General features: G+C 66.4%; 46 protein-coding genes and 4 pseudogenes (1 of these 50 running past the window's edge). 28 read left to right on the top strand and 22 right to left on the bottom strand.

The annotated features are described in order from the left end of the window. The 10 genes from ABD385_RS29300 to ABD385_RS29255 form a co-directional block, all read left to right on the top strand. Nucleotides 1-962: the 3' portion of a UDP-N-acetyl glucosamine 2-epimerase gene (locus ABD385_RS29300; RefSeq protein WP_344581735.1), read on the top strand. 124 nt of this gene lie to the left of the window's left edge; 962 of the gene's 1,086 nt are visible here — the last part of the coding sequence; its start codon lies off the left edge, out of view; the stop codon is at nucleotides 960-962. Beyond that, nucleotides 955-2,097, top strand: coding sequence for a DegT/DnrJ/EryC1/StrS family aminotransferase (locus ABD385_RS29295; RefSeq protein WP_344581734.1), 1,143 nt, complete (start codon nucleotides 955-957; stop codon nucleotides 2,095-2,097). Before ABD385_RS29300 ends, ABD385_RS29295 begins: the two co-directional genes overlap by 8 nt. Beyond that, entirely contained in the window at nucleotides 2,097-3,104 is a 1,008-nt protein-coding gene (locus tag ABD385_RS29290; protein ID WP_344581733.1) for an NAD-dependent epimerase/dehydratase family protein, read from the top strand. The genes ABD385_RS29295 and ABD385_RS29290 overlap by 1 nt, the downstream gene beginning before the upstream one ends. Beyond that, nucleotides 3,086-3,406, top strand: coding sequence for an acyl carrier protein (locus ABD385_RS29285; RefSeq protein ID WP_344581731.1), 321 nt, complete (start codon nucleotides 3,086-3,088; stop codon nucleotides 3,404-3,406). The genes ABD385_RS29290 and ABD385_RS29285 overlap by 19 nt, the downstream gene beginning before the upstream one ends. A gap of 5 nt (nucleotides 3,407-3,411) precedes the next feature. Next, complete coding sequence (locus tag ABD385_RS29280) at nucleotides 3,412-4,668, top strand: DegT/DnrJ/EryC1/StrS family aminotransferase (protein ID WP_344581729.1); 1,257 nt, start codon at nucleotides 3,412-3,414, stop codon at nucleotides 4,666-4,668. Nucleotides 4,669-4,680: 12 nt separating this feature from the next. Next, nucleotides 4,681-5,244, top strand: coding sequence for a GNAT family N-acetyltransferase (locus tag ABD385_RS29275; RefSeq protein ID WP_344581727.1), 564 nt, complete (start codon nucleotides 4,681-4,683; stop codon nucleotides 5,242-5,244). Then, on the top strand, nucleotides 5,225-6,364 hold the full coding sequence (locus tag ABD385_RS29270; protein ID WP_344581725.1) for a class I SAM-dependent methyltransferase: 1,140 nt from the start codon (nucleotides 5,225-5,227) through the stop codon (nucleotides 6,362-6,364). Before ABD385_RS29275 ends, ABD385_RS29270 begins: the two co-directional genes overlap by 20 nt. Before the next feature lie 68 nt (nucleotides 6,365-6,432). Continuing rightward, nucleotides 6,433-7,566: a glycosyltransferase gene (locus ABD385_RS29265; RefSeq protein WP_344581723.1), complete on the top strand. Its 1,134-nt coding sequence runs from the start codon at nucleotides 6,433-6,435 to the stop codon at nucleotides 7,564-7,566. A 3-nt stretch (nucleotides 7,567-7,569) separates the two neighbouring features. Then, nucleotides 7,570-8,763, top strand: coding sequence for a cytochrome P450 (locus ABD385_RS29260; protein WP_344581721.1), 1,194 nt, complete (start codon nucleotides 7,570-7,572; stop codon nucleotides 8,761-8,763). Beyond that, nucleotides 8,760-10,073, top strand: a complete 1,314-nt coding sequence (locus ABD385_RS29255) for an MFS transporter (RefSeq protein WP_344581719.1) — start codon at nucleotides 8,760-8,762, stop codon at nucleotides 10,071-10,073. Before ABD385_RS29260 ends, ABD385_RS29255 begins: the two co-directional genes overlap by 4 nt. A gap of 133 nt (nucleotides 10,074-10,206) precedes the next feature. On the opposite strand, the pseudogene ABD385_RS29250 reads toward ABD385_RS29255, so the two are convergent. Beyond that, nucleotides 10,207-10,361 (bottom strand): annotated as a pseudogene (locus tag ABD385_RS29250) (IS6 family transposase); the annotation flags it as partial. 718 nt (nucleotides 10,362-11,079) lie between these two features. Here ABD385_RS29250 and ABD385_RS29245 point away from each other — a divergent pair. Continuing rightward, nucleotides 11,080-11,364, top strand: coding sequence for a DEAD/DEAH box helicase family protein (locus ABD385_RS29245; protein ID WP_344581717.1), 285 nt, complete (start codon nucleotides 11,080-11,082; stop codon nucleotides 11,362-11,364). Beyond that, nucleotides 11,346-13,277 carry a helicase associated domain-containing protein gene (locus ABD385_RS29240; RefSeq protein ID WP_344581715.1) on the top strand — a complete coding sequence of 644 codons (1,932 nt, stop codon included), beginning with the start codon at nucleotides 11,346-11,348 and terminating at the stop codon, nucleotides 13,275-13,277. Before ABD385_RS29245 ends, ABD385_RS29240 begins: the two co-directional genes overlap by 19 nt. 325 nt (nucleotides 13,278-13,602) lie before the next feature. Here the strand turns inward: ABD385_RS29240 and ABD385_RS29235 are convergent, their stop codons facing one another. From ABD385_RS29235 to ABD385_RS29210, 6 genes are all read right to left on the bottom strand, one after another. Continuing rightward, on the bottom strand, nucleotides 13,603-14,448 hold the full coding sequence (locus ABD385_RS29235; RefSeq protein ID WP_344581714.1) for a serine peptidase: 846 nt from the start codon (nucleotides 14,446-14,448) through the stop codon (nucleotides 13,603-13,605). Further along, nucleotides 14,448-18,899: a WD40 repeat domain-containing protein gene (locus ABD385_RS29230; RefSeq protein WP_344581713.1), complete on the bottom strand. Its 4,452-nt coding sequence runs from the start codon at nucleotides 18,897-18,899 to the stop codon at nucleotides 14,448-14,450. Before ABD385_RS29230 ends, ABD385_RS29235 begins: the two co-directional genes overlap by 1 nt. 986 nt (nucleotides 18,900-19,885) lie before the next feature. Further along, complete coding sequence (locus ABD385_RS29225) at nucleotides 19,886-21,100, bottom strand: hypothetical protein (RefSeq protein WP_344581711.1); 1,215 nt, start codon at nucleotides 21,098-21,100, stop codon at nucleotides 19,886-19,888. A 174-nt stretch (nucleotides 21,101-21,274) separates the two neighbouring features. Then, nucleotides 21,275-22,303: a TniB family NTP-binding protein gene (locus ABD385_RS29220; RefSeq protein ID WP_344581709.1), complete on the bottom strand. Its 1,029-nt coding sequence runs from the start codon at nucleotides 22,301-22,303 to the stop codon at nucleotides 21,275-21,277. A 69-nt stretch (nucleotides 22,304-22,372) separates the two neighbouring features. Then, on the bottom strand, nucleotides 22,373-24,595 hold the full coding sequence (locus tag ABD385_RS29215) for a Mu transposase C-terminal domain-containing protein (protein WP_344581821.1): 2,223 nt from the start codon (nucleotides 24,593-24,595) through the stop codon (nucleotides 22,373-22,375). Continuing rightward, on the bottom strand, nucleotides 24,595-25,314 hold the full coding sequence (locus ABD385_RS29210; RefSeq protein WP_344581707.1) for a TnsA-like heteromeric transposase endonuclease subunit: 720 nt from the start codon (nucleotides 25,312-25,314) through the stop codon (nucleotides 24,595-24,597). Before ABD385_RS29210 ends, ABD385_RS29215 begins: the two co-directional genes overlap by 1 nt. A gap of 647 nt (nucleotides 25,315-25,961) precedes the next feature. On the opposite strand from ABD385_RS29210, the gene ABD385_RS29205 reads away from it, so the two are divergent. The 3 genes and pseudogenes from ABD385_RS29205 to ABD385_RS29200 all read left to right on the top strand — a co-directional run bounded on the left by ABD385_RS29205 (nucleotide 25,962) and on the right by ABD385_RS29200 (nucleotide 28,955). Then, nucleotides 25,962-26,594 carry a hypothetical protein gene (locus tag ABD385_RS29205; RefSeq protein WP_344581705.1) on the top strand — a complete coding sequence of 211 codons (633 nt, stop codon included), beginning with the start codon at nucleotides 25,962-25,964 and terminating at the stop codon, nucleotides 26,592-26,594. 3 nt (nucleotides 26,595-26,597) lie between these two features. Then, nucleotides 26,598-26,975: pseudogene (locus ABD385_RS41395) on the top strand (helix-turn-helix domain-containing protein); the annotation flags it as partial. 576 nt (nucleotides 26,976-27,551) lie between these two features. Next, nucleotides 27,552-28,955: a hypothetical protein gene (locus ABD385_RS29200; RefSeq protein ID WP_344581703.1), complete on the top strand. Its 1,404-nt coding sequence runs from the start codon at nucleotides 27,552-27,554 to the stop codon at nucleotides 28,953-28,955. Nucleotides 28,956-29,023: 68 nt separating this feature from the next. On the opposite strand, the gene ABD385_RS29195 is transcribed toward ABD385_RS29200, so the two are convergent. Continuing rightward, on the bottom strand, nucleotides 29,024-30,049 hold the full coding sequence (locus ABD385_RS29195; protein WP_344581820.1) for a TniQ family protein: 1,026 nt from the start codon (nucleotides 30,047-30,049) through the stop codon (nucleotides 29,024-29,026). Between the two features lie 126 nt (nucleotides 30,050-30,175). On the opposite strand from ABD385_RS29195, the gene tpg reads away from it, so the two are divergent. From tpg to ABD385_RS29170, 5 genes are all read left to right on the top strand, one after another. Then, nucleotides 30,176-30,745 carry a telomere-protecting terminal protein Tpg gene (gene tpg, locus ABD385_RS29190; RefSeq protein ID WP_344581701.1) on the top strand — a complete coding sequence of 190 codons (570 nt, stop codon included), beginning with the start codon at nucleotides 30,176-30,178 and terminating at the stop codon, nucleotides 30,743-30,745. A 36-nt stretch (nucleotides 30,746-30,781) separates the two neighbouring features. Then, nucleotides 30,782-31,756, top strand: a complete 975-nt coding sequence (locus tag ABD385_RS29185) for a hypothetical protein (protein WP_344581699.1) — start codon at nucleotides 30,782-30,784, stop codon at nucleotides 31,754-31,756. Between the two features lie 157 nt (nucleotides 31,757-31,913). Beyond that, entirely contained in the window at nucleotides 31,914-32,510 is a 597-nt protein-coding gene (locus ABD385_RS29180) for a DNA-binding protein (RefSeq protein ID WP_344581697.1), read from the top strand. Nucleotides 32,511-32,536: 26 nt separating this feature from the next. Further along, nucleotides 32,537-34,663: a hypothetical protein gene (locus ABD385_RS29175; protein ID WP_344581696.1), complete on the top strand. Its 2,127-nt coding sequence runs from the start codon at nucleotides 32,537-32,539 to the stop codon at nucleotides 34,661-34,663. Then, entirely contained in the window at nucleotides 34,664-35,371 is a 708-nt protein-coding gene (locus tag ABD385_RS29170; protein WP_344581694.1) for a helix-turn-helix domain containing protein, read from the top strand. Nucleotides 35,372-35,484: 113 nt separating this feature from the next. Here the strand turns inward: ABD385_RS29170 and ABD385_RS41390 are convergent, their stop codons facing one another. Next, the gene (locus ABD385_RS41390; RefSeq protein ID WP_425585506.1) at nucleotides 35,485-35,970 is read right to left on the bottom strand and encodes an ATP-binding protein; all 486 of its coding nucleotides are present in this window, start codon (nucleotides 35,968-35,970) and stop codon (nucleotides 35,485-35,487) included. Between the two features lie 321 nt (nucleotides 35,971-36,291). On the opposite strand from ABD385_RS41390, the gene ABD385_RS29165 reads away from it, so the two are divergent. Continuing rightward, the gene (locus ABD385_RS29165; RefSeq protein WP_344581819.1) at nucleotides 36,292-36,531 is read left to right on the top strand and encodes a DUF397 domain-containing protein; all 240 of its coding nucleotides are present in this window, start codon (nucleotides 36,292-36,294) and stop codon (nucleotides 36,529-36,531) included. A gap of 93 nt (nucleotides 36,532-36,624) precedes the next feature. Continuing rightward, nucleotides 36,625-37,563, top strand: a complete 939-nt coding sequence (locus ABD385_RS29160; protein ID WP_344581692.1) for a helix-turn-helix domain-containing protein — start codon at nucleotides 36,625-36,627, stop codon at nucleotides 37,561-37,563. Nucleotides 37,564-37,569: 6 nt separating this feature from the next. On the opposite strand, the gene ABD385_RS29155 is transcribed toward ABD385_RS29160, so the two are convergent. The 5 genes from ABD385_RS29155 to ABD385_RS29135 all read right to left on the bottom strand — a co-directional run bounded on the left by ABD385_RS29155 (nucleotide 37,570) and on the right by ABD385_RS29135 (nucleotide 42,152). Then, nucleotides 37,570-38,358, bottom strand: coding sequence for an SAM-dependent methyltransferase (locus ABD385_RS29155; protein WP_344581818.1), 789 nt, complete (start codon nucleotides 38,356-38,358; stop codon nucleotides 37,570-37,572). A gap of 339 nt (nucleotides 38,359-38,697) precedes the next feature. Beyond that, nucleotides 38,698-39,153 (bottom strand): sigma factor-like helix-turn-helix DNA-binding protein, encoded by a 456-nt coding sequence (locus ABD385_RS29150; RefSeq protein ID WP_344581690.1) that lies wholly within the window; start codon nucleotides 39,151-39,153, stop codon nucleotides 38,698-38,700. Nucleotides 39,154-39,439: 286 nt separating this feature from the next. After that, nucleotides 39,440-40,048, bottom strand: coding sequence for a helix-turn-helix domain-containing protein (locus tag ABD385_RS29145; protein ID WP_344581817.1), 609 nt, complete (start codon nucleotides 40,046-40,048; stop codon nucleotides 39,440-39,442). A 640-nt stretch (nucleotides 40,049-40,688) separates the two neighbouring features. Further along, nucleotides 40,689-40,955, bottom strand: coding sequence for a hypothetical protein (locus ABD385_RS29140; RefSeq protein WP_344581688.1), 267 nt, complete (start codon nucleotides 40,953-40,955; stop codon nucleotides 40,689-40,691). 582 nt (nucleotides 40,956-41,537) lie between these two features. Beyond that, nucleotides 41,538-42,152: a hypothetical protein gene (locus ABD385_RS29135; RefSeq protein WP_344581686.1), complete on the bottom strand. Its 615-nt coding sequence runs from the start codon at nucleotides 42,150-42,152 to the stop codon at nucleotides 41,538-41,540. A 646-nt stretch (nucleotides 42,153-42,798) separates the two neighbouring features. Here ABD385_RS29135 and ABD385_RS29130 point away from each other — a divergent pair. From ABD385_RS29130 to ABD385_RS29120, 3 genes are all read left to right on the top strand, one after another. Then, a complete protein-coding gene (locus tag ABD385_RS29130; protein ID WP_344581684.1) occupies nucleotides 42,799-43,062 on the top strand; it encodes a helix-turn-helix transcriptional regulator in 264 nt (87 codons plus the stop codon). A gap of 156 nt (nucleotides 43,063-43,218) precedes the next feature. Continuing rightward, the gene (locus ABD385_RS29125; RefSeq protein ID WP_344581682.1) at nucleotides 43,219-44,088 is read left to right on the top strand and encodes a DUF6083 domain-containing protein; all 870 of its coding nucleotides are present in this window, start codon (nucleotides 43,219-43,221) and stop codon (nucleotides 44,086-44,088) included. Nucleotides 44,089-44,139: 51 nt separating this feature from the next. Further along, entirely contained in the window at nucleotides 44,140-45,609 is a 1,470-nt protein-coding gene (locus tag ABD385_RS29120; protein WP_344581680.1) for a UvrD-helicase domain-containing protein, read from the top strand. 807 nt (nucleotides 45,610-46,416) lie between these two features. On the opposite strand, the gene ABD385_RS29115 is transcribed toward ABD385_RS29120, so the two are convergent. The 6 genes from ABD385_RS29115 to ABD385_RS41385 form a co-directional block, all read right to left on the bottom strand. Then, the gene (locus ABD385_RS29115) at nucleotides 46,417-46,755 is read right to left on the bottom strand and encodes a hypothetical protein (RefSeq protein ID WP_344581678.1); all 339 of its coding nucleotides are present in this window, start codon (nucleotides 46,753-46,755) and stop codon (nucleotides 46,417-46,419) included. Between the two features lie 358 nt (nucleotides 46,756-47,113). Further along, on the bottom strand, nucleotides 47,114-48,268 hold the full coding sequence (locus ABD385_RS29110) for an SMI1/KNR4 family protein (protein WP_344581676.1): 1,155 nt from the start codon (nucleotides 48,266-48,268) through the stop codon (nucleotides 47,114-47,116). Beyond that, entirely contained in the window at nucleotides 48,265-49,593 is a 1,329-nt protein-coding gene (locus tag ABD385_RS29105; RefSeq protein ID WP_344581674.1) for a putative T7SS-secreted protein, read from the bottom strand. Before ABD385_RS29105 ends, ABD385_RS29110 begins: the two co-directional genes overlap by 4 nt. Beyond that, nucleotides 49,586-49,888: a hypothetical protein gene (locus ABD385_RS29100; RefSeq protein WP_344581672.1), complete on the bottom strand. Its 303-nt coding sequence runs from the start codon at nucleotides 49,886-49,888 to the stop codon at nucleotides 49,586-49,588. Before ABD385_RS29100 ends, ABD385_RS29105 begins: the two co-directional genes overlap by 8 nt. A 625-nt stretch (nucleotides 49,889-50,513) precedes the next feature. Continuing rightward, nucleotides 50,514-50,942 (bottom strand): hypothetical protein, encoded by a 429-nt coding sequence (locus tag ABD385_RS29095; RefSeq protein ID WP_344581671.1) that lies wholly within the window; start codon nucleotides 50,940-50,942, stop codon nucleotides 50,514-50,516. Nucleotides 50,943-51,109: 167 nt separating this feature from the next. Further along, nucleotides 51,110-51,952, bottom strand: coding sequence for a helix-turn-helix domain-containing protein (locus tag ABD385_RS41385; protein WP_425585505.1), 843 nt, complete (start codon nucleotides 51,950-51,952; stop codon nucleotides 51,110-51,112). Between the two features lie 344 nt (nucleotides 51,953-52,296). Here ABD385_RS41385 and ABD385_RS29090 point away from each other — a divergent pair, with 344 nt between their 5' ends. Next, nucleotides 52,297-52,521, top strand: a complete 225-nt coding sequence (locus ABD385_RS29090; protein WP_344581669.1) for a helix-turn-helix domain-containing protein — start codon at nucleotides 52,297-52,299, stop codon at nucleotides 52,519-52,521. Nucleotides 52,522-52,644: 123 nt separating this feature from the next. Here the strand turns inward: ABD385_RS29090 and ABD385_RS29085 are convergent, their stop codons facing one another. Further along, a complete protein-coding gene (locus ABD385_RS29085) occupies nucleotides 52,645-54,057 on the bottom strand; it encodes a helix-turn-helix domain-containing protein (protein WP_344581667.1) in 1,413 nt (470 codons plus the stop codon). A gap of 1,031 nt (nucleotides 54,058-55,088) precedes the next feature. Here ABD385_RS29085 and ABD385_RS29080 point away from each other — a divergent pair. Further along, nucleotides 55,089-55,906, top strand: a pseudogene (locus ABD385_RS29080) (transposase family protein). A 671-nt stretch (nucleotides 55,907-56,577) separates the two neighbouring features. Next, complete coding sequence (locus ABD385_RS29075; RefSeq protein WP_344581665.1) at nucleotides 56,578-57,126, top strand: erythromycin esterase family protein; 549 nt, start codon at nucleotides 56,578-56,580, stop codon at nucleotides 57,124-57,126. Nucleotides 57,127-57,545: 419 nt separating this feature from the next. On the opposite strand, the pseudogene ABD385_RS29070 reads toward ABD385_RS29075, so the two are convergent. Continuing rightward, a pseudogene (locus ABD385_RS29070) lies at nucleotides 57,546-57,671 on the bottom strand (IS630 family transposase); the annotation flags it as partial.

Genomic DNA, 57,671 nt, shown 5'->3' with positions numbered 1-57,671 from the left:
ACGACGCCGACCTGTCCGGAAACCTGCAGCGCGAACTCGGGCTGGACCCCGTCGACCACAACCTCGGCGTCGGCTCCGGCAGCCACGCCACCCAGGTCGGCACGGTCCTGCAGCGCATGGAGAAGCCCCTGCTGAGCGCCGGGCCCATGGCCATGGTGGTCTTCGGCGATGTCAACTCCACCATCGCGGCGGCGATGGCAGGCGCTCAGCTCGGCATACCGGTGGTGCACGCGGAGGCCGGACTGCGTTCCGGGGACAACAGCATCGAGGAACTGAACCGTCGGCAGATCACCCGGCTTGCCCGCCTGCACCTCGCACCGTGCCGGTGGAGCGGGCTCAACCTCGTCGCCGAGCGCATCCCGAGCGCCTCCGTACGCACCGTCGGAAGCCTCATGGCCTGCTCCGCCCTCCTGTACGGCCGTAGTGGTGGCGAGGAACGGCTCGCCGAACTCGACCTTGTACCCGGTCGATACGTTGTCGTCACCGCCCACAAGGAATCGGCGGTGCTCGACCCCGACGGAGTGGCGGCGCTGACCACCGTGCTCAGGAAGATGAGCGCCCGCGTCGACGTCGTGTTCCCCCTGCACCCGAGGACCAAGCGGACGCTGGACAGGCACGTCGACTCACAGGACATGGAACGGGTGCGCTTCGTAAACCCACTCAGTTTCCGCGACATGGCCTGCCTGGTACGCCATGCCCACGCGGTGCTCACCGACTCGGACGGGCTCCAGGACGAGACCACCGTCCACAACATCCCCTGCTTCACCTTCGCCCCCGCCACCGCCCGGCGAGCCAGCGTGGAGGTCGGGACCAACACGCTGGTCGCGCTGACCGAGCCCGATCTGGTCGACCGCATCTTGGCGGCACAGCCGCACGGCACCCCGCCCCGGATCCCGCTGTGGGACGAACACGTCGGTGAACGCATGGTGGCGTCTCTCGATGAGGTGATCTTCCATGGCTGAGCCAGACCGTGACACAACGCCAGCCGTAAGCTTCTACGGCTGGGAACACGAGAAGGAACACCGCGAGGAATGGCTGCGCTGCCTGGTGGACGTCCTGGACTCGGAGCAGTGGCTCTCCCACGGTAACCCCCAGGTCAGCACGTTCGAGCGGGAGTTCGCAGACTGGCTGGGCCGTGACCACGCGGTGGCGGTGTCCTCCGGGTCCGAGGCACTCGCTCTCACCTTCGAGGCGCTTGCGCTGCCGCCAGGCGGGGAAGTCATCACCCCCGCCTTAACGTTCCAGGCCACTGCGGCAGCGGTCATCCGGGCCGGGCTGACCCCCCGGTTCGTCGACGTGCGCCCAGCCGACCTCCAGCTGGACCCCGCGGCAGTGACCGACGCGATCACTCCCCGCACCGTGGCAATCCTGCCGGTGCACCTGTACGGGCTCCCCGCTCCCGTCGACGAACTGGCCCGCCTGGCCGAGGAGTTCCACATCGTCATGGTGGAGGACTGCGCCCAGGCAGTCGGGGCCAGGACGCGCAGCGGCCCGGTGGGCACCCGAGGAGTGGCCGCCTGCTTCAGCTGCGGGCCCACCAAGCAGCTCAGCGGACCGGCCGAGGGAGGTGTGATCGCCCTCGACGACGCCGCGCTGGCGGACACACTGCGCGCCCTGCGCCACAACGGTGCAGCCGCGAGCTTCCGACACGAACACCTCGGCAGGAACGCCATGATGGGCGCGCTCGATGCCGCGTTCCTGCGCCACCGCCTCGGTCGGCTGGACCGCGAGAACACAGCACGGCGCCGGATCGCCGAACGCTATGCGGCTGTCTTCGCGGACGACCCGCTGATATCCCCGGTCGTCCCGGACCAGTGGGCACACGCGTCACCGTCCAAGGCAACCATCAGGCTCCCGCACACGGCCAGGGACACCGTCCGCACAGCACTGGAGCACGCCGGCATCCCCACCGCCGTGCACTACGCCGTGCCCTTGCACCGCCAGCCCTGCTTCGCGGACCTGCCGCCTGTGTCCCTGCCCGTCACGGACGAGGCGGCACGCACCGTGCTCTCCTTGCCCCTGCACGCTGGGCTCGGCCCGTCCGACGTGGGCCGTATCGGCGAGGAAGTCAAACGCGCTGTGAAGGAGGCGGCCTAATGCACGTCTGGATCGTCGGCGGAGCGGGACTGATCGGCAGTCACCTCGCACAGCGATTGCGCCGGCACCATGAGGTGCTGGTCAGCGACTCCTTCCGGGCGCTACGCAGCATGGCGCCCGGTCCCTGCCGGGATCTCGCTGAACGAGCTTGCGATGCGCGCCTGGCGGGCGTGGACGTCCTGGAGATCGACGTACGCGACACCACCGCCATGCGCCGCGCAGCACACGCGTTCCAGCCGGAGGTGGTGGTGTGGCTGGCGGCGCTCCTCGCGTCCGAGTCCCGACAGGCACCGGCGGAGGCACAGGAGGTCCAGGTCGACGCCTTCGCGAGGTATCTCTCCGAAGGGCGAGGAGGAGCTCGACGCGTCGTGCTCGCCTCGTCGAGCTATGCCTACGGCCACTTCACCGTGAGCCCCACCCCCGAGACCGCCCCGCTGTCCCCAGTCGACGTCTACGGCCGGACCAAGACGCAGGCGGAAGGTCTTCTGGCCGAAGCCGCCTCGGTGGACGGATTCGAGCACGTCGCCGTGCGGCCTTCCGCCGTGCTCGGCCCCGGCGACCCCCGCGCTCGGTTCGGATGCGTCGCGATCGAGAATGCCCTGCACGAAGGGCTCGTCAGGGTCGCCGAGCCGGACTTCGTCTCGGACTTCACCTACGTCTCCGACGCCGCCCACGGCTTCGCGGCCGCCGCCGAGCACGCCGACCCGCCCGACGTGTTCAACCTCGCTTACGGCGAGGCCCGGACCAACGAGGACCTCGGCCGGACCATCGCCGCCCACACCGGTGCCCGGCTGGAACTCCTGCCGTCCACCTGGCGGTCGACGGGGTACGTCCCGTCCCGGGGAGCGCTGGACGTCACGCGGGCCCAGCGGCTTGGCTGCGCACCACGCTTGGGCCTGGACGCCGCCGTCACGGCCTTCCTGCGGGACCGTCGTCAACTCCTGGAGTCCGGCACGGCCGAGGCCCGGAGCGGCCGGAGGGAGGCGACATGGATCGCGCGGGACTGACCCGGCAGAGCGTGGTCGAGGCGATCACGGCGGCCCTGCGGGAGACCCTCCCGCACCTGGCCGACCGCACGCTCAACGGCAACACCGACCTTTCCCTGGACCTCGGCGTCGAGTCGATGCGCAGGACGGAAGTCCTGCTCAGCGTCGAACAGCGGCTGGGAATCGACATCGAACTCGACGCCGAACTGCTGGGCGCCGACGTCACGATCGACGACCTGGCCGACCGCGTCGTGGCGGAGTGCGGCCGTGACACCCCGGCACGTGGAGCCGCCGCGCACCGCCCACCGGAAGGAATGGAGTGAGGACCATGACCGAGGTGACCAACAGCCATCCGACCGGCCCGACGCAGTACCCGCCGCCCCCGCCCCTCCCCAAGCCGTCGGCCTCGATCGGGGCCGGCCTCTTCGACGACAACGAGGAGGAGGCCGTAGTGCGGGTCCTGCGCGGCCGCAGAACATCCCGTTACTACGGGCAGGACGACCAGGAACCGCCGCCCAGCGAGATAGAGGCATGGGAAGCGGAGTTGGGCGCCTACCTTCAGGCGCCGCACGTCACAGCCGTGTCCTCCGGGACGGCCGCCCTGCTGTGCGCACTGGCCGCCGCCGGAGTCGGCCCCGGGTCCGAAGTCATCGCCCCCTGCTACGGATTCGTGGCCATTCCCGCCGTCGTGGCCGCACTGGGGGCCCACCTGGTGGCGGTCGGTCTGGACGACGGACTCACCGCCGACCCGGCCGACGTTGCACGCGCCTGCACCCCTCGCACCGCCGCCGTCGTCGCAGTGCACATGCGCGGCGCACCCGCCCACATGGACGCACTCACCGAGGTGGCCAGCGGCCGCGGTATCCCCCTGGTGGAGGACGTCGCCCAAGCCCTCGGCGGAAGCTACCGGGGACGACCTCTGGGCACCATAGGCGACCTCGGGACGTACAGCCTGCAATCCAGGAAGGTCATCACCTCCGGAGAGGGCGGTGCCGTGACGACCACCGACGCCCGCCTCGCCGAACGCGTCTTCGCCTACCAGGACTGCTCGGAGAACTGGCGTCGCCTGCGCTATCGCGGCCGAGCGGACTGGCCGGCCGCACTGCCCGGCTTGAACCTGCGGTACTCCGAGATCCTGGCAGCGGTGGCCCGTGTCCAACTGCGCAGGCTGCCGAGCATCATGGCCCGGCTGCACCACCACCACGCCGTCCTGTCCGAGCGGGCCGCGGAGGCCGGCCTGCCCCTGCGAGCCCGGCACGACCCAAGCGGCGCGATCGACACCCACCTCGTCGTCCGCACCCCGAGCGACGAGGCGGCCCACCGACTGTCGGACGCACTGACCGACACCGGCGCCGCAGCCCAACCGCTCTATACGCCCGGCACGCTGGACCTGCACTGTCTGCCCGGCTGGGAACGCTACGCTCATCAGCTCCAGGCGGGCCCCGGAGCCGACCGTTCGCTGGACCTGCTGTCCCGGCACGTTCAGATCGACATCGACCCCCGCTGGACGGACGACCAATGCGCGTCGGTGGGCGAGATCCTGGTATCCGCCTCCCGGGCGGACCGACGCCGACCCACCTGCTGACGGGAAACACTCATGCTCATTCACAGCGAGCGGCTGCTGCTGCGTGCCGCCGAAGACACGGACGCGCCCTTCGTCACCGCACTGTTCAACGCCGACGAGTCCGTGATCGCCTACGGACCGCACTTCCCCGTCTCCACCCGTGCCACGCTCGAAAAGCTGCATGCGCCCCGTTCCGTGTCGATGATCGCCCAGAGGCTGGAGGACGAAGCTCCGGCCGGCCTCATCCGCTTCTGGCTCTCCTGGGGCGACACCGTCATGAACGTCGACGACGTGATCTTCTCGGCGGAGTACCGGGGATCCGGTTACGGCCGCGAGGCATTGGGTGCGCTGCTGGACCACTTCTTCCGCCGGTGGGGCGGGCGGCGCGTGGAACTCCAGGTGCGCTCGCACAACGAGCATGCAGTCCGCACGTACAAGGGCCTCGGATTCGTCGAGGAGGGACGCCGACGACAGGTCGTGCCGCCCGGCTGGGGCGCCGACACCGACCCCGACTACCTGCTCATGGCCTTGCTGGCCGACGAGTTCGTACCGCCCAAGCCACGGGGAGGAGACAGCAATGAACACCAGGGACACTGACCCGGCCGACTCCCGAGCCGACGGCACCGGCACCCTGCTCTCCGCGTCGGACGCGCGGGCCATGGCGCACTTGGCTGGTGCGCTGGTCAACCAGGGGACCACCCGGCAAGGACGCCTCGTCATCGAACGCGGCCAGGCACAGCCACTGTGCCTGGCGTTCGACGTGCACTCCGACGACGTCGCCTTGCGTTGGGCCGACCCCAGCCAGGCGGTACCGTCCGAGACCCTGTGCATCCGGCTCGACGCGTCCGTGGCCCGGTCCATCGCCGCCGGCGAGACGCTCATAGAGGACGCGCTGAGCTCCGGCCGGCTGGACCTGACCCATCTGCAGCCCGAGGACCACCGGCTCAGCGCTCTGGTCGAGGAACTCCTCACCCGGACAGTGGTGCCGCTGCTGGACGCCGACGAGCAGGACGCGCCCCACCCGCTCGTCGGCTGGGGCCGGCGAGCGGGCGAGGACACGGGCGTGGACCACGACTCCGCCACTCGCGTCCTTGAGTGGGCGGTGGGCCAGGGACTGGTACCAGAGCTTCCCGAGGCCGAGGCCGGGCACCACATCACCCGGTTCACCATGTACGAACGGATCCGGCAGTTCTTCACCACAGGTGACCGCACCGGACGGGTGCTCGAAATCAGCGGCTCGGGCGGCACCATCGTCCAGATGTTCCCCGCCGAGAAGACCGAGGTGCTCAGCACCGGGTATCCCGAGGTCGACGCCACCGCCCTGCCGTTCGTCGACGCGGAGTTCGACCACGTGGTCTGCGACCAGGTGGTGGAGCACCTCCCCGACCCCTGGCGGGCGGTGCAGGAGTGCCGTCGCGTGCTGCGCCCGGGCGGCTGGCTGCTCCTGGCCACGTGCTTCATGGACCCTGTCCACACTCGTCCCGATTGCGTCGACGACTACTGGCGCTTCACCCCGCAGGGCCTGCGCGAACTGGTCAGAGACTTCAGCCGCGTCTACCAGTGCGAGGGCTGGGGCAACCGCGAAGCGCTGGCGGTCGTGCTGTTCGGAGGACTGATGAAGTACGTCCCGGTGCGCGGCAACCCCTTCCTGGAACGGGTCGCCAGCTACAACGACCCCACGCTGCCGCTGTCGGTCTGGGTGATAGCCCAGGCATGACGGCTGAGCACGACATCTGATCTACCGTCCCCCACTCCACGGGAGTTCCACAGGAAGGGAGTGAACTCATGCGGATCGTCGCCTTCGCCTGGAACCACGAGGGCCTGGGACACGTCAGCAGGCTCGCAGCCATCACCGGTGAACTGACCCACCGGATCCCCCGAAGCTCCGCACTGTTCTTCGTCGAGCAGCCGTACGACATCTTGGAGGAGACAGGCATCACCCAGATCCCCGTACCGGTGCCGAACTCGACCTTCGCCGGGGACATCGCCAGAGTGCACGACGACGACGGAGACCTCGCGGTGACCGCGGAAGCGTTGCGGCCCTTCGTCGCGAACGTGCTCAGCCGGGTGAACCCCGTTGTAGCACTGCACGACAGCGTCATCTGGCGCCCGCTGTACGACGTGTGCCTGTCCGCCGGGATTCCGCAGACGCTGGTGCTGCGCGAACGAGTGCGGCTCGCCGACTACCTCGCCTCCATCTCCGGAGAACTCGCACGGTTCGCGGGCATCGTCGTGCCACACGCGCCCAGCGACCATCTCGTTGAGGCCCTGGACGCCCACAGAGACAGGGCCGCCTTCATCGGCCCCGTCATCCGAGAGCGCCGGCCTCCGCGCCGGCGCTGGTGGCGCACGGAGCGGGACGCCGGCGGCCGTCGGCTCGTGGTGATCTCGGCGGGCGGCGGAGGCTACGACGACGTCGCCGCCTACCTGTCAACGATGGTCGAGGCATGCTCCGGCATCGAGGAGCCGCTGCACGTCGTCACCGTGACCGGACCGTTGTTCCGCGGCCGGCTGGACGCGCCACCCGGCTTTCCACATCGACTCACCACGCTGCCCTACGAACCGGACCTGTCCTACCTCTTCGCGGACGCCGACGCCGCCGTCACCCAGGCCGGGTACAACACCATCAACGAACTCCGCTCACTGGGGGTGCCCGCCGTGCTGGTCCCCAGCCCCCGGGGCTACGACGACCAGTTCCAGCGGGCAGCGGCCGAGGCTGGCAGCGCCCACAACCGGCTCTTCGTGGCAAAGCCGGTGGCCGAGGACGTCGGACGGGCACTGCGCAGCGCGCTGGCGCTCCCGCCGCGCACCCCGTCCGAAGGGGGCGGCTCACCGCTGTTCGAGCACAGTGACGGGGCGGCCGCGGCCGCCGAGGCCATCCTGCGCCGGTGCCCCGGCCTGCGTACCCAGGGAGAGTGACAGGTGCCCCCGTATCTCCCCGAGCACGACCCAGAGTTCCTGGCGGATCCCTATCCGCATTACGAGCTGATCCGCAGCGAGGGGCCGGCCGTCTGGGACGGCGGGCGGGCGGTCTGGCTGGTGACGCCCCAGCGCGTCACCGCCAAACTGCTGGCGACGAAGCAGTGCGGCAAGGATCCCCGGTACGGCGAGGCATCCCACACCGACAGCGAGAGCCCGCTGCTGCGGCTGAAGTCGCTGTGGATCCTGCTGCGCGACGGCACCTACCACCGGAGGCTCCGCGACATCATGACGTCGAGCCTGTCCAGGAAAGGTGTTCTCGCCCTACGGAAGGCGGTGCAGGACCGGACTCGCGAACTGACCGCCGACCTCGCCCCGGGTGCCCCGTTCGACGCGGCCCGCGAACTGGCACCGGGGCTGCCCTTCGACGTCGTCGTGCGCCTTCTGGGCCTGAAGGACCATCCGCAGGGCCCTCTGCGGGAGTGGTCACGTGCCTTGTTCGCGACGCTCGAACCGGGCATGGACCGGCCGACGTGGGAACGCGGTGAGGAGGCGGCCGAAAAGCTGTCCGCGCTCCTCACCGCGCTGCTGACCTCCAAGAACGGCACCGCCGCGAGCGAGGCGCTCCTGCTGCACGACGTGCGCGAGGCCTACTGCGCGGGGTACATCACCCTGGAGGAGGGTGTCTCCTCACTGAGCCTGATGTTCATCGCCGGCCATGAGACCACGGCCCAGATGATCGGCAACGTCATCAACGCGCTCGCCGTGAACCAAGCCGACCTTGCCGAAACCGACGGCGCCCTGAGCGCCAACCCCGCCGCCGTCAACGAGTTCTGGCGGTACGACGGCGCCGTGCAGAACACCATGCGGCTGGCCCGGAAGGAGCTGGACGTCGGAGGGCGCCGCATCGCCGAGGGCGACCGGATCCTCTTCCTGCTCGGTGCGGCCAACCGGGATCCAACGTTCCACCAGGACCCGGGCCGCCTGGATCTCGCCCGGAACACGACGACGCACCTGGGATTCGGCGGCGGACCGCACTACTGCCTGGGCGCCGCCCTCGCACAACTGGAGATAACCGAAGTGGTTCACCGGCTCGCCCGGATCGGAACCCGGGTGGAGATCGCCGGGAAGTGTGACTGGAACCCCTCCATCACCTTCCGGGGCCCGCTGTCGCTGCCGGTAGTCGTCAGCGGATGAGCACGATCCGACAACGAGAGGACGCCGAGGTCAGCAGGACACGCCTAGGCTGCCTGCTCTTCGGCCAGGGAGCCTCGCTCCTGGGCAACCAGGCCACGGCGTTCGTCTTCAGCGTCTGGGTACTGGGCAGTACGAAGGGCGTCGCCACGTGGTCACTCATCCTCTTCTGCGGCTACGCAGCGGGCGCCCTGGCGAGCTTCCTCACCGGCCCGGTACTGCGCAGGCTCGGCAGCCGCACGCTCATGCTGGCCGCGTGCGCGGGCGGAGCGACTGCGTCGTTCGCCCTCCTCGCACTGCACATGACCGGCGCGCTGGAGCCATGGATGCTGGTGTTCACCAACACGCTGGCCGGCGCCACGATCGGAGTGCAGGACCCCGCCTTCATCCGGCTGCTGTTGCGCCTCGGCGGTGACGGCAGGGCAACCCGTCTGCAGGGAGTCGCCCAGTCCCTGAACGCCCTGGCGTTCGCGGCGGCCCCAGGCCTCGCCGCCGTCCTGTACGAGACCGTCGGCATGAGGGTCGTCCTTTGCTGCGACCTGGTGAGCTTCGCCGTCCTGGCGCTCGCCGTCGCGACCACTCCGGACCTCCCGCTCGCGTCCGCGGCAGAGGCATCCGCGCCCGGGACGACGGGCGAGCGGGTCGGCTACCGGGCCCTGCTCCGGTACCGCGCCTACCGCCGGATCGTCGTCGTGCTCACGCTGGCCAACCTCTTTCTGGGCGTACGACAGAACCTGCGCGCACCCATCGTCCTGGGCCTGTCGCAGGACGGCACGAACGTGCTCGCTGCGGTCCTCACCGCGGGCGCGGTGGCCAGCGTCGGCGGAGGCTTTGCGCTGTCGCTGCTGAGGAAACAGGTGCCCGAGTCGCTGGGACTGGCCACTGCGGTGGTCGTGTCCGGGATCGCGGGACAGGCGCTGTTCGGCTGGGGACGTGGGCCCGCGCTCTGGATCGTCGCCAGCGTCACCGTGAGCGCCTTGTCACCGGTCATCACGTCCGTGGGCTACACCCTGTCCGTCACCAGCCTGCCCGAGCCGTTGAGATCCCACGGCGTCGCCTTCGCCCGGGGGTGTGCCGCCCTCGCCCTGCCAGCTTCCATCGGCCTTGCCGGGCCCGCGACGGCGTTCTTAACGACGGGCGCGTCGGCCGCCGGACCACAAGAGACGGCTCTGTCCTCGGCCCGGGTGATGGTTGCAAGCGGCCTACTCACCGCGGCGGTCGGGGCGCTGGCCTTCCTCGCCGCACGCCGGTCTGCCCGGCAGCCGGCGCCTACCACCTCAGCCAGTCACCCACCGACAGAGAGAGCGACCTGAGAGCTCATACCCGGTTCGTCGTCGCCTGAATATGTGGAACTGGGTAGTTTCGGCTGGCTATCGGGCTTGGGCATGCCGGGCTTAACGACGTGAGTGAGCACAAGCCTTACAAGACTGATCTATCCGACAAGCAGAAGTTCTTTATGGTGCGTTCCCGCTGCCTCGTTGGCTGATGGCCATTCTCAGCCCGGTTGTCGAGGTATTTCGAGCGGCGATGCTCAGCCGAGGGCATCACCTGCCAGCAGACGGCCCGTAACTCCGCAACTTGTACGTCACGATCGCAACGGGACACATACTCAAGATCCTTGAGGAGCTTGCGGAACTGCTGCGGCGCCTTCGCGCCCGCTGGCCCGTCCCGCGCTGTACGGCCAGTCCGGCTCGCCGCCTCGCTCCCCGCGACCTCGATGACGGTGCGTCCTCAGACGTTTGGGCTGTCAACTCCGCGTGCCGTCATGGCCGATGAATCCGCGCCGAGCGCCGGACCGACCGATGCCGCCTGCGGCGGGGAGTATGCGCTGCGTCCTAGCCGTCCGGCCCGGGGGTTCACCGGCCACGCCTGGACCGCCCCGGCCCGCTGGTGCCGGTATTGACTGTGTGGCGGGCTCGCGCCACCCTCAGCCCCCTGCGGGACGTTTCGCACGGCAGGGCGGCACGCCTGGACACCCGGCAGCCGAACCCGGGACAACTACGGCTGAGGGTGCACCCACCAGCACCTCGCCGTCCCCGCCACCCACCGCGGCGACGACGGAGACGCCCCGCTCCTGCTGCGCCGCCGGCTGTCCGAACGGCGCCGCAACGTCACCCGGCTCACCACACAGCAGAACAACGCCCTTCAGGCACTGGACATACGCGGGCGCTGACGAGCAGCCCCGCGGGCTTTGAGGAACGAGCGGGTTCGCTGCCGAGACAACAACTGCGCCCGAGCCGCGCCCGGCTACGGAAGGACGAAGACAGCCTGACTCTCGTCTCACGTGCGGTTCGTACCGGTCCCGCGCCGTGCGGCAGGATGACAGATGACCATTCCTGCTGTGAGTTGAGGTTGTGCGTGATGCCTTCCAGCCCCGCCCCCGCGGCCAGCGCGATGTCTCCGGCGGCTGCTCCTCGCCGCGTGCTGCGGTCGGATCAACAGCATGCGGTCGACGCGGCGGTACAGCATCTCAAGTCCCCGCGGTCGCGTGGGCACATCGTGTCGGCGTGCGGTACCGGCAAGACGCTGACGGCCCTGCGCACGGCCGAGGCACTCAACGCCCAGCATCTCCTCGTTGCCGTGCCGTGCCGAGCCTGGATCTGATCGGCCAGTGGGCGGCTGCGGCCCGTGGGGATGGACGCACCGAGCCGCTGATGGCGGTGTCCTCGGTGCGCGCCGAGAAGCACCCGCTGCTGGCCGGCGCGGGAGCGGCGAGTACAGGGGCGGGGGAGTACCTTGCGTACTGGCTCGGCCAGCGCAGGAAACGACGCGAGAGGGCGACCGTGTTCATCACGTTCGACTCCCTGGCGCGGATCGAGGAAGCCCAGAACTCCGTCTTCACCGCCCCCGGCTTCGACCTGATGGTCGTGGATGAGGCGCATCGCACCGCAGGGAGCTGGGACAAGCAGTGGACGATGATCCACGACAACCAGCGCATCCCCGCCGACCGCCGCCTGTACCTGACCGCGACCCCCTACGAATGGGAGGCCCCTCGCCTGACCGCGCCTCCCGGCACGCGCCCTCAGCCCAAGCGCACCGCAGCGACCGCTCCCACCTGGGAGGCCCCGTCCCTGATCGCCTCGATGGACGACCCGAAGACCTTCGGCCCGCGCCTGCACACCTACTCCCACGCGGACGCGATCACCGACAACGTCCTGGCCGACTACCAACTCCTCATCCCCACCATCACCGACACCGACCTCCGCAGCGCCCTGACCGACACCGACCTCCAAACCGGCTCCGGCCCCACAGCCCGGCGGACGACCGCACTGCACCTGGCCGTCCTCAAAGCCATGACGGAACACAAACTTCGCCACGTCATCGTGTACTTCCAGCAGGTCGCAGACGCCACCGACTTCGCCCGCCAGTTCCCCCACACCCTGCGCACCCTCCCCGACAACCAGCGCCCCGACTGGGCTGGCAACCTCAGCGTCCAGTCGATCAACGGCACCCACACCCCCGACCAGCGCCACACCATCCTGACCCGCTTCGCCGACGCTGAGTACGGCGTGCTCACCAACGCCCAAGTCCTGGGCGAGGGCGTCGACCTGCCGGCGGTGGACGCAGTCGTCTTCGCAGACCGCACCGCAAGCGTGCGCCGCATCGTCCAAGCTCTCGGCCGCGCCCTACGCAAACCCCCCACCGCAGAGCACAAGACGGCGTCCCTGGTCATCCCCGCCTACACCCCACCCAACGCCGACCCCACCGACCTCCTCGGCACCCCCTACGAGGCCCTCTGGCTGGTCACCGCCGCCCTACGCCACCATGACCAGTCCATCGCTGCCCGGGCCCCGCGCAAGAACACCAAGCGCCGCCTGGACCGCGATACCCACCAGCTGATCGCACGTCGGTTCCGCTTCGACTTCACCCTCGACCCCGACCACATCGCCCGCGCGATGGACCTCATTGCCTGGCCCTCCGACGACGCGGTCCTCTCCAAGCCCCGCCGCGCCGGCCTCGCGGCCGCCGTCCGCTACCACGCCGAACACGGCCACCTACGGGTTCCCACCGCCTTCGAGGACGCCTTCGGCTACCGCCTCGGACAGTTCATCGACGGGCAACGCACCGCCTACCACCAAGGCACCCTCACCCCCGACTGGATCACCGAGCTCCAAGACCTCGGCATGGTCTGGGACGCAGCCGAAGCTGCCTGGCAAGGCCACATGGCCACCATCGAGGCATTCCACGCCCTCCACGGCCACCTCGCCATCCCCACCACCGACCCCAGCGGCCCCTTCCTCGTCAACCAACGCGCCCTCGCCCGCAAAAACCTCCTCCACCCCGACCGCAACGCCCGACTCACCGCCCTCGACACCCACTGGACGCTCCCACACGGCCCCGACTGGCACCGCAAATACCACCACCTGTGTGAGGTCTCAACTCACTTGAGGTATCAGCACAGCGCTGGCCTCCGGTACCGCATATTGAGCCTGACAGCTTCCTGGTCCGATCTGGCGCCTATACAGGGTGTGACCAGGTGCGCGGCTTCTTGGATGAGACTGATGCAGTTGCGGTGAGAAGCCCTATAGAGGTGGCTCGGTGAGCTTGCCTCGCTGCTGTTGCCGACGCTTCGCTCTCTGAGCAACAGGCCACGGAGAAGGGGAGATGGTGGGCGGAGGAAGGTGTAGTAACGAGGGAGTGCATGAATACCCATCAGTGCCACGGCGGACATTACCCGTCTCTGTCCCAGTGATCGGCGCGAGACATGCTCGGCCAGTTGCGCGCGTGCGCAGTTCGGTTGTGACGTCTCAGACCGTCGAAGCTCCGCCGGTTGTACAGCAGGCCAGCCTGTAGTGAGGCCGCACAGCTGTGCTTAGGTCCTGAGCTATTGCCCACTACGGATCACGTGCAGTGCGGTGCGATGGCGGCTGCGGTCAGGCCGCAACTGAGGTACGTACTGAGCGTGTGGAAGTCCACCGCTGCCATGTGTGCCTCCTCGTGGACATCAACCGGGAAGCGATCTCCCAGGCGGCGGGGGAGAGCCACCAGGTCTCCTGAGTCGGCGATGTTGGTCCAGTGGGCGATCTTCGGGGGCCGAGCCCCGTAACCGCCCACCGGTGCGGGGTTCAGAATGTCGAAAACCGCTTCCGGTAGGCCCAGCGGCGAGCCCAGGGTGATCAGCACGCGAATGGGCAGATCGGGGCGGGCATGCAGGGTCTCGTAGGCGACTATGGAGCCGAGCGAGTGCGCGACGAGAACACTGGTGCCGGAGGCTTCGATGGAGTCGGCCACGGCTTGTTGCGCAGCCGCGCGGCGGGTGGGGGAGGCGAGGTAGCGGTAGACCTCTGGGATGAAGGCGACCGCAATTCGGGAGACTGTCTTTGCGGCGATGCCGCGCCTGCGGGCGACTAGGTCGATGGTCTGCCGCAGTGGTAGACCACCCCAGGACTGGCTTTCAGCAGGCTCGGTCGGCAGACTCGTGGCGCCGAGCCAGGCGAGCACAGCACTCTGCTCGGCAGCGGACAGGCTCTCTGCGCTCTCATCTATGCCTTGTGCCTCTGTGTCGTTGATGAGGTGCCCGTAGTAGGCCGCAGTGATCTGCGGCACCTCCACATGCCGCAGCCCTGCGTTCTCGTAGCCTGCAGTCAGCTGCAACTGCCAGGAGTCTGCGAGGGATTGGGCGGCCACGCTAGGAGAAACCTGCCGCTTCCAGTTGCGTACACCGTGGACCACGACGATGGAACCCATCATTCTCCTGTGTCTTGCGTGCGCTGTTGTAGTGGGGAAAGGTCAGCCCACGCGTAGAAACCGATGCGTGCTTTGAACGCAGCGAAGATGCCGGCGGATGAGGCGTCTGCCTGGACAAGAGTTGCAGGGAAGCTGATTTCTGCCAGGGGGGCATCGAACTTCATTGGCTCCCAGATTCGGACGGTGTCGTCTTCACCGCTCGTCACCAGGAGGGGTATGCCGTCCGGTTCCACGAGCCGGACCAACGTCACCTCGCTGCGATGTCCCTGGAAGTGCTTCAGCACCTTGCCGGTCGACATACATGCCACTACCACCGAGCCCTGCTCGTCTCCGAACGCCACCACGCCGCGGTCGTCGAGCACGCCCGTCGTCAGGCTTGTCACACTGAGCCTATGTCTCCTGAAGGTCCGTGAAGTATCACGGCCCTTTACACTGAGCAGGCCTGAGTCGTGGCCCAGCAAGACAACCTCACGCTCGCCGTCGCTGCCCCAGGCATGAGAGCGCACCGGGTCGTAATGCTCAAGGGTGTCGCGGAAGCTGATGGGCGGCTCCGCATCCATCAGCTGACTGATGAAGCATTCCGTGCGCGTCCGTGCGGTGAGGGCCGGTTTCCCTTCGAATTCGCCAATCTGAAGGCCGAGTATGGTGTTGTCCCATTTCAGTTCCTGCACGACCGTTCCGTCGGTCATCTTGATGATCCGGGATCGAGCTCTCTTGCCCATGCCGGTGGCCACCACGGCGACAGGTTCACCTTCCAGGGTGCCGGCTGTCACGGCAGTGGGGGGCTGGCCGTCACCGACGAAAAGAGAGGCCAGCAAGGTTCCGGTCGAGGTGTCCCAGGTGTTGATGAGGCCCTGTGCGTCCACGCTGACAGCGAACGCACCATTGAGGGTTGCAGTGGAGGCCACAGCCTCCAGAGGGCAATCATGGCCGGCCCACTCTGTTAGAGGACTGTCACGGTCTGACTGTGACCACAGCCCAACCCCCCAGGAATGCTGGCGGGCAATCATCAGCCGAGGCCCCTCGCTCGCCACAGCCAGAGCTCGCTGCGCAGATAGCGAAGTTCGGGTATGGCTCCTTGTGACTTCGCCGTCGGCGAGGGACTGCACGCTTATCTCGCCTTTGGGGCCGACGGAAACGAGGCGCGTCTCTCGCAGCACGCCCTCACACTGTAGGGCGACCAGCTTACTGTCGTGGCCGGGCCAGGGCAGGACACGTCGAGAGCCAGTGCGCAGATCCCAGATGCCCACGCCGTCGTCAGCAAGGGCCACTGCGACAGGTCCGGTAGCGTGATGAAGGATCTGCAAGGCAGTGATGCGGGCTGTGCCGCCGGGCCAGGTGCGGTGTGCGGTGCCGTTGGCGTTCCACACGTGTAGGGAACCGTCGACCGCTCCGGCAACGATCAGTGGTGCGTTATCGAGTACCGTCATGGCCACTGCGGTGCAGTCAATCCTTGCAACGTCGTGATCAGGCTCCCACAGATCTTCAACCCGACCTGCCGATTCTAGTTCCGTCAGCCAGCTGCTCAGAATGTCCACTGAGGCCAGTCGGCGTCCTGCCAGGTCGTGCACAGCCAGCTCGCCGCCGCCCGAACTGAGCACCACAGGAGCGTCTTCCCATTGCCCAATGGCCAGTGACACGACACTACTTCCATCTATCTGAAGTTGTTGTTCGTCGAGGGTGTCCAGATCCCAGACGAACAACTGACCCTCAGCTGTGCCACCAGCTATCAAAGTCGTGGTGCCGTTCTCCCCGATGTCCAAGGCGGTGAGATGGCAGTCCTCTTGCGGCACCAGCGATTGCACGAGGATGCCAGTACGAACGTCCCAGGCATTCCAACCACCGTGTGCTGTGGCCAGGATGACCAGCCAGCGACCGCCGAATCTGGCAAATGCCGCCACCTCTCCCGCCTCGTCTTCGTCCTCGATCACTGAGGCGTAGCGTCGATCCACGGTGCCCCAGGCAAAGGTAAGGATCCCCGGATGTAGCTGCGCTCTCTCACCTTCTTGCGTCAAATTCTCATCGAGTGCGTCCAGCTCGCGCATCAGCCAGGTTTCGTTCCAGGCATGGGCGGTATTACGCAGCCATTCGCGCCTTTGCTGCGGTTCGTGACGGGGTGACAGCGCTGCCCAGCAGATCAGCGCAGTGATCCTGCCACGCAGGGTCCTCTCGCTACCCAGAGCTTCACGCAGTAGCTGGGGATCGCAGTGAACAAGGAACGACGGGCACGAAAGCAGCCTGTCGAGGTCCCTGGCGTCGACAGCGTGCTGTGCGGCGTGCCGCAGGACATACGGAAGCGCAAGTTCCCAATTACGCGAGGCAAGATCGATCGGCCCTGGAAGGGTGTCAAGGATGCGTTCATGAAAGTTGCGTAGCTGAGAAGGCGAGGTCGCCCGGCGCAGGTGGTCGACTAGACTCTGGTGGTAGAAACGATAGAGGCGCCGTCCATCACTGTCAGCGGAGAACCGCAGATAGAATGAGGCAGCCTGCAACGCTTCCCACGTGTCAATGAGATCAGGGGCCGGAGCGCTCCGACCCGCGAACGTCGGCGTGACGGACTGGACGACCTCTAGCGGCATCCCCTGGCCGTAACCGTGAGCCACAGCTGCCAAAACGGCGGGCATGGCTGGGTGTTCTTGACTCAGCACATCTAGATGAAGTTCGAGCATGCCAGGCAGATGCGACGGAATGCGCTGTAGCACCTCTTCGATGGGCGGCGGCGAATCTTGGCCTAACAGATAGTGCGCGAACAAGGAAACCAGAAGAAACGCCCCATCGTCATGCCGTTGGACCAGCCGCTCGGCCACCGCCTCGGCCGTCTGCAGGCGCAGGCCCGCTGTCCCCAAGCCACAGTAGGCGGGGGACATCTCCAGGACCTCGGCCAGATAGTCCGTGAACTCCTGCTGACGTTCCTCATTCGAAATCTCGTCCAGATCCAGGATTCGACCACTGTGCGACGCCTCCTCCTTCAGGCTGCGATAACGGTCCCACCACGGTCGAGTCCCGATCAGCACCCGGCACACCACCGGATTCATACCGACGGAGGGACTCTCGCCGTTGCTGGGCCGACTTTGACGCTGGCGGCGTGAAAGCGGAAGGAGCACTTTTTCGAGGAGGTCGATATCAAGCGATGCCTCGTCGAGGGCATCCACGATCAAGGTAACCGGTTCGCTCTCCTGCGAAGCGATCCGCTGCGCCAACGCCTCTGGGCTCCAGCCACCGGCCGGAACTTCTCCCAGTTCCAGCTGCGCCGCGATCGAAGCCATCACCTCACCTGGGCCACGCTGCCGGGCATGCACCGCGGCCAGTCGCGGATTCAGCTCTGGCCGTACTACGCGCGGTACTTGAGATTGGATCTGCCCGCACACTGGACGCAGATGAGGGTGGGCCAGGCACGCCACCACCCCCAAGAGCGCGGACTTTCCTACCCCAGGACTGCCGGTGACCACCATGAGACGCGCAGGATCGTTGCCCTCGATCCACTGCTTGATCTCCGCGAGCGGCTTCTGTCGCCCAGTAAAATAGCAGCGCTGTGTAATGGCCTCCTGCCGTGGGGCGCCGGAGGCGCGTGAGATGAAGTGGACAGCATCGAGGGCAGGGTCCACTGCCGCAGCGAATTGCCATAGGCCATTCTCCATGGACTGTCGATATCGCCCGCCCGGTGTCTCCCGGTAGGAGGGATTAGCAAAGAATGGTGGAACAGGCGCACACGCCTCAGAGTGTGACGTACACAGCACACTTTGAGCGGGCACCCCTTCCTCCTCCGCGGACCGAGCGAGCTCCCGGTTGATCTCCCTCGCCAGGGTCTCCACCGGGATATGCTCCAACGTCGGCGAAAGGTCCAGCCAGCCTCCGCGCAGCCTGCTCAATACGGCCGTCGTCGCCCTGGTGAAGCGCGCCGCGTAGGTCTTCTCGTCGTCTGCGCAGGCAGCGATTACCCAGGCCCGGCGAGCGGCTGCCCGTATGCCGTCCACCCGCTGCCGCAAAGCTGCCCGTCCTGCACCGCACACATCGAGCACGAGCAAGACTGGAGGGCCGTCCTGAGTACTCTCGATCTGGTTGAGCCACTCGTCGACCGGGGATGCGGTCCAGGCAACGTTCCTGCGGTCCGTGTCGGCTGCCGCCAGGTACAAGGAGTGCTCTTGCCCTCCGGCAATGCCGTGTCCGGCAAAGTGCACAATGAGGGCATCACCCGGAACGCTCTCCAACGCTTTCCAATAGGCGTCCCGCCACTGCTTTTTCAACGACCCGCAGTCCAAATCATGAAGGGACGACCCGCTGCGGACGGAAAGACCGGGCATCTTGCCCATAACCTTGGCTAGGTCCCTAACCGCTGCCTCAACCGAAGGCAGAGGCTCAAGCGCGAACGAGGGAGAGAGGGATTCCGTTTCCTCACCGTCGTTCTTGTGCTCAAAGTCGCCTATGCCCACGACGAGCACTTGTGTCACCACACCCCCCAGGCGAACCGTTCCTCGTCCGACCAATCTTACGAGTCACCCACGGCAGTCGAGCTGACCAGGCGCGCTCATCCGGTGACGAGCCCGCCGAGCAGGCTGCATGGTTCGCCCATGCCTTCAACAGTGACGCGCACCCAGTGGGATAGGTCGTCGACACCACCGAAGACGGCTTACAACACACGCTGACTCACTGCAGCGTGTCTGCCGACAATCCGCACGCAGCCCGGCCGATGATACCGCTGTGAAACGTTCGGGCACTGGCGGTTCGGTGCATGTCGGCGTGGGGGCGCGTGGCTGAAGCACGACGACGAAGTCGTCGCGGTAAAGGAGATGTTCGGTTCTGCGGTCGGCAACGAGGTCTCGGTCCGACTCCTGAGTGCAGGTTCCGGCTGTCGCTGCAGGAGATCCTGTCGTCCGGACAGGCTTGGGTAGTTGCGGAGGGCCCTGGTCCTGCGTCTGCTGATCCGTGCGGGGCCGCGGCAAATACCCGCCCCTCACCGAAGCGAGTCGAGCGCTCGGCCTCAATCAACCAGGGCTGGCTGGGCTGACCGCTGACCGCTGACCGCTGACCGCTGACCGAAGACCACCTCGACGCCGTACTTGGTGGCCGACCGCTCCGACGGTTTCGGCCTGCGCAACGCCCGGGCTAACCACGGCCGCCCGGCGTGCCGAGCAGTGAAGGTGGAGCATCGAGCTGAGGGAGCAGCGGTCGCGCTCGGCCGGCATCCAGCCTGGTGTTGGCGCGAGGGTGGGTGCCGGCCGAGCCTCCGTCTTCCCCCGTCTTTGGTCTGCCTCGCTCGGGTTGGCAGCCGTTCGCGTCCACGTATCGGCTGAACAGGTGGCACTGGCACTTGAGCATCGGAGACCTGTGCAGAATTCCCTTCTCAGGCCAGCGATGACACGATGCCGCCTTCGTGGAAGAGCTCGTAGTCGTCTGCTGGTGTCCTGGTCACCGGTCCTCCTGACTTCACCTTCGTGCATCAGACGTTGTCAGCGGGGGCATCGGCAGTGTTGCCATGGCGGGCTGCTGGGGCGAGGGCGGTCAGGAAGGCGAAGGTGTCGTGGCCGTGGTTGAGGACGATGTCGAGTAGGCGTTGTTCGCTCCAGGCCCGGAGCGGATCGTCTCCGGACTCGGCCACGATCTCACGGCAGCTCGCAGGGAGTGCCGCTACCAGGGTCTCGTCATCGGTGTGGGTGAGGGCATCGGTTAGTTCGTGTAGCTGGCGGGAGAGCTCGGCGCCGAGTGCGACGTGGTCGCTTGTGGCGAGGCGGGCCCAGGTATGGCGTCCGCTGGAGGGGCAACGTACCCGAAGCGGCTGTGTTGCGGTGGCGTCCTGTGACGGCGTGGGGCTGGTGTCGGCGTGCCAGGGGCACGGCTTCGTGTGGTGCTTGAGGCAGAAGTCGATGAACAGGGTCGGGTCCATTTCGCTGGTGTCCCAGCCCCAGTCGATAGTGCAGTCACACACGTGGAGCAGCGGCGTCCAGTGAGTATCGGCAGGAGGCGTCGCAGTGCCGTTCGCGGGAGCGGTCTGATAGGGGACTCGCTGCAGGAAGTCGTTGCGCAGGTCCAGCATGACCTGCTCGGCTTGTTCGCGGGTAGGGCCGGGCTGATCGTCGGGGGCCCATGGGGCACGGGCGAGGCAGGCCAGGGTTGCGGTGGCGCGGTCGTTGGCTGAGTTGTGGGGCGTGGCTTCGTGCTGGTCGCGGGCGGCCGCGATGGCGGCGGTGAAACTGCTGTGCAGTCGGTGCAGTTGCAGTGGAGCGAAGATCAGCAGCAGTGGCTGACGGGTGAACGGGACGTCAGCTCGGAGGGCGACATGGCCGGCGTAGTGGAACAGGTGCGGAATTCCTTCGGGTACCGTGGCCGCGGCGGCGCCCCAGTTCTGGGCGCGCATACGCCGTTCCATGGCCTGCGCCAGCGTGAGCGGGTCGTTGGAGGGGGTGGCGTGCCGCACCTGTTCCGAGAGTAGCCAGTAATCCTTCTCGGCGGCTCGGGCCAGTTCCTCAAGCTGCGAGGGCAGTTCGGGCGCGATTTGGTAGGGCAGGGCGAGTAGGGCGGGCTCTACATGGCGCAGCGCTGGCCCGCAGCGCAAGGTCACACACCCGTTGAGAGCGCCGAGTTCGGTGGTGTCAACGACCACGATCTTAGGGGTGGTGAGGGAGGAGCTCTTGTTGCGGCTGGTGCGGTTTCCCATGGCAGGTGCCTTTCTTCCTTCAGAATGACGGACTGATAGATCCGGTCGTTCTCCTGGCGGCGGACGCATAGGGTGCCTGGAGCGTGGTTGTGCGGACGCCGGTGTGCAGCGCGGTCAGCTAGGTGCCGGAGGTCTTTCTCGGTCGAACGAGCTGACGGATAGCCGGGATACGCGTTAAATCTGAAGAATCGGATCTTCATCGAAGACTCCGATCGGCTGGTTGTCGATGAGCTCTTGTGTGATCGCTTCGACGCCAGCCTCGATGGCTTCCTGGGCGGCTTGGCAGATCAGGTAGGACAGCGGTTTCGTATAGCCGCCGGACCGCCGGTGCAGGTGCGTAGCGAGGTTAAGAAGATCGCCCGGCTTGTGTTGATGGAGGCGCAGGTCCTGGTCGAAGGCTTTGACGACTCCGTGGAAGAGGTCGTAGTCGTCGGCGCTGTAGGGGATCGGCAGGACGGCGAGTGTGGGTATTCCGCCAGATCCGTTGCCAGGTGAGGCGGGGCGTTTACTGCGCCGGGCGCCGTTGACGATCTCGCGGGAGCCGAGCCCGCAGTAGACGAAGGACACATTGCATTCGGCACCCAGGTAGCCGAAGTAGTCGAAGGCCGTTTTCAGTTCGGAGTTGTCCAGCCGGTCGATGCCGTCGACCAGGACCAAGCGGGTGCCACAGGTCTTCATGACGTGGCAGATCGGGCCCGTCATATCGATGCTGCGCTGGCCGCTTTCGGGGTCCTTGGTGTGCTTGTGGCCAAGGAACTCGGCGAACGGGATCGACATGTCCAGCTTGCTGCTCGGGGCGAGCGGAGTGTTGATATGGACCACCGGGATCCGCTTCGGATCGGGCGGCAGCTGGTCGCGGAGGATGCCCTCGAAGACCCGGCCGATCTGGCGCAGGACCGTGGTCATACCAGTCTCCCCGGGGCCGTCGATGGCCAGGTGCAGGGGGCCTTCGCTGCGGGGGCTGCTGGCCAGCCACAGTCGCCGGGCGATTGCGACGGCTTTCTTCAGGGCTGGTGTCTGCACGGTGCGCATGGTGGCGTGGTAGCGGATGCGCGGATCGTCACCTGCGGGCACAGAGCCGGTAGGGGGACTGGCGGTCAGGTCAGGAGGTACGACGACACGGTCCATTTGGGCCTGCCAGCCGCGACGGGTCGTCGCTGGCAGGAACAGGTCGGAGTCGGGGCCGGTGTGGTGGAAAGTCACGGCGGGGGTGTCCTTGGCAGGATGCCCCCGTCGGCGAGGCGCAGCCCCGCCGACGGGGGCGAAAAGGGATCAGATGCCCGCCTGCGGACCGCGGGCGCCATCGGGCTGCCCGTCGGCACCAGGCTGGGAGAGGCCCTCGGGCCGCGGGAAGCGGGCGGGAGGCAGACACAGCTGGCGCAGGTCGACATCCATGCTGGGCAGGCTGGTGATGTGCTGGTAGTCGGGTGCGGGGATATTCCGGTAGGGGTCCTCGATGGGCTGCGGGCCAACGACCATTCCGCGGTCGACGGGTGCTGGCTGCGGTGCGGCAGTGCGGGAAGGGCCGCGGCCCGCGCGCTCCAGGAGGGAACACACCACGCGGGCGATGGCGGCCTCGTCCCGGGTGCTGCCACCCTTGTTGAGGTGGGCGGCCGTGGCTTGGTCCCAGATGTGCTCGCTCCACTCGTCGCCGATCAGGCGCTGGTAGACGAAGTCGGCTTCCGCCCAGGTGCCGTTGCGGTGGTCTTCAAGCCACACCTTCTCCGGCTGGTAGGGGTGGTAGCGCACCGGCCACCGCTGTCCCTTGCCCGGCCAGCCCGAGCGAGCGTTGCGGTACGGGCTGATGGCGCGGCTGTCGTACGTGCGGTTGTCCAGGCGGATCCCCTTGTCCGTGACCGTTACCCAGGCAGTGGGCAGCAGCCGCAGCCGATCCTCGGCGCTGAGCCGGACGGGAACGTAGCCGCTGCTGGCGACGTGCGCGGCGAACATCTGGTTGGGGGTGCGCGGTGGCATCGACGGCAGGAACGGGTTGCGCAGTTCCTCATGAGGCCGCTGCTGCCATCCCACCGCGATCCACTGCTGCAGGAAGTCGTTGATCTGGTCCACTCGCCACAGCCGCTCGCCGGCGACGTCCTTCCCTCGATGCTGAAGGTCTTTGCCGGTGTAGCCGGGCAGGAACTGGCTGAAGAGGGTTTTGATCGAGCCGAAAGTTCGCTCGATGATCGCTTTGTGGGTGGGGGAGTTGTAGCAGGCAGGGCGCACGCAGATGCCCAGCTGAGCGCAGGCGTCCATGAAGGCCCGCCCAGCAAACACCTTGCCGTTGTCCATGACGATCATCTCCGGGATGATCACCGGCCGGGCAGCCGCGCCTTCCATGCGCTCATCGGCCTCCACGAGCTGGGCATACGGCAGATTGGACCCTTTCGCACCAGCCCTGGGCGACCAGTGAGGACGCATCGGCTGCGGCGTGCACATCTCTGCCAAGAGCAGCAGCGCGTCCACAGCCTTGGTAGCCCGCCCACCGCGGCGACGAGAATGGGAGCCGGCCTTGGTACCAATGGACTTGGGTCGGATGACCGCGGCGAGAATGCTCCGGCTGACCACGTCAATGGCCGCAGTCAGTTCCAAAGAGACGACCCGCCCGGTCTCATCCACTCCCAACACATCCAGCGGGGTCGTGTCGATCTGTACTTGCTCGCCAGGTGTGGTCGCCATCGCCAGGGTGAACGGTGGCTCAGGACGGTGGCTACCGGTGCCCTGGCGGCCAGTTTCCCTGCCACACAGGATTCCCAGCCGGTCCAGCAGCCGGTAGAACGTCGCTCGGGAAGGCATCAACTGTTCCCCCTTCTTCTTGAACTTCCTCACACACGCTCTCCTCAACAGCTCAAACAGCCGTGACCTGGTCCCCACGGACCGCTTCCTGTGCCGCTGGTGCACTTTCCACAGCAGCTTCACCACGCGCTCGTCGACGCGACCGTGCGTACTCGGGCCGCGCACCCGCCGCTTGTCGACCAGCCCCCACACGCCGTGCGCCAGCCAGGCCAGCCGCTTACGCTCCACCGTTGCCGCCGACACCCGATGGTGTGCCGCGCACAGCTCGGCAGCCTTGGTCTCGTAGCGCTGCCGCAACGTGGTGCGTTCCAGGTCGTAGCACGGGCGCGGCTCGGTGCTAGGCGTGGCAAACCCGGGCAGTCCCGTGTGCACTTCCAGCACATGGTCCAGCCAAAACTCCGCCATCTCCCGGGCCTTGTCCGACAGCCCCTCCAATACCGCCGCGCCGCCCAGGCTCTGGCGCACGGCCACCGCGGGAACGTCGGTGATGGTGTCGTCCGGCCGGGGCGTATCCAGCACAGCGAAGCCGAGTGAACGGGACAGCGAATCCAACAGCACGACGGCATCCTCACCATCGGCATCCTGGCTGAGCAGATGCACGCTGCCGCCCTGCAACGCCGTCACCAGATAGGTCTCACCGCGCCAGCGAACGGCGTTGCCCACCGTCACAACAACCGGCCGTGCTGGCGCTTGCCCCGCCATCAGCACGCCCCCGCAGGCGACCACACCAGAGAACGGGCAGGCACGAACGGACGACTCCAGTCGATGAGCAGCTCGCGCGTCCAGATCAGATGGTGTGCTCGGGCCACGGAGGACAGCTCGGGCAGACCACTGGCGCGCACTCCCGCCGTCAACGGTTGCGGTCGGGCGAATACCTGGCGCAGCACTCGCGCCGTGTCCGCATCCGCCAGCCGCACATGCCGCCACCGCGATAACCGCTGGAGGTTGCGGGCCACGACCGGATCTGCCATGCCCTCGTACACCCGCACTTGCCAACCAGCCTGTTGCCCAGCCGCCTCAAGCAGCTTCAGCGTCGCCACCCATCGTTGTGATGTGTCATCACCGGGCCGACATACCAGCAGCCGTGCCTGCCCGCTCGCCAGCCGGGCAAAGAAGTCCGGCACATAGCCCTCGCCGCCGTCCGACCAGCTCAGCCGCACCGGCCAGGAAGCGAACGTCACCACCTCAGGGTCGGCTTCCAGCGACAGGGCCGCCTCCAATGCGCCCAGAGTGCCGCACCCGGCATGTCGAGCCCGGCCGGTCAAATGCCACCAGGTAGCGATCGCACGCCGGCCCTGGTACCGCTCTGGCAGCCACACCGGCTCGTACTCCTCCAGCCGTTCCTGGCGTAATCCGCCAACCGGCCGCTCTAGCAACCGACCAGCAGGGGAGCGCAGTTGCGCCCACACCACGTCACCCACGACAACACCTCACGAAAACCTGGACATCGCCCATCTGATCGACGGGGGCGGTGTCGACCACACTGGCGGATCGACATGCAGGCGGAGAAGCCAATTCGGTCGAACGCGCTCGAACGAGGGAGTCGATCAATCGCAAAGACGCCCACGCGTCCCTCGAACGGGTGTATGTGAAGGCGGACTCTCTGCAGGTCATCGATGCAGAATCGTTCACCTGTGGGCATCGAAGCCTGTTCGGATCGGGCAGGCTGCGCAGCAGCGGATAGACACATGCTCGGTCCGCCGGCACGCATTAAGGGGGATAGCCGTGCACCACACGCACCGAACGTCGAAGCCCGCTATCGCGCTCGCTTCCAGCGGGCGCTTGACGAGACCTGTCTCAATGGCCTTGACGTTGATTCGCCTCTAGGCAAACCCCGACGGGCGGAGGAGTCCAGCCGAGGCAGCGTCATGGTGACCGCCTCAGCCAGACCGTGTGTCCCTGCATCCAGTCGTGACGACCAGGCACCGCTCATCGGCATCACGCTTCTGTTGCCGAGCCGACAACGGCTCATCGCGGCGACCTGTGCCAACTCCCCCTTTCCACCACGGTCCTCGCATTCCGTCCGTTGCCGACGCTCACCACAATTCCTCTGAAGGAGACCACCACTATGGCCGCCCAGACACTGAACACGGACTTCCCTCTCGCCGAAACGCCCTATCTGGTTGGGGTGTTGGGCCAGCTCGCCACCCTGATGCGCAGCATCGACCGCCCCGACAATGCCGAAGAACTGGAGGAGGCAGCGGCTGCGCTGCCTGTTCTGGAGCTGGTCTACGCGCGCCTTACCCACTTCCAAGAGCTGCGCCTCGACCCGCCCCGGCAGATGACCCGAGATCAGTGGAAGGAGCTGGAAGTCAGGGCCCGTGAGGCCCAACAGGGCGTCGACTGGTTGCACAGCCAACCGTCCCTGCCCAACGAAGACGATTTGCTCGTCCGCGGCGTGGTTACTGTGCTGCAGGCCGCCGGACAGGGGGAACAGCCCATCCGGCTGGTGCGAGAGGCGGGTGAGGTCCTGGGCGGCATCCAGTCAGACCGCGCCGCCATTGTGCTGGCTGAGGGCGACCCTCTCGACGAAGACAGCTGGGAGGGTGCGCCGGTAGAACAGGGTGCCCGCGTTGCTCGGGCTGCGCTGACCTTGCTTGCTCAGGCCAGCCGGATCAGCGGACTCGACGATGCCGATGAACAGGCACGTATCGGCCTTGTCGAGGAAGCCCGAGAGCTCACCTTGCAGGTAGCTGCATGAGGCATGTCACCTACTTCTCCACCGATGAAACCGAAGCAGAGACACGGACCCTGCCGCCTCTGCTCCCTAACCACCTGCTCCCTAACCACCAACAGTTGGTCGCGGTCCGGACGCGCAGGAGGGGCCCATCACAGCACAGCAACCAACAACTTTGGGGGAGCCAGGCACGTGGATGAGCTGTTCGGCCTCGATGAACTCGACGGCAACACACACCAGCGCGCCGATGGTCTGCCGGATCCTGCCGAACGGCGCAGACTGCGCCGGGAATCCAACCTCTCACTGCACCAAGTGGCTGATGCCTGCGCCGTGGGCGAGACCACAGTCCGTTCCTGGGAGGAGGGCCGCACCACGCCGCGAGGGAAGAACGCCGCCATCTACCGCAACCTCCTCAACGCGCTCAGCGGCCCGCTGACCGCTACGCCAGTGTCGGAGCCGCCCGCCGACGAGGCACCCGACTGGGCAGCCCTGGGCGCTCTTCGAAACGAACTGCCCACCCAAGCAGCGACCACGGCCCCGTGCTGGCGCTGCCAGCAGCCGACGGCACAACGCGTAGGAGGGCGTCCCCAGCACCTGGGAACTCGCTGCACCACGCGCACCCCACCCCAGCCCACACCCACCAGGTATCGGGCACCATCACCCCTCGCCGCACGCCCCGCCTCGCCGACAGCACCGGCATCGGCCCCGACGCCGCACCCACTATCTCCACCCCACAGCCCGCACCCGCCACCCCCTTCCTCTGACCGCCTGGCCTATCCGCCTCTTGGCAGCCGGAAGACCACCAGCGGCTCCCTCGCCGTGCTCGAAGCCGCGCCCCATGGGCTGACAGCACATCTCGCCGATGCGAGGACCCTCAGCTGCCCGGCCGGTGACCTTCCCTCGCTGCTGGCCTGGACACTGCGGCAGGGTTTCGGCGCAGCTCCCTTGCACCCCGAAGCCCTTGCCGCCGGACCGCTACTGGTGCTCACGTCCTCAGTCCTGGCTCACCTGGGCCTGCCCGCCACCACCCCCAGCGCCTCACAGCGACATCCCCGCAGCGACCACCCGCTACTGCGCCAAATCCGCGCCATCGGCTGGCAGACCGACCACAACGGCCTCGCCTCGTGGGTACGTCTGTACCCCAGCACCGGCGACCCAGCCTGCGACAGCATCCATCTCGCCATCACCGACTGGGGCGCCCTCCACCACGACGGCTGGAACCTGCCGACCGACCTCAGCGCCCACCAACTCGCCGCCCTACTAGGCCAGTACACCTCTCTATTGCGCACCCCACTGGGCAACCCGGGTACCTGTGGGCATCAGCTCATGAGCGATCTGCGTCCTGCCCCGCACCGCCACACCGCCACCCGCATCCTGGTGGCCCCAGGAGCCCGAGGAGCACTGACCCAGGTCGTCGATCCAGCACCCTGCGAGGCCCCAGAAGGCCACCAACTCGCCATTGCCCGCGCCCCACAGGACACGATCGCGGACACCGACATCCACTGGCATCGACCGCCCACCGCGGACGAAGCCGCCCGCCCATACGTGCTGTGCTTGGCCGTGAACCTGCTTCACCTGGCCGGCTGCAACGAAATCCGAGTCGCCAACGGCCCAGCTGTCCACGCCAATTACCCCACCTTCAACCCCAAAATCCCCGGCAGCTGGCTCATTGACCTCACTGCCGAGCCCCACCACCCGCTCCTGCCCCCGCCCTTCGCGGGCAGCGGACCGGCCTGGTACACCACCCCCGCCCTCGCCTACGCCGCCAACCGCTACGCACAGCCCAAACCCGTGGAAGGCTGGGTGCGCACCGCCCCCGCGGCCCCCTACCTCAATCCCTGGTACCAGCGCATCCGCCTGGCCCGCCTCGCTATCCTCGAACGCCTCGGCATCACCGAACACATGCCCACTCCCGACCTCTTGGCAGCCCTGAACGACCTGCCGCACGCCGACCCTGGCCAGCGGGCCCTCCTGCACGCCATCCACGCCACCGCCGAAGACGCCTTCACCGCACTGGCACAGCCACCCACCCAGCCCGACCAGGTGACCCTGACCGCCTGGCCCACCCCCGATACCCCCACCTGGCGCCCCGACCTACTGGCCGCTGTCTACGCCAACGCTCGCGCCAACCTGCGCCGCAAGCTGGGCCAGATCGCCCGCGACGGCTACTTTCCGCTCGCCGTCGCCGGCGATCACGTCCTGTATGCCACCCACACCCCGCACCTCAGCGAGATCACCGACCAGCCCAACAGCGGCTTCACCATCGGCATCGCGCCTGGCCACATCCGGCCCGTGGCGACGCACCCCATGCACTGGCTCAAGGACCGCGTAACAAAGGGCACCAACGCCGCACAGGTACTGAAGGACACCTGCCCGTCATGGTGACCTTCCCACGTCCCGCCACCACTATCTTTGCCCGCTTGGACGGCAGGGGACAGCAGCCACCGTGCCGCTCACTCCAGGCCGGTCACGGTCTGGCCCAGCCGCCACCCCAGACACGAAGCGTCCTCCAAGGCTCCTTGCTCGGGCAGCGTCCGGTGCGGCTGCATGGGCCCAAGCCGCTGCGAGAGATATCCGGGCGGCGGAGGTTGCTGCGTAAGCCGGACCGCCACCGGCGCGGTGATGCGGTGCAGCAGCATCCACTCCCGCAGCATCCGGTAGCCGCCCTGCTCCATCTCATCCGACATGCCCAGCCGCTCACCCACGAAGGCAATCCAGCCACGCGACACCCAGCCCGGAGCACCGTTAGCGAAGTCACGCCCCCAGCGCCGCTGCCGCTCGTACACAGCCATTGCCTCGGCGACGACGACAGCCTCCGGATAGACCACCAGCGGAACCGACCACAACTGCCGCTCCTCGCCCAACACCCTTTCACGCTGGGCCCATACGGCCTCCGCACCCATCTGACGACTCTGCCACCAGCACGCGCTCACTTGCACAGCATCGGCCAGCAGTGCCCGAGCGTAGGGCCCGACCCGCTGCCGCAACCGTCCCCATCGCCGGTGCGCTTTCACCACCGGCTCCAAGCCGGCCAGGCCTACCTGCGATGGGCCGCCCCCGGAGGCGTCGCGCAGCCAGCGGCCATGACGCACACACACCTGCCAGCGCTCTCCGCTGGCCAGCCACACCGGCGCCGCCACGTTGTCACGCCGTGCCAGACACAACGCACACGGCTCCAGCACCGTCCACTGCGGTGCCCACGCAGCGATCCGGACCAACGATCGCGTACTGCACCCCTGCGACTCCTTCAGCGTAGGCAACGCCCGACGCAGCTCCCGCGGCGTCCGCCAGGCCATGACAGCCAACCGATCCACGGCTTGCTCATGCAAGAACACCTCGCACACGGACGGATCCAGCTCCTGCACCTGCCTCCGGACCCCCACCTCACCCAGCACATCGCCCACCGACACGCCGTTGACCCGCGCCAGACGCCGGATGAACGAACCCGTCGACTCGCCCGACACCGGCTCTAACCCCACCGGCCTCGGCGCTGCGCCTTCCACCGCCCGATCCCACCCTTCCAACCCGCGAGCATCCGCGTCTCGTCTGGACAACGAGACGCCCCACAACTGGCAACGCGGCCGCTGAGCAGGAACCTCCGAACCATGCCACCGACGAACACCTCAGTCGCCTATGCACTCGACATCGCCGACCAGCGGCACTGGACCCGCCGGCCTCCCGACCGCCCCGATGCCCGCCTGCGCCACCTCCTACACACGCAAGCAGCCCATCTCCTAGCTCCCCGCCTGCTCGCCCACCCACAGGCCCTCACCCGCTGGGCCGACGGTGAAACCAACGACCTCACCGACACCCACGCCACACTCATCGAGCACGAGATCTACCGCACATGGCAGCCACAGGTACGCAGCCGAGCCCACCAGCAGATCCTCAAGCACGACGGCTGCGTCACCGTCCAACTCCATGCCCGCTTCAGCTTCACCACCAGCAGCGGTGAGTTCCATGATCCTCGACTGCGCCGCCTGACCGAGGACCTACCCCTCCTGCACGCCCGCCGCCTCTTCGACGCCCGCCACCACGACGCCGCCGAAGAGGACCTGCGCTGCATCCTCGCCGACGGCATCGGCGAGGCCTACTTCTTCCGCGTGTTGCCCCCAGACCAGCAGCAGGCCGCAGTGACCCTCACCGACCTGCACGCCATCCAATTCCACTACTAACCCACGCGACCAACGGCCCACCCCAGGAGCACATACATGTCCCTTCTCATCTATGCCTTCAAGGACGGCAACAGCCGCTGGCACGGCGACCCAGACATCCCCTTGATCGACCCTTGCGACGAACCTGGTCGAGGAACACTCACCTACCAGCCCGTCCCTGGCACACCCGAAATGACCAGCCCGTTCGCCGGACAGAACCTCACCGTCCTCTACGGCAGCGTCGACCTCGACGCAGGCCCAGTCACCTACCAACTCGATACCGGAGGACGCTTCCAGGCCTCCTGGCACGTACACACACTCCTCGCCGCACCCTGCGGAGCTGCCCCCCTACCCACAGTTGTCCCTGACGAGCCTCACCAGCCGGCCTGCCTGGAGACAGCGTTCGCGGAGAACGGCAGTCGCTACACACTGACCGGCACCCGTGCACACAACGGACAACTGACGCTAGAGCTCGTCATCAGCACCGACCGAGGCGAAATCCGAGCGGAACTGTCCGGCGACGTCAGCGACGACGACCTCCAGCCCTTGGCGCGCTTGCTGGATGCCGCCTCCCACACCCTGACCAGAAACAACACACCCCCTGCACCTTCCCCGCCCACCGGAGGCACCTGGACACCTCAGGAAAGTGCCCACCTGGCAGTCCGATTCCGCCAGGAACACGACTTCACCCTCCTCGCCACCGAATTCAGCCGCACCCGAAGCGCCATCTACGCAGAACTCAAACGCCAACGACTGATCTCCGCCCCCCAGCAGCAACGCACCACCCTCATGAGCAAAGCAGCCCGCACCACATCGCCAGTCCTGCAACAGCGCCGCCTCACCCACCGCAACTCCCACGCGCGTTGGAGCGAGGAGGATGACCAGAACCTGTCGCGACGCTGCGCCGAAGGAGCAACAAACGCTGAGCTCTGCGAAGAGTTTGGCCGCAGCAGCCAGGCCATCGAAGGCCGTCTGCTCAAGATCGGGGCCACGGGCCCCGCAGCGGACGAAGCGCGCCTGAACATCCTGTAATCCACACTCAACGCACCTCGCTCACCTGGGCGATGCTCTGGGCCCGCCCGGCACGCCCCAGAGAAGATCGCGTTCTTTGACGAGCCTTCAGCCACCACCTAAACTCGGTGCCAAATCAGATATCAGAGTTAGCATGTAAGTGCAGAGGATGGTGAAAATGCTGCTGACAACAGGGCAGGCTGCGGAAGAGCTCGGCTGTGCCATCACCACCTTCCGACGCCTTGTGCACGCCGAACTCCTCCCCGGTCTATCGCACCGCGGCGTACGCGTCATGGCTCCCATGGACGTTGTTCAAGCCGTCGGTGCGCGACCGAGAGCTCCGCTGGAGCAGCTGGATGCCCGAGAGGTCGCTGTACTGCGGGTGGATGCCGCTCAGCGAGTCCAGGAGCCGGACCGCGACTGGATCGGTTTCGCAGCCTCCCTCACCCCCGAAGACCTCCTCAAGGCGCTGCGTGGCTGGTGGCGGTGCGACGCAGCCAGCGTGGCGGCCGGGAGAGTACTGCCCGTCACGCTGGCTGGCTACGTCGTGGCCGTCCTGACCGGCCTGGACCACTGGGAGAAGAACAGGCAGGGCCGCCACGCATTCCCTGATGCCCGCCTGGCCGGCTACGTCACCGACCTCGCCACCCCAACCCTCAACATCACCTCCAGCGCTGACAATGACCGTCGTCTCGCCGAGCTGCTGCTGGGCACCCGGCTCGTTTCACACTCCGGCGGGGCGATCGCCTACGTCTCCACGAACACCACCAGCTGAACCTCACGGCCTGAACGAGGATCCCGATGGACAGCAAGACCTACACCGCCACGCTCGCCGAACTGCGCGCCCTGCGCGATGAGATCAAAAAGAAGCAGGCCGAGCTCGCCAAGCTCGAAGCACACCGCGCGCGCAGTATCTCCGCCCTGGCCGCCTATGAGAAGGCCAAGGCGGATCGCATCGCGCCGGCAGCCGGTCTGAGCCTGGCCGAAGTCGTCGCCATCGCCCCGATCCTCGCCCCCGAAACCCTCACCACCCCATCAACTCCCACCGCGCCACCTCCCGGCCCCGAACCCGCTCAGGAGGCCCCCGCTGCTCCTGAGCCGGCCCCAGCCGCCCCGGCGCCGAACATGACCGCCACAGCCACCAAGCCCCCCACATCAGCAACACCTACTGCCAAGCCCCCGTCACCACCTGCCTCACCCAACCCCGCTCCCCGCAACGCGACGCCTGAGACTCCGCGGGTGCTGCCGTCCCTGCCCGAGGGACCGACAGGCGACCGCTGGGTCGGACACACCGCCAACCTGGCCTCCACCCACCCGAACTTCACCCAGCAGGCCCGCTCCACCGCCTTCCTCGACACCACCACCGGCATGCTGGTCCACCGCGACCAGACCCACCACCTCGACCTCGGCAGCCGGTCGGCCGCCGACATCCTCACCGCCGTCTTCCACACCATCCCCGACGGCGTGGAACGCCTTTACGTCACCGCCGGCGACCCCTGGCACCGCGACGCCGACCGCTACCCCTTCCTACGCGATGCTGTCGCCGCCTGGCTGAACGCTCCCGCCCCCGGCTGGCGCACCGACACCGGCCGCGGCCGCGACCGAATGGCCGGCCACTTCGTCCACGCCCGCAATCCCGTCGCCCGCTACCAACGCGACGACGGCCAACAGCACGTCGAGATCCGCTCGGTGGGGGAGTGGTTCGACCCCGAAGGAGCCGACCCCACCGTCATCCGCGACGCCTTCGTCCTGCTATGGAAAGCCCTGCGCGCCCACTGGCCCGACGCCGTCATCATGGGCTCCCCCTCCCAGACCGGTCGCGACCTGTGGACCCGCACCATCCCCACCCGCGGCCAGTTCGCCGACGGCTACCCCGTCCTGTCCGAAGAACTCCGTAGCCTGCTGCACGCCACCGCAGGCCAAGGCCGCACCGAACTGATCACCCCACCCTCAGTACCCGAGCAACTGCCGGCCCTGGTCGAATACGACCGCACCTTCGCCTACGCCAAGCACACCTGGAAATCCCCCGTCGGCACCCCCCGCCGCATCACCGCCACCACCTTCGCCTCCTGGAGCCAGAAGGAACAGACCAAAGCCCTCTTCGGCTGCGGCCACTGGCAGATCCGCGTCACCGTCCCCAACACCTGGAACCACGTCGGCCTCCTGCCCGCCCCCGCCCCCGGCGAACGCGCCTGGCACTACCCGGCCACCCCCGGCACCACCTTCACCACCTGGGCCGGCGGACCCGAGGTCTACACCGCCCTCACCAACCCCCTCACCCCGTGGAAGATCGAAATCCTCGACGGCCTGCTGTGGCAGGACGGCAAACCCCTCGACGACTGGTCCAAGAAGCTCAAAGAAGCCTGGGCCACCCTCACCGCCCAAGCCTCCCTCCACGGCGACCCCACCCAACGCCAGGCCGCCCACCTCGCCTCCCGCGCCGTACGCGCCCTCCTCCTCTACGGCATCGGCTCCTTCGCCCAACGCCCCCGCACCGTCACCGGCACCACCCCCCGCGCCGCCGAACGCGACGTCCCCGCAGACGCCGAAATCATCGGCTTCGACGACGAGGCCATCACCTGGCAACGCGCCACCGGCTTCGCCCGCGACCCCAACGCCCACCCCGAATGGGCCGCCGGCATCTGGTCCGGCGCCCGCGCCGCCCTGCTGTCCATGCGCATGCGCGAGGACAACACCTACGTCGGCGCCCTCCACACCCCACCGGGCACCGTCGTCGCCTTCCGCACCGACGCCGTCTACCTCACCGAACCTCAAAACTGGCCCTACCACGGCCAACCCGGCGAATACCTCCACAAAGGCCACCTGCCCGGCCCTATCCCCGCACCCACCACCGAAGAGGAACTCCTCGCCCTCCGCGACGCCGGACGCACAGCCCTCCACTCCACCCCCAACAGGGGTGATGCCTAAATGCCACGCCAACGACGGGCCCCGAGCCGACAGTTGAACGAGGCGGCCCGCCTCACCGACCAGCTCCTGGCCGCTGGCTGCACCAAACGCGACGTCGCCCGCATCATCAACCGCGACCCCTCTCTGGTCTCCCAGTTCTACACACGCAACAAAGGCGCCGCCTTCGTCCCTGCCCTCCACCACACCCTGGGCGCCCTCCACGCCGGCATCACCGACGTCGATGAACTGGCCGCCCTCGCAGCTCCCCACATCACCCGCCGCACCACCGCCGCCGGCACCCGCGCTCGCGTACGTACCAAAGCAGTCCTCATCACCCCCACCGGCACCGGCACCGGCCGCGCCGGCGTCCAAGCCATCGCCTCCGGCTCCACCCGCCTACGCCCCCTCATCGCCGAAGCAGCCCGCCAACGCCTCCGCCTAGCCTTCACCATCCGCATGCCAAAGAGCGGCTACACCCACGCCTCGGGCAGCCGACTGGACTCACCCGGCGTACGCCGCGACGTCGTCCAACGCGCTGACCACACCGAAGAACGCTCCTACGGCTCCGCCACCACCGGCGGCTTCGACGCTGCCGAATTCGCTCACCGCGTCGACGCAGCAGGCGGCGACGTGACCGCAGCTGTCCAGCAATGGCTCCTGGAAACCGGCCGCATCCACCCCGGCGCCCACATCACCCACCTGGAAATCCGCACCTGGCGACCTCGCTGACAACACCTGTCGCGCATGGACTAGCGCTCGGCGGCCGACCGGTGATCCCGCCCTGGGGCCCCCTCCTGTGAAGAGGCCGGCGACGGTGTGGTCACCGCTTCAGGTTTCGCCCGTCAGCTCACGCTGCGCCCTGTGAACGAATCAGCAGTCTCGCCACCTTGCGGTCGCGACCGAGGAAGCCCGGCGCTTGCTCGTTCCGTTGGTAGACGTGCCCATACGGTCTTACCTTCGCGACCGACGGACGAACACCCCCAACTGCAGCTGAGGGCTTCGACGACGCACAACCCGCGACCACAAGGGTCAAGAGGATGCGCTGGGGAGCAGGTGGGCACGGCAGTGCTGGAATCCTTAACAGCGCACGTCACCGTGTTTGCTGCGTGCATGATGCCTAGCCATCCCACGTCGCTGGACGGTCGCTGCGGCATCCCATGGCGGAGGGCATTGGTGACCAGTTCGTTGACCACTGCCACGACTTCTTCGGCGCAGGCCGCCAACCCCCACACCTGCAACGTCGAACGCGTGTGTCGACGAATCTTGCGCAAGGTCGCCGGACACGCGGTGAAGCGGTACGCGGTGAAGCGAGGTACTCCAAGCCCCATTGCCAGCCCCCAGTCGGTCGGTGCGGGGGCCGCCACAGAGCGCAAAGCATGCTCGCTCACCGTCAACTTCGATCCTCTCGCCGACTCATGTGAACTATCCCTTGCGATGGCCTTGTTGAGGAGAGGAAACCTCAACAGAGCACTCATTTGGGGGAGTTCAAGCCCCAGCTCACAGGGCTACTATCTCCAACATCCCACTGCCCATGCAATTGCAGATGGGATTGCATGGGACGGCGGCCACCGCCCGGCCGCCGACACGGAGGCAGTCGCATGGCGGCCAGTAATAGCCCGGACGTTCGAATGGCACGGCAGAAAGAGGTCATGATGGAGCGCTTCGACAACGGCGTCCCCGCGAACTCGATCAGCGGCGCTCAATGGTTCAAGAGCAGTGAGAGCAGCGCAGTGGGCAACTGTGTGGAAGTGGCAGCACTACCCCAAGGCGACGTCGCGGTACGCAACTCGCGGTACCCCGACGGACCGGCACTCATCTACACACGCGATGAACTCAAGGCGTTCGTAGCCGGCGCCAAGTGCGGCGAGTTCGACCACGTCACCGTGTAAGACAACCGTAGGCCAAACCCTGCCACGGCGGGCATGTGAACATCACCCTGGGATACTGACGCGAGCGCAGCCAGTCCCGACACAGGAGTTCGCATGCCCGCCGACCCCACGGCCCAAGTGTCACCGTTGGCTCAGGGAACGCCCTCCTCGCATGACGAAGACGACGACAACCCCTTCGTCGCCGGCAAGGTACTCGGCGCGCACCTCCGCCATCTCAGGCGCAGCAAGGGACTGGGCCTCAAGGACGTGGCGCCACAAATCCGTGCCTCGGTTTCCAAGATCAGCAGGATGGAGAGGGGTGAAAGCCCGCCCAGGGAGAAGGACGTTCTCGACCTGGTCTGCTACTACGGAGTCACGGACCCAGATCAGCTGGGAGAGATCCTTGAACTCCTGCGGCAATCCAAGACCCAGACCTGGCTGCACCAATACAGCGACATCACCCCCGGGTGGCTCCGGCGGCTGATCGGCCTGGAGGATTCGGCCACCGAGATCCGCGCCTACGAAGTGAACCTCGTGCCCGGCCTCCTTCAAACCTCCGGCTACACACGTGCCATCATCAAGGCGGCAAGGCCGCACGACACTGAGGAAGAGATACAACGCCGCCTCGAGTTGCGGGCCATCCGGCAGCGAATCGTCGAGCGAGCCACCCCGCCGCGGCTGACGTTCTTGCTGGACCAGAGCATCCTCCTGCGTCCCATCGGAGGCCCAGAGGTCATCCGGCAGCAACTGCAACACCTGCGCCGTCTCGCTGACGAAGGTCGTGTCTCGATCCAAATCGTCACCTTCGACAAGGGCGCCAGCCTCGGCCCCGGCGCGCCCGTGACCCACATGAGCTTCCCCGCCCACGGCCCCTCAGAGCTGATCTACCTGGAACACATCAACAGTGCCCTCTACCTGAGCAAACGAGCAGACGTCGAGTCCTACCGCCACGTGCTCGACGAACTCATGTACGTCGCCGAGAGCAGAAAGAGCAGTAGGGCACTGCTGGACGAGGCAATTGAGCGGTTTTCTGACCAAAGCCGACCGAAGTGAATGGACTCACCGGACCATGCCAACTCCGCCATATTCCTGGCAGGCGTGCGAAGCCGGCACGCTCTCGCCCGGGCCGGGCCTCCAAGACGAAACTTCCACCAATCCAGGGGCAAGAACGTCCATGCCATCGAAGCAGGCAGCGACCTCGCAACGCCTGCGGACCCGGCCCCACGTGCCAACGCACCCACGCATGAACTCGGTGACCTGGGAACGTACTTGAGCATCCTCACTGGTGAGCTGGCAGACGACAACGAAGCTGCCAGGTGCAAGTCGCCGTGCAACTCGGCGGACCATGCCGACGGGGTCCGCCCGGTCAGGTAGACAGTGCAGGACGGAGACGAACAGCGCAGCGACCGGGCGCTCGAAGTCGATCAGACGTTGAACTTCGCAATGGCCGAAGATGGCCTCCGTGTCAGCCACATCGGCCTCGATGACGGCTGTCTCGTCGTTCTCCTCCAACAGCGCACGACCGTGCGCGAGGACCATCGGGTCGTTGTCGATGTAGACGACGCGCGCGTTTGAATCCACCTGCTGCACGATCTGGTGGACATTGACCTGCGCGGGCAGCCCTACCCCATGGTCGAGGAACTGCTTCACACCATGTTGTTCGGCAAGAAGTCGAACAACGCGCCACAGGAACCGCTTGTTGCTGCGAACCAGTTCGCCGTAGTTCGGCACGAGTTGGAGGAGGATCCTCGCCGCCTGCCGGTCCACTACATAGTTGTCCTTGCCACCCAGGAGCCAGTTGTACATCCGCGCAACGTGGGGTCGGGTGACATCAATGGCGTGAGAAATGCGGCCAGCTCCCTGATTTTCTCGCCCCCTTGCGTATCCGCTGGAGACGTGCCACTAGTGCAGCAGCCCATGGTAGAAGGCATGTCAGGGAACAGCCAGTACACGATGGGGGGATGAGACACCCCGGAGAGCAATCGCCTCCATCCTCGGAGCGAAATCGAGGCGGACACGTCCTCAGCCCACCGGAGTTGCTGTTCTCAGTCAGGGCAACGGCTCCGGCCGTCGACCGGGATGAGCCGCCACTGATGGTTCACCACAGCCGGGTTGGTATTCATGAAGCTGGGACAGCACAGGAGGGCCCGGGCTCGGTGATGATTCCAGGGAAGAAGCAGACCAGGATCAGGCCCTGCCCAGGCCGCGGCCGGCCACCTGCAGAAGGACAATCATGGCCGACTGGTCCACACCCATCAGATCGGCCGTGTCCTCCACCGACATACCCAATTCGTCCCGCAACAGCACGGCATCCGCCTGGCGCGCCGGAAGCACTTCATACAGGACGTCGACATCAGCGCCCGCACCCGGCGAAGCAGATCGCACAGCCGAGACGGTGTCCACCAGGATCTGCCACGATGCTGTGCACGGACGAGAACGACCCAGCACATCGGCCCAGATCGTCGACAGCGCACTGAAGGCTGCCACCACTGCGCCGTGGCCCAAGACCCCAGAGCCCAGTCGCGCCTCGGCATAGCGCAAGTACTTCTGCTCGTACAGCAGCCGAAACGCGACGAACCCTTGGAACGCTGATGGACAGTCACCCTTGCCTACTGGCGACCACGGCGCACTGGAGGGATACATTCGACAGGTCACCGGTCGCAATCGTTGTTGAGCCCGCCACCAGACAGACGGGACCTGCATGGTCAGCCGGCCAGACTAAATGCCGGGCAGAGTTGCCATCCCCGCCCACGCTGCCGCAGGCAGTCGACGTCAACGGATCAAACGAGGCCTGCCCGTCAGACCCCACCGGTCCTCACCCGCGTCAGCTCGGCTGACGGGGAAGCGCTCTGGGGGGCCGCGGGGGGCATACAAGGTGACGTGGTCTGGCCGGCTGAGCGCCGATGACGTGCCGGTGCACCAGAGGACGTCAAGCAGATCCCATGCTGTCATCAGCGTCGGAACCCGGCAGCATCGAACGTGACAACCCGTCAGGGGGAAAGTCCACCTGTGAGGCGAGGAAGGCGTAGTGAAACTCTTCCCAGAGCCGCCGAAAGTCTCCTGGATGACCACCCAGTCGGGCAATGAGAGCCCCCGCCGTTTCCCAGTCGGGGACGACATTCCCACGGAGCACTTCGGCCACGGTGGCTGCTGACAACTGGCCCTCGACGACGAGGCCCTCGAGCTCAGGGCAGGAAGCCGCCAAGTACAGCCCACGAAAGGCATCCTGCAGGCGTTGCGCCGAGCCCTCCACCGTCTGCCGGGGCGGGTAGGCTGCCCCTTGGGTGCGCTCCCACAGCATGCGCAGCTCTGATGCCTTCCCCCCGAAAATGGTTGCCAGCATGTGAACCACCGCCCAGCTCGGCACACGCTCATCGGCCAGCACACGTGAGACGTAAGAAGGCGAGAGATCAGCCTGCTGGGCCGCATCCTGGATGGTCATGCCGCTTTGGTGGCGCAAGTACGCCAGCGCGGATGCCAGCTGGTGCGACGAGCTTCCCGGGCCGGTAGTCCCTGCAGCAGTTGAGGGGCTCGGCACCCCTGCCTCGGTAGGCGCATAGCGTTGTGCGCTGATCTGCTGGGAGGGGCAAGGACCTTCTCCGTGGGCGCGACGTGTCAGCAGCCGTCTGACCCTCCGTTCGCTCCACCGGTCACGGGCCGTCTCGATGCTGACGCCTGCAGCGGCAGCTACTGACTCCCACCCAGTGCCGTTGGCCCGCGCATCGTGCACGGCCGCGGCCGTGTAGTAGCCGACCTCACGCGTCAGAGCGTTGGCATGCTCCAGCAATACGTCTAACGGCAAGTGCTGGTGCTCCGCTGCCACCAGGTGCGCCGCCAAGACGTGGACGCTTTCGGAAATCACGCGGCCCCACGAACAGGAATCCACGGTCTGTTGAGCACCGGCCTTGCCGTCGCGCTGACGCTGCGCTCGACGCCGACATGCGAGGTCGCAATAGTCCTTTTTGCGGCCAGGGCCCGCCCTTTGCTGGAAACGTCTTCCGCAGTGGGCGCAGCGCGCATGGCCAGAGTGAGGTTTCACTGAGTATTTCTCTCTCCCGTTCGGTTCCTTTTACGAGAGCGGGGGACGCAAAGGCGACGCGCCCCCGGCTCGCCGTCCGCTGGCCGATGACACCCCTGCCCCTGGCTGTCAGCGCGGCCAAGGGCAGGGGTGTCGTGCCTTACTTGAGGTAAATCCGCAGGTAGCGGACGTAGGAACCACCGGCGATGCCGGTCAGGGTCAGAAAGAACGCACCGCTCAGGAAGGCCACAGCAGCCCCATCGGTGGCTGCGGACAGCGCAGCTGGCACCGCGACGACGGCGCTCATCCGCACCGTGACATCGCAGACATGCAGTACACCGGTTTCGGCGCGGAAAACCCGAGGAATGCTAAATTCACGCGTCGTCGAGGGTAGAAACCCAGAACCCCGACGAAGTCGGTCGAACATTGATCCTCCGTGTCGATCGAAAACACACCCCCGGAGGAGTGGGCGCATTCCACTCTCCGGGGGCTCCCCAATCGGGGTGAGCTCGACGCTACAACGGGGGCCATCCCTTTCGCCATCGCTCGGCCGCTCCATGCAAACCGTCAACTTGCTTTAAATTTCACCAAGTTGGGCAGTGTTCGCTGCGCCCGCGTCTGCAAATCGGAAAATGGCAAAGAAATCTGATTGGGGTTTGATCGAACTCGCGGGCGCCGCGATCGCAGGCGATCACATTCTCGAATCTTTACGACTTCCACGGCAGACTCGCTGACGATGTGATTAGGGATACCGTAGGCAATCGCGGTCCGTACGAGCCCCTCGATCGGGTGAACTTGACGGCTCTAGGCACTCGTCTCGTGCAAAAACCCAGCCGCGCGCAGTCGGCTCGAAGCTCCTGCAGGCGAGAAGACCTGCAGAGCGTAGGTAGATGCATGAACCGGGCCGTGCGCCAGCTGCCTTGGGACGAAAGCTGCACGCGACACTGCTCGCGATGACCTCCCGGGAGAACGGGCGCGCTGTCCAGGCAATGCAGCTCAGGAGCGAGTGTCACAACGAGGCGGTGACGTGGCGGGGGAGGGTGCGTCTACTCCAGTCCACCAGTACCGGACCAAGACTCCAGGTGATGTCCTCCGAGCCCAGGTCATACGACCAAGACCCTGCCGCTCGCGCAGCAACCAGACGATCCAAAACGGCAGCCAGGTCATCCGGAGGGACAGCGCATACGCGCGCGAGCCGCTCGGCCTCCATGGCCCCTTGCATGCCATCGGGGGACAAATGCGTGGCCAAGGCCAGCCCAGCCAATTGCTCTGACGCCGACAGTTCACGCAACGCCGGAGAAGAGGTCAGGTGCAGCGCCGCGTGCGCGCCTTGGGCGCGGTCCGCCCGGCCCGGAACCTGTGTCAACACGGTTGCATCGAGCAACTGCACCCAGGTCCGACTGCGCACAGCCGGCAGGCGGGGGAGGGTAAGGGGCGTAAGCCATCCCGCCTCCTCCAACTCTCGCCACGGGCCAAGCTGCTGCGCCATGCGCATGGCACGCAGGAGGCCAACAGGAATCTGCAGTCGCCCTGAGCCGTTGGCCCGCAGCGCGCACTGGAGAGCAAGCAGCCGAGCACCGGCGCCGGCCTCGGGAGGCAAGGCGGCAGCCAGGTAGCTGAGCATCTCCCCAATACGGACTCTCGGCGACGGCGATCCATGGCTGCGCTGTTCGCGCCGCTTCACCTCACGTGGGCGGCGTCGTTCGACGACGGGGACGGCGGCCTCGGGCACCACGGCGCTGTGCGCAGTGGCCTGTGCGCACGCGATGCAGACATCGGCCAGCCGCCACAGACGCCCCCCACCGCTCCGCGTCAGAACCAGGGCGATCGGTCCGGTGCAGCCGCGGTGCCGCGGGTGCCAGCGGCAGCCACGTGCCTGGCACTGACACGTGCGCAGATAAGCGGGTAGGGCATCACGTTGCGCGTGACCGGCCAGGTGCTCCACCACCAAACGCTGCACCGTCGCTTCCCCCACGCGCAGTGGCTTACCTCCCGCAGGGCAATGCGGGCACGTCATTGCCGGGCCGTCGTGCTGCGAGCGCAGCTCGACGGTCCAGATGCGCCGCGTCAGTCGTCGGGTCGTGCACAGCCTCATGGACGCAGCCCTTTCTCTTCGTCCACGTCGATGGTTCCGCCAGCCCTGCCCGTGTGGGGGAGGGCTGGCGGAACGGTAGTGCAGACCTCTGCCCTTTCTCGCGCGGCCGCCACCTGCGGAAATAGGGCAGAGGTCTGCACTGACAGGGCAGGGTTCTGCACCGTCGGATGGTGGAGTGACGATCTTCCCGCCCGACCCGAACCTCACCGCCCTACGCCTAGAGCTGGGACGGCTGCGGGGCGAGCGCGGATGGACCTACGACGAACTCGCCCGCCGCACGGGCCTGGCTCGACGCACCCTCATCGAGATCGAACAAGGCCGCACCATCGGATCCCTCAAAACCTGGCACGCCCTCGCCCACGCACTCGACGTCAGCATCGACCACCTCCTCGGCGCCCTCTGCGATGGCCACACACCCCCCGGCGGAACCGCCGACTAACCTCCTCGGCCACCGGCGAAGGTTCACCCGAACCAGTCGGCGACAGCGAACACCTGAGCGCGACACCGAACACCTCTTCGTGGAGATTGGTCTGGGCGCGCGACATCACCGGAACGGTCGCCACGCCGCCGGCACAACGCCTGCCAGCGTCACGCCATGAGCTCCACCAGCCCCACCCGACGCCGATGGGACGGAAGCCCCCTCCGCCCCCACCACCCCCAACGCGCCCTCCGCGTCGACCCCCACAGCCCCACCCGGCTCCTACGCGCTGCCCAAACCAGCACCTGCCGCCACTGCGGCAACCACATCGACTGGTACACCCGCACCAACCAACAGACCATCAGCCTCCACCCCCACGAAGTCACCGCCTCCGCCGTCCCCGCGCAACACCGCTGGCACATCAGCTCCGGCATCGCACACCCCGCACACGACAGCACCCCCTGGTGCCGCATCCCCCACACCCCCCTCTGCCCCACCCACCCCACAAACGAGCCCCTCACCCCGAAGCTCACCGAACTACGCCGCCGCCTGGCCCTACGCACCCGCCACCTCATCGACACCGGCGCCTTCACCCCACAACCCACCCAACCCATCACCCCAACACAGCCAACCGCCTGCCGACCAGCCAGGCCGGTAGTGCAACTGCTCTACTGCCGCTACCTCGCCCCCACCCCCCTCGACAACATCCAGTGCGTCGCCCAGACCCGCCAACGCCGCCGATGCACCCACCATGTCCTCTCCCCACAAGCACCAGCGGGAACCTGGACACTCACACCCGCGACACCGCCCTGCGGGCAACTTGCCCTTCCCACATCACAGATGGCCATCTACAACCTCAACCACCTGCCCTCCCCAGAACAGCTGCGCTGGCGCGCCCAACGCTGCCCCCTCCACGCCGCCCCCTCACAGGCATCAGACCTGGCGCTGGCCGAATGGGAACTTTTCGACCCCCTCCTGCACCACACCCACATCCACACCCGCCTGCCTACGGCCACCCGACGCCGCCGTTCAGCAGCCAACCGATAGCACCACGTGAGCCCCCACGCCCGCACCCACCATCGACCAGACGGAACCCACGTGCTCAATCCCACCGACGAGCAAACCGCCGCCGCAGACCACTTCCACACTGGAGACCACCTGGTCCTCCAAGCTGGCGCCGGCACCGGCAAAACCACCACCCTGGCCCTCCTTGCCCACGCCACCAAACGCCGCGGCCGCTACCTCGCCTATAACCGCGCCATCGCCCAAGACGCCGCCACCCGCTTCCCTACCACCGTCACCTGCAAGACCGCCCACGCCATGGCCTACGCTGCCCTCGGCCACCGCTTCGCCCGCCGCCTGGGCGGCCCTCGCCAACCCAGCTGGCGCACCGGACAAGCCCTCGGCATCACCAAACCCCTGCGCATCGGCGACCACGACATCAGCACCCGCACCTTGTCGAACACCACCCTGCGCACCGTCACCCGCTTCTGCCACTCCGCCGACGACCACCTCAGCCGTCACCACGTGCCCCGCCTGCGCGGACTCGAAGACGACGCCCTCCACGCCCAGCTCGCCGAGACCGTCGTGCCCTTCGCCCGCAAGGCATGGGCCGACCTGCAACACCCCGATGACGGCGTGGTCCGCTTCGACCATGACCACTACCTCAAGATCTGGGCCCTCACGCACCCCCAGACCACCGCAGAATTCCTGCTCCTGGACGAGGCCCAGGACACCAACCCCGTCGTCGAGCAGATCTTCACCGCCCAACGCGACCACGCCCAGCTGGTAATGGTCGGCGACTCCGCCCAGGCCATCTACCACTGGCGCGGCGCCCGCGACGTCATGACCGGCTTCGAAGGCACCGCCCTGGCCCTGTCCCAGTCCTTCCGCTTCGGCCCCCGCCTGGCAGCTGAAGCGAACAGGTGGCTGGCCATCGCCGACGCTCCGATCCGCCTGAGCGGCACCGAGACGGTACCCACGCAAGTAGGGCCAGCGGACCGCGCGGATGCGGTGCTGTGCCGCACCAACGTCGGCGCCATGGCCACCGTCATGGACCTGCTGGCCACCGGAGTCCGAGTCGCCCTGGTCGGGGGAGGAGAAAGCCTGCAGGCCCTGGCGCTTGCCGCCCGCAATCTCAAGGAAGGCCGTCGCACCGCACACCCGGAACTTGTGCTGTTCACCTGCTGGGGCGAGGTGCAGGACTACGCCACCCACGACGCAGCCGGCCGCGACCTCCAGCCTCTGGTGGACCTCGTCGACACCCACGGCACTGACGCCCTCCTCACCGCTATCTCCCGCATCCTCCCCGAGGGCCAGGCCGAAGTGACCGTCTCCACCGCCCACAAGGCCAAAGGCCGAGAATGGCCCAGCGTCCGCATCGCCGACGACTTCACCCCACCCGAGGACAGTGAAGAGCACGGCGAGACCGGCCGGCCCCTTCCCGGCCCCATTGACGACGGCGAAGCACGCTTGGCCTACGTAGCCGTCACCCGCGCCCGCCACCACCTCGACTTGGGCGGATTGTCCTGGATCGAGGATCACCCGGACGGTCAGGCCGCCCCGTGACGCTCAGGCTGGGACCCATTTGCGCTAGCGTGTAGCGGTCACTATGCGCCGGAGCCTCGTTCGCGGAATGCACTGGGCACAGGAGAGCACTGGGAGTTGGCTGCAGGACCCAAGAAGCTGTAGACCGTGGCGTCCTACACCTGGCCCTGATCTGTGCTCTGGCGAGCGACTTGCCCTGAGCGGAGCGGAGTTACTGCTTCCCGAGAGCGTCCGCGTTCATGGGGCAGGGCGGACTACCCGGATGCTCAGCTGAGTTGCGGAACCGTGATGCGGCGGTCTGGTCAATCACCAGCAGGCGATGGCGATACGGATCTCACCGGTCAGCCTCTGCGACTCCCGGCAGTTCGCGGGCGAGGAAGAACAGCGCCGCGCTCTGGCCGACTACCTCAATGGCCGTGGCGCAGGGGCGGGACGACCTGGAGAGAGGAGAAGTACTGCTCTGAACTTCAGATGTACACGGTGGAGTTCGGGCCTGGCCGGCAGGCCAGGATCACAAGCGCTGCAGGATCTCGGGGCATAGCATTCCGGGGCGCTGGCACTGGAGTGATGCCGGGTGGCTGCATGACGCCAGGTCGGGACCCGAGCCAGCAGGACACGTGGCTGAAGTGGCAGCAGACCTGGCGAGCGGCGGCGCTCGTCCGGTCGATGTCGGCCAGCCTACGTGCCGCCATCTCCTTGAACCACGCCTGCTGCTCGGCCGCTTGGCTCTCCCGTTCCTCCGCCCGCCATAGAAAGGGGTCGCCTGCTGGCTCCAGCCCATCGGACAGCCGGCTGCGTGCCGGTGCGCCCTCCGTTGATGGTGCAGTTTCAGCGGTGGGTCGTGAGCAGTACGGGTATCACGACTGCGGCCGATGCGACTCCAGTGACTGCCAGTGTGATGCGGGCCGTACGCATGACGGGCCACCACGGCAGCAGCGCTGAGAGCAGTACGAGCACCGTTCCGGCGCCGTAGAGAACAGGTGCTGCGGTAAGCGGCACGGTCACGGTCACGGGGCAACGGTCGGGCCCGCACGAGTCGGTGTACATCATGCTGAAGCTGTAGAGGAAGAAGCCAACGAAAAAGAGCGGGACAAGCGCGGAAGCGCCGAGCAGCGGAGGCAGCCACCACTGCGGGTCGCGCTTCGACCTGCCCGAGTTTGCGTTCATGGCATGAAGCCAAACCGCTCTTCGAGGGATGACGCATCGGTACAGCTACTCATGCCACCGAGAGGGCGTACTCACGCGGTGCGTTGGCCATCGTTCCAGGCCGGTGTCCGCTTCGCTGATTCCTGTCCGCGGCTGGTCCGTGGACAACCGGCCGCCCACCGTGGATGACCCGGGGGCCGGCTGGGCGCCGACGGCGGTCGGGCGGGCATCCGGCAGCTGTTACGGCTATACGTGCGGTAAGGAAGCCTGTGGGTACGCGGTTCCCGGGTGACGGAATCTCCAGCGTCTTGCGCTGATGAGCACCAACACCGGTAGGTTGTGACTGTGCTCCTGTGCCCTCGACAGGCCGGGGTGGGTATCAGCCGCCGGGCAGGGGCTCGGGGTAGCGCTTGAGGACCTGGGCGGGGTGTTCTTCGTCGGTGAGCCAGAGCACTACGTGGTAGTGGTCCTCGCCTTCCAGTCCGTCTTCGGAGATGGCGTGCAGGTCGTGGGAGTAGACGCGCACGGCGTAGGTGCCGGGGGTGAGGGGGATGCGGGGGAGTTCGTCGTCGAAGTCCTGCATGGAGATCAGGAGACGTCCGGAGGGGAGCGTGAGGCTGGCCTGGGTGACGTGATCGGCCTGCTGAAGTTCCTTGTCGTCGTCGGCCGGGGGCGTGTGGCGCACGTCTACGGTGACGGGAACGTCGAAGGGGCGGCCGGCTCCGACCCCGACAACGCCGGGGGCGGTGTTGATCCAGTTCTCAGCCAGTGTGTCGAACCAGGCCGGTTCGGGTTCGCCCAGGCGTGCGTCGTCGTCCTGGATCAGCAGGGTGGAGTAATCGGCGAAGACCTCGAGTTCATGGTGGGAGAGCAGGTCGGGGTCGCTGGGGGGCGGGGTGGCAGTCATCTGGAAGTGGGCTCCGTCGGGCAGCGCGTGCAGGGTCTGGGCAAGGGGGCCGCGGATGCGCATGCACTGTGCGGCCTCTTTGACGGCAAGGTTGTCGTCCTCGTAAGTACCACCGAGGGTGAAGAAGCGCAGAGGGATCAGGCGCTGGTCGTGTGAGAGAGGGCCGTGGTGGTCCTGCCAACTGGTGGCGAAGGCGTGGGTGCCGTTCACGTCGGGGTCGGCCAGGAGCCACTGCGCCCACTGTTCCAGGCTGTCGCCGAGGATGGTGCTTTCGGCGGTTTCCGGGTCGAAGCGCACCACGTGTCCCTCGTTGTCGAGGGCGAACTGGGTACCGAAGAGGTCTTGAGCGAAGCACAGCAAACCATCGGCCAGGCCCTCGTAGGTGTGCTTCCAGGTCTGCGGATCGTTCCAGGTCTGCAGGTCCGGACCCAGGCCCTCGGTACCAGCCCGGAACACCTGCAGGCCGGCGTTGAAGGCGGTGAGGCCGTTGTGGCGCGTCAAGAGCGCAGCCAACTCACCGTAGGCCCCGTCGGAGCGGTCCAGTTCCACGGTGACGGGTGGCCCCAGGGGGTAGCGGGCTCGTGCGATGAACGTATCGAGGTACTGGGGATCGAAGGGCGTGGTCATGCAGTTATCACCGTCACGTGTTCGCCGTTGTCGAGGCCACTGAGCTGGTTCTTCATCGAGCTGCCGGCCCCACGGTTGTCGCTCCGATCTATGTACTTCACTGAGGCGCCGAAGCCGCCTTCTTTGAACATCGCCGGCGGGTACTCGTCGCGGTCTAGTTTCTCAGCGCCTCGTGTCGGTATCCCGCTCAAGGACGCCTTGCGATTGTCGCGGGCGCCGTCACGGTCGATCGTCAGATCCGCGGGCTGCTGTTGCTCGCGCCGTTCGTCTCCGCGCCAGGAGATTCCGGATTGGGCCTCGTCGACGTGCTGGGCGGTCTCGGGGTACTTCACCTTGTCGATGATGACGTAGTGCCCACGGCCGCCAACGTCTCTACCGCCACCGCCACCACCGTGGCTGCCGCCGTCCTCGATATCGGTCGCCTCGCGATCCGCCCTGTCTTCGACGTCTCTTCCCGCCTCCTCCGTGCGGTGTTCGACATCATCGCCGGCGCCTTCGGTAGAGGTTTCCACCTCTTCGCCTGTGGTTTCCAGGTCGCGTGAACCGTCGCGGAATCCCAGGCCCGACAGTACGGTTGCGCCGGCGTGCAGAGCTCCGCCTGCAATCTTTCCGCCGGCCTTGATCTCCTCTCCAAGCAACGTGCCGGCGCCCTGCAGGGCCATGTTCTCCACGTGCCCGGCTCCGCGCAGCGCACTGGCCGCACCGTGACGTATCCCGCCCGCGAGAGAGTCCAGCCCCGTTTCCACCGCATCGACGGCTTTGTCCCACAGTGTTGGTTTCGGTGGCGCCGCCTCCTGGGCCTTGGTCACCGCCCCGGCGCTGCGATTTCCCTCTGCCTGCACCTGGCCGCGGGCCCGGGCCAATAAGGACCGAGCCTGCTCCCGAGTTGCCTCGCCCGGGTCCGAGAACGGGGCAAGGGCAGAAGCTCCGCCCACGCCGTTCTGCTGTTGGGCTTGCTCGGCGGCTCGCTCGTAAGCCGCCTTCGCTTGTTGCGTCTGCCTCTCACCCTGCTCCCACAGCGCGATGGCTTCGCGCGCCTGCTCCTGCGCCCATGTCAGAGTGTTGCTGTAGGAGTTCAGGGCCTGCGCGGCGTCGTGGAAGGCGTCACCACAGGTGATCCAGCGTTTCGGTTCCTCATCGTAAAAATCGTGGAAGGCGTCCGCCGCTTTCCCTTTCCAGCCATCGTGGTCCAGGTTTCGCAGTCCCGAACCGACCCGGGACAAGGTCTGCCCGAACTGGGTCAGGAGGCGAGCCGTGGCCTGCACGGCCTTCACATCGCCTGGCACCAAGTCCTTCGGGTTCCGACTTTCCCCCAGCTCAGCCATGCACACCACCACGGGCGAGCTGGGTGATATGTGCCAGGTTTGCGGCGACCTGGTGGTCGACCTCCAGATAGGCGCCTGCTGTGTCGATCAAATTGCGCGAGAGCCCCCGACCGTCCTTCGTCAGGTTCTTCACCCCTACCTGCCACCGCTCGCAGAAGCCGGCCAGTGCTGCGCTCAGACCTTCATGCCCCACGGCATCCGCGTCACACTCGATGTCCTCGACACTGTGACTCTCCAACAGCGCCATCAGATCCGCCGCCCCCACCCCGGCGTTCTTGAGCGCCTCTATATCCACGGAGAACGACTCCGCCCCCACCCGCTGTCACTCCCTCAAATCGACTGCGCACACCAACACGCAGCGGCACCACCGCCCAGTTGCAGGGCCAAGGTATCCCGAGCCCATCGCTCGATCAGTGATGCCAAGCCTGCCAGCGCTGTAAAGGTGTCCTAAACGAGGGGAGGAGCCTGATACAGGACGAGTTGCCGCAACTCGCCTAGCTGCACCTCGTGTAGCCACTACCGCCCCCGGCGACGTTCTGGGTCCCGCAGCTACCGCCAGCAGGTCACCCTCGTGCCGAACCCGAGCTTACCGGGCGGCTGTTCCCACGGGATTCCGGTGTGGAGGACGAACAAGATGACGCGGCACAGCACCTTTCGGTCCTCCAGCACCTTCTTCTGGCTCAGCCGCCGCTGATGAAAACTGGGGACGAGGGCAGCAACGGCTCGATTCTCAACCACAACTCATCGTCAACCGGCCATGGTTGAGGGTTCCGCTTACCCATACCCAAGCAACCGACGCATCCGCCCGAAGGAAACAGCTGTCAGCGTTGCGTTAAGGAGCTATCAGGCCAAGACGAGAAGCGTTAACTTAACGCTGGCCGCTCGCGCGGAACGGACACTGTCGGTTTCTTGCTTGACCTCTATTCCCTCTGTTTGAGGCTGTCGATAACTCCCTCCAGTGCAACGAGGCGCTGCTCGTGCCATCGGAGCTTTTCTGCGCAATCCTCCGCCGCTTGAACGTGATAATTTCTGGTATCAATTGTTGTGCTCCCCGGGAGCATCATTTCGTGGAAGTTGAATGCGGAGCGGTATTTGTCGATGTAGCCCCGTAGGTCGTCGGCTTCGATTTGTAATTCGACGAAAGTCTCGCCGAAAGCTCCTTCCGCGTGAGTAGTTAGGGTTTCTGTACAAGAGCGAGAAATGCCAGGAGAGGAATTGCGGGCACCCGCGTCTTCTTGCGCATCTCTGAAGTTCGAGTGCTCGGATATCGAGAGAGGAAGGTTCTGGCCTTTCGTCATGGTGACATGGTACTTATCTTCGGCGATTTTGATTGTGTCGTAGTGGATCATTTCTATCCTGACGCTTGCGCTAGTTGGAATTTCGAAGGTGGAGTATCGAGGGTCCATGTGCATGGATCCAGTACCGTACGCGATGCTCGCGCCCCGCCTTTGATCGAAGGCAGGATTTGGGAAGGATGAAAGGATGAATGGTGAGCAGGCTGGCGATAAGTCAATACTTAAACCTTCAGCCCTTCGCGGAATTCGGCAAGATTCCGATGGATTCGAGGTCGAAGGATTGGCTTCTTTGGCCGGGGTTCGTCATTCCTGCGAAACATCAGTAGGAATAGGCGCATTTCCGGCGAACTCAGCGGTGCGCTCACGCACATAGTGACCCAGCCAGGCCCCAACTCGGCATGAAACAGTGGCTGCTCGTCACCGTCAGGATGGGTGTAGCCGGCGGGAACGCCCCTGTATAGACCCCGTGTACGCGGGTCAGTCAGGCAGCGCTCCTTCAGATGCAGCAGCGTCGGGTTATCCCGGTGCTGGGCTGCGGCAGCGCGAACTTGAGGTACTACCACTGGGGCCCAGGAGTTCTCCCAGTCCATCAGCACCTTGTTGCGGGCGTCATCGCTGAATAGTATCCACCATAAGCTATTTACTGGCACTCGCTGGTTTGGGAACATCCTTGCGAGAGGTTCGTTATATGCGAGGATGTTCCCGGCGTAATCGCAGACGTATGCCATGGATTTAAATCCCTCTACGACCTCCATCCAGAAGTGTAGTACTGGTGCTTGGGATTCCCTGGAAAGCAGAAAGGGTGGCTGTTCCCCTCGAGCGTATCCGTAAAATGAATTCCATTCTTGCTCGGTGAGCTTAAGAATGGTCGCAATGGAATAAAGGTACTCCGGAGATGGGTTGTCCAGGGCTCCTCGCTCCAGCTTCCCGTAGGTGCCGGGAGAGCGGTTGGTCAGCTGATCCATGTGTGCCTGAGAGAGGCCTGGCGACTTTCTACCCCTTGGGTCACCTCGAGTGATGTCGACACTTTCGGGGGTGATTAATGCCCTCCGCTCGCTGAGCATCTGGCGCATCGCTTCAGGATCCACAGTGCACTGCCTCCTCTCGACTGTACGCACTCCTGGACGGTTTTTATAGGGGCCGGATTTACCTGGAAAAGTGCGGCCTTGGAAAGCGTAGAACATTCCCCTAGCCTCGACCAGCAGTCAGTGAACATGAAGGTGGACAAAAGGGTGATTTTGAACATTCCTGCCACGATTTGTCGGTCCGTGCACAGGGCCGAGCTCAACACCGCACAGGAGGTCCGCACTGCGAGGGGAGGCGGTATCAGCGCGACTGCCGGGGGGCCAAGGGCCGGAAGACGGCGATCAAGCGCTTATACGGGAGATGACGCGGAGGGCCTGGTCTGATGCTCCCTGAGAACCAGCACAAGATCGATTGCCACCTCGGTCGGCTGCTGGCCGACCGAGACATGACCCTGGCTGAGCTTGCTGAACGTATTGGACTGACGGTCGCGAATCTCTCGGTCCTGAAGAACGACCGAGCCAAGGCCATCCGCTTCAACACCCTGAGTGCCGTCTGCCGCGAACTCCACTGCCAACCCGGAGATGTTCTGACCTTCGGTGTCCAGTGAGGTCTCTCAAGGCAGGGAGCACAGAACACGTGGGGCGGGAAGCCACACGGCGCGGGATGTGCGGGCCGAGTGCCCGGGAGGCGGTCATCAAACCGGCTTCTGCTCGCCAGCCGGTGTCCACACTCAAGCGTCAGCAGCACCTCTCGGAAACTTGCTCTCCGCGAGGTGTTCAGCCAAAATGCGCCACGCCTCGGCAGCCAGGTCGATGCTCGATGCCTGTTGGGCCTCGTCACCCAGTTGCCTGAGCCGCTCAACCCCCTCGCTTGCGCGACCATCGAGGATCGCCAGCTGACTTTGGAGGATGTTCAGCCGGATCTGGTCCCGGTAAGTCAGCAGCAGATCCCCTTCCTGACCCAGCTCCGCACACCTTGCTCGTGCGTCGCTGAACCTGCCCTCATGGAAGGCCAGATGAGCCTGGAGAGTGGTTAGCTCCTGCCGTAGCACCGTGGTACCGACGAGCGCCACGGGCGACGCTACCTGTTCGAGATAGTGGCGGGCGTTCTCGGTACGAGGCGGACGCGACTGGAGGTACAGTGACGCAGCGGCAAGTCGTAGCCGCACCCACAAAACCAGGTCGGTGCGGCTGCTGAGACTCTTCAAGGCTTCTTCCAAGCACTGCTCAGCGCCCACGTAGTCGCCTTGCCGAATGCGTACCGTTGCGGCGGCCCAGAGGGCCTCAGCTCGCAGAGTGTCGGACTGACCGTCTACCAGGGTGACCAACTCGTCGGCATGCCCGCTGGCATCGGGCAGTCGGCCAGCTTCAGCCTCCACAGAGACCAAGGCCAGCAATGCCGGCCCCAGGTCGTGCGTGGGCAACTTCGCTTCCCGGGCTGACTGATATGCCCGCATGGCCACCTTGATTGCCTTGGTGATCTCGCCAGAGGAGCGGAGGCACCGAGCGAGCTGGGTGCGTGCCCGGCACTGTAGCTCCGGAAGCTCCAACTCATCAGCGATGGTCACCAGTTCTTCGAGGCAGTCTTGTTCCTCGACGCGCTCGCCGTGCATGCGTCGGTACTGGGCGACTAGCCACAGCGCTTGCCACCGCAGCGATGGATCCTCGTTGTGCACGGTGCTGAGAACGGTGATGAGGTCCTCAATGGACTCTCTGCTACCGGCGGAGGCGGCGATGGTCAGTGCCTGCGCGAGGGAGTTCCGGGTTGGTTCGTCGAACACGGACCGATCTACGCCGAGGCGCTCGGCCATGTACTTGATGATCTTTTCCGTAGGCTGCCGGGCCCCGGACTCGAGACGGGACAGGTAACCGGTGGACATGCCGTCCCCCGCGAGGGCAGCCTGGGACAGGCCTCGCCCTGTCCTAAGTTCTTTGAGCCGACGGCCGAAGTGGGGCTGTTCCACCATGAAATTCCCAGCAGAGTTGTCCGGACGGGTGTACTTCTGCTGGCGGTCGCTCTGGTTCGCTAGGTGGCGATGTTGCGGCATCTCTCCCCAGCGGTCCGGAACGCCGCGGAGGCGAAGGACCCCGACTGATCCAGTGATCATTTGACTGGCAATCGCCAACGTTTTGACGATCGCCACAAGACTGAGTGTATGGCGCAGGAACACCTGTTGGCAATCACGTGCCACGAACTGTAGCGGGAAGCATTCTCTCGGCTTGACGCAGGAGCGCGATCGCTTGGCACATCGTTTGGCAATATGTTGCCAGGCGATGTGCCAAGCGATAGGTTTGCCGTTACCGAGGGTGCATCGCCCTCGGGTTCCACGTTTCGCCTGTGAGGATGATCATGCCAAAGCTCACGCGTTCCGCTTGCCTTGCCGCGCTTTGCGCTTTAGTGCTGGGAGTCTCCAGCAGCGTTCCCTCGCTGTCCATCGACTGGCCTGCCTCGATGGGTCACTCCCACGTGGCTGCCGGCAACGGCCCGGACATCGACTGGCCCGCGGCAGCTTAGGTGACGGTTGGCCCCGGCTGGGGCGAGCGAGGTGGGCGACGCGAAGGCGGCACGATTTGTCTCACGTTCTGCATGGGGCGGCCGCCATCGGTTCATGCCGACACTCGCTTCGGTGTCCAGGTTTCGAGCCTTGCCATCGTGCTGTGTTGACAGCGGGCCGTGGGTATGTCGCGACCGTTGTGATATTCCTGATGGCCATGCACGTGCGGCGTCCCTGGGGATGGTGGAGGAGGGCTGAACCTTATCCAGGTACGCGAGGGTCAGCCCCGCCGTTCATGCCCACTTGTCGGCCACGCCTGGGGTGGTCCTGCGGCGTGCCTTCGCTGAAGTCACCGCTCCCTCGCCCGTGTCCCGCAGTGGGGTGAGCTTTGGTGTTCAGCGGGCGCTATTGAGGCATCGCGGGGTTCGACCGGATGCTGGAGCACGGGCCGCATAGCCGTCAAGGACGCTCGCTGCGTTAGAAGGCGAGCCATCCTGACGCTAGGCAAAAGGTTGCCTCACCTGCATCTAAATTGGCAATGCTGCGCTCCGGCTGCCGCTGACCACCGACTTTGACCCCATCCCATCGGCCGTCGACGACCACAGCCGCCTAACGAGTTGGTGCGTGATAGCGGGTGAGGTGCCGCGCCTGGGCGGTGGCATGATCCGGGTGTGGCGATCATGGTCGATCGGGCGGTGCTGGTGCATCGGCTGTTCATTGGGATCTCTTGGCGTCATCTCGCCTGTCTGATCGAGGAGTTGGCGGCGCCGTGGGAGGCCGGCCTTGAAGGCCGTCGGCATGCTGTACGAGGCGGGGGCCGGCACCGGCTGGTGGCCATGCTGATCCACTTGCGGCACAACCTGCCGCACTCGGTTCTCGGGCTGCTGTTCGCGTCGACCGCTCCACCATTACCCGCGCGATTGGAGAGACACGTATGCTCCTGGCGAGGCGGGGGTGCGTGGTCCCCAACCGGCCCGGCCTGCGCCTTCGAACCCTTGCGGATGTGTTCGCCTACGCCCAGGCCGAAGGCGTCGAGCTGCGGCTGGATGCCACCGAGATCCAGGTCCGCCGGCCACCAGGTGGCCGCGGCGAGCGTTCGTGTCGGGCAAGAAGAAGCAGAACACCATGAAGGCCACCGTCATAGCGGACTGGCGGGGCCGCACATTATGGACCGATGCTCTGCGACCTGGGCGTATGCATGACGTCACAGCGGCCCGCAACGAAGGCATTGCCATCTGCTTCCAGCACTTCCCGACGTCGAGGTCCTCCTGGGCGACGGCTACCTGGGCCTGAGCCGCGACCACCCCGGCCAGGCCATCACCCCGCCGCGAAAGCCGCGCCCCGGGGCACTGCCCGGGAGAGTCGAACAGTGGGAACACGACCGACACGACCACTCGTCCGACCGCATCACCGTCGAACACGCCCTGGCAGATCACAAACGCTGGAAGCAACTGGCCCGCCGGACCACCGACGCGACCGCCTGCCCGACGCCTACTGAGCCATCGCCGGCCTCGTCTCCGACCGCACCGTCGCCGCCTCAAAACAGGCTACGACCAGGCCAGACAAGCCTCACCCACTATCCCGCACCAACTGGTAAGAGGGCGTTATGCGGCTTGATGGAAGGGGCAACTCGACTGGCCGGGGGGCCACTCCCACCAAGTCTGAGTCGGACTGTTCCCTCAACCGTGCCCGTAGATCCGCATGTAACAGTCAGAGGGCCCGGCTCAAAATCAGCCTCGGTAACGGGCACCAGCTCGCATAGGCCCTCCGTGAACGCCGTGCCTCGCGAGCAAGCGCCGGAATACTCGTGTGCCGGGTACGACACCCGGTGCTAGGTTTCCGAACATGGCAGTCTGCAGCAAGTTTCTCTGACGAGGTTCATCGCCGGACACGACACGCCGTTGACCCAGTGGCCCGGCGCCGGTTGCGCCTGCGCGTCGTCGCGTCGCTCGTTCGCCCGCGGGCGAACGAGCGACTGTGTCCTGAACCTCCGAGCTGGGAAATGAGCTCTGCCAGTGCCTGTTCAGCCTTCTTCCCGTACCGTGCTCGCCGATTGGTTCCGCGAGCACTCCACCACCCTGACCACCCTTGATCCGCAGCAGCCCCTCGAAGTGCTCCGGGAGATCGTCGGCGATGCGCGGATTGTCGCCGTCGGCGAAGGTGCCCTCCGTGGAGTTTGGCTTCAGCGAAGTCTTCCTGCTCGACCGCTGGCTGCAGGGCGAGGGAGACGGCAGTGATCTGGCGAAAGTGAGCCGGGCCGCCGCCGAGTGGGGCGCCGCAGATCTCATGCACTGGTTACGCGACCACAACCGCACCAGCGGGCACGCCTTGCGCTTCGCCGGCCTCGACCTCCCCGAGGCCGACGGAGCGTTCCGGCCTGCCCTGGAGCCGGTGGCCGTCTACCTACGCGAGGTCGAGCCCGACGCGCTCCCTCTCGTCGATGCGGTCTTGGAAATCAGTGATCGGTTCCTCAAGGGCTGTGGTCCCGGCGCTACGGCCGCGCCCGCGTGGGCCGGCCTGGAGACCGCCGAGCAGAACGAGCTGACCGTCACCCTGGCACGGCTCTTGCTGGGGCTGTGTGCCGTCCAACTGCTCTACGTCTCCCGTAGCAGCCAGACCCGCTTCGACATCGTCGAGCGCCAGGTGGAAGCGGCCTGCCACATCGACTACATGTTCCGGGCGGGGAACGCCCGGAAGTATCGAGGCCGCGCTTACTGACGCCGGATTCGCCGACCGGATCACCTTGACCGACCCGCGTCACACACCACGCGACGCCCAGGGAGCACCACTGCTCAACGGAATCCGTTTCCAGAGCTCCCATCTGAGCACCTCGGTCCCTGAGGCGTTCGATGCCGTGCTCGCCGTTCCGACGGTGACTCGGGACCGCACGGTGCGCCGAGCAAGTGGGGCCTTTGGACGGAGGCCCCACCTGCCTACGGCTCAAGGAAGCCGACTCGGTGCCGCCTGCACCGGATAGGGGATACGCAACGCGCGAGGGCAAAGCCAACCGGGATCGTCCAACTTCGCAGAGGAGGTGTTATATAGGAGTCTGTCGGACTTCAGTTGAAGTGGCTCTGGAGCGACCGGTGTCGGCTTGGCGTGGGTGAACAGCCCGGGTTCGGGTTCGGCAAGGATGCCTAGTGACCTGAGTCGGAGATTCGGTGGCAGTAGGCGGCGACTTTGTCGAGGATCTCGTCGGCTGTCTTCGTCCAGACGAATGGTTGTGGGTGGTCGTTCCAGTCGGCGAGCCAGGCTCGGATGTC

It is taken from the genome of Streptomyces lunalinharesii (assembly GCF_039532155.1).
Classification (GTDB): domain Bacteria; phylum Actinomycetota; class Actinomycetes; order Streptomycetales; family Streptomycetaceae; genus Streptomyces; species Streptomyces lunalinharesii.
This window is presented reverse-complemented; position numbering and strand designations above follow the sequence as displayed.

What these genes read in the sequence shown, in the direction of transcription:
- ABD385_RS29295 (WP_344581734.1), top strand. Translation starts at nt 955, where the DNA reads ATGGCTGAGCCAGACCGTGACACAACGCCAGCCGTAAGCTTCTACGGC.
- ABD385_RS29290 (WP_344581733.1), top strand. Translation starts at nt 2,097, where the DNA reads ATGCACGTCTGGATCGTCGGCGGAGCGGGACTGATCGGCAGTCACCTC.
- ABD385_RS29285 (WP_344581731.1), top strand. Translation starts at nt 3,086, where the DNA reads ATGGATCGCGCGGGACTGACCCGGCAGAGCGTGGTCGAGGCGATCACG.
- ABD385_RS29280 (WP_344581729.1), top strand. Translation starts at nt 3,412, where the DNA reads ATGACCGAGGTGACCAACAGCCATCCGACCGGCCCGACGCAGTACCCG.
- ABD385_RS29275 (WP_344581727.1), top strand. Translation starts at nt 4,681, where the DNA reads ATGCTCATTCACAGCGAGCGGCTGCTGCTGCGTGCCGCCGAAGACACG.
- ABD385_RS29270 (WP_344581725.1), top strand. Translation starts at nt 5,225, where the DNA reads ATGAACACCAGGGACACTGACCCGGCCGACTCCCGAGCCGACGGCACC.
- ABD385_RS29265 (WP_344581723.1), top strand. Translation starts at nt 6,433, where the DNA reads ATGCGGATCGTCGCCTTCGCCTGGAACCACGAGGGCCTGGGACACGTC.
- ABD385_RS29255 (WP_344581719.1), top strand. Translation starts at nt 8,760, where the DNA reads ATGAGCACGATCCGACAACGAGAGGACGCCGAGGTCAGCAGGACACGC.
- ABD385_RS29245 (WP_344581717.1), top strand. Translation starts at nt 11,080, where the DNA reads ATGACAGATGACCATTCCTGCTGTGAGTTGAGGTTGTGCGTGATGCCT.
- ABD385_RS29235 (WP_344581714.1), bottom strand. Translation starts at nt 14,448, where the DNA reads ATGGGTTCCATCGTCGTGGTCCACGGTGTACGCAACTGGAAGCGGCAG.
- ABD385_RS29225 (WP_344581711.1), bottom strand. Translation starts at nt 21,100, where the DNA reads ATGGGAAACCGCACCAGCCGCAACAAGAGCTCCTCCCTCACCACCCCT.
- ABD385_RS29215 (WP_344581821.1), bottom strand. Translation starts at nt 24,595, where the DNA reads ATGGCGGGGCAAGCGCCAGCACGGCCGGTTGTTGTGACGGTGGGCAAC.
- ABD385_RS29205 (WP_344581705.1), top strand. Translation starts at nt 25,962, where the DNA reads ATGGCCGCCCAGACACTGAACACGGACTTCCCTCTCGCCGAAACGCCC.
- tpg (WP_344581701.1), top strand. Translation starts at nt 30,176, where the DNA reads ATGCCACCGACGAACACCTCAGTCGCCTATGCACTCGACATCGCCGAC.
- ABD385_RS29185 (WP_344581699.1), top strand. Translation starts at nt 30,782, where the DNA reads ATGTCCCTTCTCATCTATGCCTTCAAGGACGGCAACAGCCGCTGGCAC.
- ABD385_RS29180 (WP_344581697.1), top strand. Translation starts at nt 31,914, where the DNA reads ATGCTGCTGACAACAGGGCAGGCTGCGGAAGAGCTCGGCTGTGCCATC.
- ABD385_RS29175 (WP_344581696.1), top strand. Translation starts at nt 32,537, where the DNA reads ATGGACAGCAAGACCTACACCGCCACGCTCGCCGAACTGCGCGCCCTG.
- ABD385_RS29170 (WP_344581694.1), top strand. Translation starts at nt 34,664, where the DNA reads ATGCCACGCCAACGACGGGCCCCGAGCCGACAGTTGAACGAGGCGGCC.
- ABD385_RS41390 (WP_425585506.1), bottom strand. Translation starts at nt 35,970, where the DNA reads ATGGGGCTTGGAGTACCTCGCTTCACCGCGTACCGCTTCACCGCGTGT.
- ABD385_RS29165 (WP_344581819.1), top strand. Translation starts at nt 36,292, where the DNA reads ATGATGGAGCGCTTCGACAACGGCGTCCCCGCGAACTCGATCAGCGGC.
- ABD385_RS29160 (WP_344581692.1), top strand. Translation starts at nt 36,625, where the DNA reads ATGCCCGCCGACCCCACGGCCCAAGTGTCACCGTTGGCTCAGGGAACG.
- ABD385_RS29150 (WP_344581690.1), bottom strand. Translation starts at nt 39,153, where the DNA reads ATGTATCCCTCCAGTGCGCCGTGGTCGCCAGTAGGCAAGGGTGACTGT.
- ABD385_RS29140 (WP_344581688.1), bottom strand. Translation starts at nt 40,955, where the DNA reads ATGTTCGACCGACTTCGTCGGGGTTCTGGGTTTCTACCCTCGACGACG.
- ABD385_RS29135 (WP_344581686.1), bottom strand. Translation starts at nt 42,152, where the DNA reads ATGCTCAGCTACCTGGCTGCCGCCTTGCCTCCCGAGGCCGGCGCCGGT.
- ABD385_RS29125 (WP_344581682.1), top strand. Translation starts at nt 43,219, where the DNA reads ATGAGCTCCACCAGCCCCACCCGACGCCGATGGGACGGAAGCCCCCTC.
- ABD385_RS29115 (WP_344581678.1), bottom strand. Translation starts at nt 46,755, where the DNA reads ATGAACGCAAACTCGGGCAGGTCGAAGCGCGACCCGCAGTGGTGGCTG.
- ABD385_RS29110 (WP_344581676.1), bottom strand. Translation starts at nt 48,268, where the DNA reads ATGACCACGCCCTTCGATCCCCAGTACCTCGATACGTTCATCGCACGA.
- ABD385_RS29105 (WP_344581674.1), bottom strand. Translation starts at nt 49,593, where the DNA reads ATGGCTGAGCTGGGGGAAAGTCGGAACCCGAAGGACTTGGTGCCAGGC.
- ABD385_RS29095 (WP_344581671.1), bottom strand. Translation starts at nt 50,942, where the DNA reads ATGATCCACTACGACACAATCAAAATCGCCGAAGATAAGTACCATGTC.
- ABD385_RS41385 (WP_425585505.1), bottom strand. Translation starts at nt 51,952, where the DNA reads ATGCTCAGCGAGCGGAGGGCATTAATCACCCCCGAAAGTGTCGACATC.
- ABD385_RS29090 (WP_344581669.1), top strand. Translation starts at nt 52,297, where the DNA reads ATGCTCCCTGAGAACCAGCACAAGATCGATTGCCACCTCGGTCGGCTG.